The 48,529-nt window shown below is 64.9% G+C and carries 41 protein-coding genes, 1 tRNA gene and 1 other RNA gene (1 of these 43 cut by a window edge); 16 read left to right on the forward strand and 27 right to left on the reverse strand.

The genetic code is table 11. The features are described from left to right. Together ACODSR_RS11820 and ACODSR_RS11825 are read left to right on the forward strand one after the other, a co-directional pair. A protein-coding gene (locus ACODSR_RS11820; protein WP_489076659.1) for a carbonic anhydrase crosses the window boundary here: on the forward strand, nucleotides 1-552 show its 3' portion. Its footprint begins 87 nt before the window's first position; only the last 552 of its 639 coding nucleotides appear in the window; the start codon falls outside the window, past its left edge; the stop codon is at nucleotides 550-552. Nucleotides 553-563: 11 nt separating this feature from the next. Beyond that, nucleotides 564-1,376: an NYN domain-containing protein gene (locus ACODSR_RS11825; RefSeq protein WP_489076661.1), complete on the forward strand. Its 813-nt coding sequence runs from the start codon at nucleotides 564-566 to the stop codon at nucleotides 1,374-1,376. Nucleotides 1,377-1,741: 365 nt separating this feature from the next. Here the strand turns inward: ACODSR_RS11825 and ettA are convergent, their stop codons facing one another. Next, a complete protein-coding gene (gene ettA, locus ACODSR_RS11830; RefSeq protein WP_489076663.1) occupies nucleotides 1,742-3,427 on the reverse strand; it encodes an energy-dependent translational throttle protein EttA in 1,686 nt (561 codons plus the stop codon). Between the two features lie 99 nt (nucleotides 3,428-3,526). On the opposite strand from ettA, the gene ACODSR_RS11835 reads away from it, so the two are divergent. The 3 genes from ACODSR_RS11835 (at nucleotide 3,527) to ACODSR_RS11845 (ending at nucleotide 5,591) form a co-directional block, all read left to right on the forward strand. Continuing rightward, nucleotides 3,527-4,900 (forward strand): M20/M25/M40 family metallo-hydrolase, encoded by a 1,374-nt coding sequence (locus ACODSR_RS11835; protein WP_489076665.1) that lies wholly within the window; start codon nucleotides 3,527-3,529, stop codon nucleotides 4,898-4,900. A 156-nt stretch (nucleotides 4,901-5,056) separates the two neighbouring features. Then, complete coding sequence (locus ACODSR_RS11840; RefSeq protein ID WP_119743806.1) at nucleotides 5,057-5,260, forward strand: hypothetical protein; 204 nt, start codon at nucleotides 5,057-5,059, stop codon at nucleotides 5,258-5,260. 254 nt (nucleotides 5,261-5,514) lie between these two features. Next, a tRNA-Pro gene (locus tag ACODSR_RS11845) sits at nucleotides 5,515-5,591 on the forward strand. A 14-nt stretch (nucleotides 5,592-5,605) separates the two neighbouring features. On the opposite strand, the gene ACODSR_RS11850 is transcribed toward ACODSR_RS11845, so the two are convergent. The 16 genes from ACODSR_RS11850 to ACODSR_RS11925 form a co-directional block, all read right to left on the reverse strand. After that, nucleotides 5,606-9,139 (reverse strand): error-prone DNA polymerase, encoded by a 3,534-nt coding sequence (locus ACODSR_RS11850; RefSeq protein WP_489076667.1) that lies wholly within the window; start codon nucleotides 9,137-9,139, stop codon nucleotides 5,606-5,608. Beyond that, nucleotides 9,136-10,767 carry a Y-family DNA polymerase gene (locus ACODSR_RS11855; protein WP_489076669.1) on the reverse strand — a complete coding sequence of 544 codons (1,632 nt, stop codon included), beginning with the start codon at nucleotides 10,765-10,767 and terminating at the stop codon, nucleotides 9,136-9,138. The genes ACODSR_RS11850 and ACODSR_RS11855 overlap by 4 nt, the downstream gene beginning before the upstream one ends. Continuing rightward, nucleotides 10,652-11,500: an ImuA family protein gene (locus ACODSR_RS11860; RefSeq protein WP_489076671.1), complete on the reverse strand. Its 849-nt coding sequence runs from the start codon at nucleotides 11,498-11,500 to the stop codon at nucleotides 10,652-10,654. The genes ACODSR_RS11855 and ACODSR_RS11860 overlap by 116 nt, the downstream gene beginning before the upstream one ends. Before the next feature lie 39 nt (nucleotides 11,501-11,539). Then, nucleotides 11,540-12,280 (reverse strand): prepilin peptidase, encoded by a 741-nt coding sequence (locus ACODSR_RS11865; RefSeq protein ID WP_489076673.1) that lies wholly within the window; start codon nucleotides 12,278-12,280, stop codon nucleotides 11,540-11,542. Continuing rightward, on the reverse strand, nucleotides 12,277-12,999 hold the full coding sequence (locus ACODSR_RS11870; RefSeq protein WP_489076675.1) for a type II secretion system protein N: 723 nt from the start codon (nucleotides 12,997-12,999) through the stop codon (nucleotides 12,277-12,279). Before ACODSR_RS11870 ends, ACODSR_RS11865 begins: the two co-directional genes overlap by 4 nt. After that, nucleotides 12,996-13,481, reverse strand: coding sequence for a type II secretion system protein M (locus tag ACODSR_RS11875; protein ID WP_489076677.1), 486 nt, complete (start codon nucleotides 13,479-13,481; stop codon nucleotides 12,996-12,998). The genes ACODSR_RS11870 and ACODSR_RS11875 overlap by 4 nt, the downstream gene beginning before the upstream one ends. Then, nucleotides 13,478-14,596 (reverse strand): type II secretion system protein GspL, encoded by a 1,119-nt coding sequence (gene gspL, locus ACODSR_RS11880; protein WP_489076679.1) that lies wholly within the window; start codon nucleotides 14,594-14,596, stop codon nucleotides 13,478-13,480. The genes ACODSR_RS11875 and gspL overlap by 4 nt, the downstream gene beginning before the upstream one ends. Then, nucleotides 14,593-15,582, reverse strand: a complete 990-nt coding sequence (gene gspK, locus ACODSR_RS11885) for a type II secretion system minor pseudopilin GspK (RefSeq protein ID WP_489076681.1) — start codon at nucleotides 15,580-15,582, stop codon at nucleotides 14,593-14,595. Before gspK ends, gspL begins: the two co-directional genes overlap by 4 nt. Continuing rightward, nucleotides 15,575-16,318, reverse strand: coding sequence for a type II secretion system minor pseudopilin GspJ (gene gspJ, locus ACODSR_RS11890; protein WP_489076683.1), 744 nt, complete (start codon nucleotides 16,316-16,318; stop codon nucleotides 15,575-15,577). Before gspJ ends, gspK begins: the two co-directional genes overlap by 8 nt. Continuing rightward, complete coding sequence (gene gspI, locus ACODSR_RS11895; RefSeq protein WP_489076685.1) at nucleotides 16,318-16,680, reverse strand: type II secretion system minor pseudopilin GspI; 363 nt, start codon at nucleotides 16,678-16,680, stop codon at nucleotides 16,318-16,320. The genes gspJ and gspI overlap by 1 nt, the downstream gene beginning before the upstream one ends. 115 nt (nucleotides 16,681-16,795) lie before the next feature. Next, on the reverse strand, nucleotides 16,796-17,269 hold the full coding sequence (locus ACODSR_RS11900) for a GspH/FimT family pseudopilin (RefSeq protein WP_489076687.1): 474 nt from the start codon (nucleotides 17,267-17,269) through the stop codon (nucleotides 16,796-16,798). Next, the gene (gspG, locus tag ACODSR_RS11905; protein ID WP_489076689.1) at nucleotides 17,241-17,696 is read right to left on the reverse strand and encodes a type II secretion system major pseudopilin GspG; all 456 of its coding nucleotides are present in this window, start codon (nucleotides 17,694-17,696) and stop codon (nucleotides 17,241-17,243) included. The genes ACODSR_RS11900 and gspG overlap by 29 nt, the downstream gene beginning before the upstream one ends. 93 nt (nucleotides 17,697-17,789) lie before the next feature. Beyond that, on the reverse strand, nucleotides 17,790-19,007 hold the full coding sequence (gspF, locus tag ACODSR_RS11910; protein ID WP_489076691.1) for a type II secretion system inner membrane protein GspF: 1,218 nt from the start codon (nucleotides 19,005-19,007) through the stop codon (nucleotides 17,790-17,792). After that, nucleotides 19,000-20,514: a type II secretion system ATPase GspE gene (gene gspE, locus ACODSR_RS11915; protein WP_489076750.1), complete on the reverse strand. Its 1,515-nt coding sequence runs from the start codon at nucleotides 20,512-20,514 to the stop codon at nucleotides 19,000-19,002. Before gspE ends, gspF begins: the two co-directional genes overlap by 8 nt. Before the next feature lie 145 nt (nucleotides 20,515-20,659). Then, nucleotides 20,660-22,855 carry a type II secretion system secretin GspD gene (gspD, locus tag ACODSR_RS11920; RefSeq protein ID WP_489076693.1) on the reverse strand — a complete coding sequence of 732 codons (2,196 nt, stop codon included), beginning with the start codon at nucleotides 22,853-22,855 and terminating at the stop codon, nucleotides 20,660-20,662. Further along, on the reverse strand, nucleotides 22,852-23,661 hold the full coding sequence (locus ACODSR_RS11925; protein WP_489076695.1) for a type II secretion system protein N: 810 nt from the start codon (nucleotides 23,659-23,661) through the stop codon (nucleotides 22,852-22,854). The genes gspD and ACODSR_RS11925 overlap by 4 nt, the downstream gene beginning before the upstream one ends. Nucleotides 23,662-23,830: 169 nt before the next feature. On the opposite strand from ACODSR_RS11925, the gene ACODSR_RS11930 reads away from it, so the two are divergent. Next, nucleotides 23,831-24,472 (forward strand): prolyl hydroxylase family protein, encoded by a 642-nt coding sequence (locus tag ACODSR_RS11930; RefSeq protein ID WP_489076752.1) that lies wholly within the window; start codon nucleotides 23,831-23,833, stop codon nucleotides 24,470-24,472. Nucleotides 24,473-24,555: 83 nt separating this feature from the next. Here the strand turns inward: ACODSR_RS11930 and ACODSR_RS11935 are convergent, their stop codons facing one another. The 4 genes from ACODSR_RS11935 to ssrA form a co-directional block, all read right to left on the reverse strand. After that, complete coding sequence (locus ACODSR_RS11935) at nucleotides 24,556-27,252, reverse strand: TonB-dependent receptor domain-containing protein (protein ID WP_489076697.1); 2,697 nt, start codon at nucleotides 27,250-27,252, stop codon at nucleotides 24,556-24,558. Between the two features lie 91 nt (nucleotides 27,253-27,343). Then, on the reverse strand, nucleotides 27,344-28,930 hold the full coding sequence (locus ACODSR_RS11940; protein ID WP_489076699.1) for a hypothetical protein: 1,587 nt from the start codon (nucleotides 28,928-28,930) through the stop codon (nucleotides 27,344-27,346). A 244-nt stretch (nucleotides 28,931-29,174) separates the two neighbouring features. Then, nucleotides 29,175-29,558 carry a tetratricopeptide repeat protein gene (locus tag ACODSR_RS11945; protein ID WP_489006181.1) on the reverse strand — a complete coding sequence of 128 codons (384 nt, stop codon included), beginning with the start codon at nucleotides 29,556-29,558 and terminating at the stop codon, nucleotides 29,175-29,177. Between the two features lie 370 nt (nucleotides 29,559-29,928). Beyond that, nucleotides 29,929-30,284: a transfer-messenger RNA gene (gene ssrA, locus ACODSR_RS11950) on the reverse strand. 18 nt (nucleotides 30,285-30,302) lie between these two features. Between ssrA and ACODSR_RS11955 the strand changes: the two genes are divergently transcribed. After that, on the forward strand, nucleotides 30,303-31,037 hold the full coding sequence (locus ACODSR_RS11955) for an NRDE family protein (RefSeq protein WP_489076701.1): 735 nt from the start codon (nucleotides 30,303-30,305) through the stop codon (nucleotides 31,035-31,037). Nucleotides 31,038-31,193: 156 nt separating this feature from the next. Here the strand turns inward: ACODSR_RS11955 and ACODSR_RS11960 are convergent, their stop codons facing one another. Then, entirely contained in the window at nucleotides 31,194-31,430 is a 237-nt protein-coding gene (locus tag ACODSR_RS11960; RefSeq protein ID WP_119743824.1) for a hypothetical protein, read from the reverse strand. Nucleotides 31,431-31,654: 224 nt separating this feature from the next. On the opposite strand from ACODSR_RS11960, the gene ACODSR_RS11965 reads away from it, so the two are divergent. From ACODSR_RS11965 to lexA, 6 genes are all read left to right on the forward strand, one after another. Next, the gene (locus tag ACODSR_RS11965) at nucleotides 31,655-32,245 is read left to right on the forward strand and encodes an anthranilate synthase component II (protein ID WP_489076703.1); all 591 of its coding nucleotides are present in this window, start codon (nucleotides 31,655-31,657) and stop codon (nucleotides 32,243-32,245) included. A 160-nt stretch (nucleotides 32,246-32,405) separates the two neighbouring features. Continuing rightward, the gene (gene trpD, locus ACODSR_RS11970) at nucleotides 32,406-33,398 is read left to right on the forward strand and encodes an anthranilate phosphoribosyltransferase (protein WP_489076705.1); all 993 of its coding nucleotides are present in this window, start codon (nucleotides 32,406-32,408) and stop codon (nucleotides 33,396-33,398) included. Further along, nucleotides 33,395-34,186, forward strand: a complete 792-nt coding sequence (gene trpC, locus ACODSR_RS11975) for an indole-3-glycerol phosphate synthase TrpC (protein ID WP_489076706.1) — start codon at nucleotides 33,395-33,397, stop codon at nucleotides 34,184-34,186. Before trpD ends, trpC begins: the two co-directional genes overlap by 4 nt. Further along, complete coding sequence (gene moaC, locus ACODSR_RS11980; RefSeq protein ID WP_489076708.1) at nucleotides 34,183-34,653, forward strand: cyclic pyranopterin monophosphate synthase MoaC; 471 nt, start codon at nucleotides 34,183-34,185, stop codon at nucleotides 34,651-34,653. Before trpC ends, moaC begins: the two co-directional genes overlap by 4 nt. Continuing rightward, nucleotides 34,650-35,834 (forward strand): molybdopterin molybdotransferase MoeA, encoded by a 1,185-nt coding sequence (locus tag ACODSR_RS11985; RefSeq protein ID WP_489076710.1) that lies wholly within the window; start codon nucleotides 34,650-34,652, stop codon nucleotides 35,832-35,834. Before moaC ends, ACODSR_RS11985 begins: the two co-directional genes overlap by 4 nt. A gap of 123 nt (nucleotides 35,835-35,957) precedes the next feature. Then, nucleotides 35,958-36,629 carry a transcriptional repressor LexA gene (lexA, locus tag ACODSR_RS11990; protein WP_489076712.1) on the forward strand — a complete coding sequence of 224 codons (672 nt, stop codon included), beginning with the start codon at nucleotides 35,958-35,960 and terminating at the stop codon, nucleotides 36,627-36,629. Here the strand turns inward: lexA and ACODSR_RS11995 are convergent. Continuing rightward, nucleotides 36,620-38,755 carry a ComEC/Rec2 family competence protein gene (locus ACODSR_RS11995; protein ID WP_489076714.1) on the reverse strand — a complete coding sequence of 712 codons (2,136 nt, stop codon included), beginning with the start codon at nucleotides 38,753-38,755 and terminating at the stop codon, nucleotides 36,620-36,622. The two genes, lexA and ACODSR_RS11995, sit on opposite strands and share 10 nt — an antisense overlap. Before the next feature lie 49 nt (nucleotides 38,756-38,804). Between ACODSR_RS11995 and gltX the strand changes: the two genes are divergently transcribed. Together gltX and ACODSR_RS12005 are read left to right on the forward strand one after the other, a co-directional pair. Beyond that, on the forward strand, nucleotides 38,805-40,247 hold the full coding sequence (gene gltX / locus ACODSR_RS12000; protein ID WP_489076716.1) for a glutamate--tRNA ligase: 1,443 nt from the start codon (nucleotides 38,805-38,807) through the stop codon (nucleotides 40,245-40,247). Between the two features lie 20 nt (nucleotides 40,248-40,267). Then, nucleotides 40,268-41,554, forward strand: a complete 1,287-nt coding sequence (locus tag ACODSR_RS12005; protein ID WP_489076718.1) for a citrate synthase — start codon at nucleotides 40,268-40,270, stop codon at nucleotides 41,552-41,554. 64 nt (nucleotides 41,555-41,618) lie between these two features. Here ACODSR_RS12005 and ACODSR_RS12010 read toward each other — a convergent pair whose 3' ends face one another. The 4 genes from ACODSR_RS12010 to ACODSR_RS12025 form a co-directional block, all read right to left on the reverse strand. After that, complete coding sequence (locus ACODSR_RS12010) at nucleotides 41,619-42,995, reverse strand: sensor histidine kinase (RefSeq protein ID WP_489076720.1); 1,377 nt, start codon at nucleotides 42,993-42,995, stop codon at nucleotides 41,619-41,621. Further along, nucleotides 42,992-44,080, reverse strand: a complete 1,089-nt coding sequence (locus ACODSR_RS12015; protein WP_489076722.1) for a DUF2336 domain-containing protein — start codon at nucleotides 44,078-44,080, stop codon at nucleotides 42,992-42,994. Before ACODSR_RS12015 ends, ACODSR_RS12010 begins: the two co-directional genes overlap by 4 nt. 57 nt (nucleotides 44,081-44,137) lie before the next feature. Continuing rightward, nucleotides 44,138-45,319: a hypothetical protein gene (locus ACODSR_RS12020; RefSeq protein WP_489076724.1), complete on the reverse strand. Its 1,182-nt coding sequence runs from the start codon at nucleotides 45,317-45,319 to the stop codon at nucleotides 44,138-44,140. A 90-nt stretch (nucleotides 45,320-45,409) separates the two neighbouring features. Beyond that, complete coding sequence (locus tag ACODSR_RS12025; RefSeq protein ID WP_017184587.1) at nucleotides 45,410-45,712, reverse strand: hypothetical protein; 303 nt, start codon at nucleotides 45,710-45,712, stop codon at nucleotides 45,410-45,412. A gap of 81 nt (nucleotides 45,713-45,793) precedes the next feature. Between ACODSR_RS12025 and ACODSR_RS12030 the strand changes: the two genes are divergently transcribed. After that, the gene (locus ACODSR_RS12030; protein ID WP_489076726.1) at nucleotides 45,794-48,466 is read left to right on the forward strand and encodes a coiled-coil domain-containing protein; all 2,673 of its coding nucleotides are present in this window, start codon (nucleotides 45,794-45,796) and stop codon (nucleotides 48,464-48,466) included. Nucleotides 48,467-48,529: the final 63 nt, after the last annotated feature.

The raw sequence follows: 48,529 nt of genomic DNA on the forward strand, positions 1-48,529 counted from the left end.
AGCGAAGGGCAAAGCCCCAGGGTGATGATCATCGCCTGTTCCGACAGCCGGGTCGATCCCGCGCAGATTTTCGACACCAATCCCGGCGAGATTTTCGTCGTCCGCAATGTCGCTGCATTGGTGCCACCATTCGAGACGACGCCGGGTCATCATGGCGTATCGGCGGCGCTGGAATTTGCCGTGCAGGTGCTGAAAGTCAGCGAAATCATCGTCATGGGTCATGGCAAATGCGGGGGTTGCAAGGCGGCGCTCAGTCATGACCTGAAGGATGCAGAACCCGGCGAAGGCGGTTTCATCCATAGCTGGATCGAGCTGCTGGACCCGGCGCGCGAAACGGTGATCGCCCGTTATGGCGACGATCGCAGCCGGGACGTCGAACGGGCGATGGAGCAGGAAAGCGTCAAGGTGAGCCTGGCCAACCTGCGCAGCTTCCCCTGCGTTCGATCAAAAGAGCGCAAGGGCGCGTTGAAACTGATCGGCGCTTTCTTTGCCATTTCCGACGGCCAACTGCATGTCATGGATGAGCAGAGCGGCATCTTCACGCCTGCCTGAAAGGATATAGCATGACGTCACTGGACGGGCCGAGCGGCAATATCGCCCTGCTGATTGATGCCGACAATGCGTCGGCCGCCCATTTCGATCCGGTGATGACGGTGTTGGCGGAGCTGGGTACGGTCAATATCCGCCGCGCCTATGGCAATTGGAGCAAGGCGACGCTCAAGACCTGGGCCGCGCTGTCGATCGCGCAGGCGATCGAACCGCAGCAGCAGTTCGACCTGACCAAGGGCAAGAACGCGACCGACATGAAGATGACGATCGACGCCATGGATCTGATGGCGAGCGGGCGTGTCAGCGGCTTTGGCCTGATGTCGAGCGACAGCGATTTCACCCCGCTGGTCACGCGCATCCGGCAGCAGGGCATACCGGTCTATGGCTTTGGCCGGATGAATTCGCCGGAGGGTTTCCGCCGCGCCTGTACCCGCTTCATCGACGTGGTGGCGCTGGCAGCGGCCGAAGAACCGATCGCCAGCAAGGTGCCAGCCCCGGCGCGCGCGCCCAAAGCTGACGAAGCAAAAGCCACGCCAGCAAAAGTTGCGCCTCCCGCGTCTGCGCCCGCGCCAGCACCCGCCCCGGTCGTCAAGAAAGCCGTCGATGCGGAAGTCATTAAGCTGCTGATCGACGCCTATGATTCGGTCAAACGCGACGAGCGCGGCTTTGTGCGGCTGGGGTCCGTGGGTCAGCTGGCGGGCAACCGTTCCAGCTTCGACGTGCGCAACTATGGCTATAAGCGGCTGTCCGACCTGGTGCAGGCCATCCCCAACTTCATCACCGAATCGCGTGAAGGCGGACAGGTGTGGATCAAACGGGTGAATTGATGTTGAGGGGTACCCCATATCCCTCTCCCTCAAGGGAGAGGGCTGCGCAGACTTGGCAGCTTGCTGCCTAGTCGTAGCTGGGTGAGGGTGTTCTGCCCTAACGATGGCGCGCGCACCCTCATCCGACTACGCCTAACCTCACTGCGTTCGGTAAGGCTGCGTATCCTTCTCCCTCAACGGAGAAGGTCCATCGTCCCTGTCGCGCTAAACCAAAAAAAGGCCGATCCTGTTAAGGACCGGCCCGTAAAGTTTAGGAGAGGATGCCTGAAAGGCACCGCTCTCTTCAAATATTAGCGCTAATATCGCAAGTGCGAAAAACAGCCGGGCAGTTGCAACTTTTGCAACTGCCCGGCTGAAACAGCATATCAGCGGGTCAGCTTCTTGTAGGCCAACCGCGTCGGACGATCGGCCGCGTCGCCCAGGCGGCGGCGTTTATCTTCCTCATAGGCTTCGAAATTCCCCTCAAACCATTCGACATGGCTGTCACCTTCGAAGGCAAGGATATGGGTGGCGAGGCGATCGAGGAAGAAGCGGTCATGGCTGATGACCACGGCGCAGCCGGCGAAATTTTCGATCGCTTCTTCCAGCGCGCCCAGCGTTTCGACGTCCAGATCGTTGGTCGGTTCGTCGAGCAGCAGCACGTTGCCGCCCTTTTTCAGCATCTTGGCGATATGGACGCGGTTGCGTTCACCGCCCGACAGCTTGCCGACATTCTTCTGCTGGTCCTGCCCCTTGAAGTTGAAGGCGCCGACATAGGCCCGCGTCGACATATCATGGCCGTTGACCTTCACATAATCGAGGCCGTCGGACACTTCTTCCCAGACATTCTTGCTGTCATCCAGATGATCGCGGCTCTGGTCGACAAAGCCCAGGCGCACGGTCGTGCCGATGTCGATCTCGCCCGAATCGGGTGTTTCCTGGCCAGTGATCAGCTTGAACAGGGTCGATTTACCCGCGCCGTTCGGGCCGATCACGCCGACAATGCCGCCCGGTGGCAGCAGGAAGGACAGATCCTCGAACAGCAGCTTGTCGCCGAACGCCTTGCTGATGTTCTTGAACTCGATGACCTTGCCGCCCAACCGCTCTGGCACCTGGATGACGATCTGCGCCTTGCCGGGTGAGCGGTTATTCTGGCCAGCAACCAGTTCCTCAAACTTCTTGATACGCGCCTTGGACTTGGTCTGGCGGCCTTTGGTCCCGGCCCGAATCCATTCCAGCTCGTCATTGATCGCCTTCTGGCGGCCGGACGCCTCGCGGTCCTCCTGCTCCAGACGCTTGGCCTTCTTCTCCAGATAGGTGGAGTAATTGCCTTCGTACGGGAAATATTTGCCGCGATCGAGTTCGAGGATCCAGCCCACGACATTGTCGAGGAAATAGCGGTCATGGGTGATCATCAGGACCGATCCGGCATATTCCTTGAGATGATTTTCCAGCCAAGTGACGCTTTCCGCGTCAAGATGGTTGGTGGGTTCGTCGAGCAGGAGGATGTCGGGCTTCTGGATCAGCAACCGGGTCAGCGCGATGCGGCGCTTTTCACCACCCGACAGATTTTCCACCGACCAGTCGGACGGCGGGCAACGCAATGCTTCCATCGCGATTTCCAGCTGATTGTCGAGCGTCCAGCCATCGACCGCGTCGATCTGCTCCTGCAACGTCCCCATTTCCTCCATCAGCGCGTCGAAATCGACGTCCTCCGGCGGATCGGCCATGATGTTGCTGATCTCGTTGAAGCGATCCATCTTGTCCGCGGTCTCGCGCGCGCCGTCCTTGACATTTTCCAGCACGGTCTTGGTCGGGTCGAGCTGCGGCTCCTGCGCCAGATAGCCGACCGTGATATTCTCGCCCGGCCAAGCTTCGCCGGTAAAATCGGTGTCGATACCGGCCATGATCTTGATCAGCGTCGATTTACCCGCGCCGTTCGGGCCGACAATGCCGATCTTGGACCCACGATAGAATTGCAGGTTGATGTTGCTCAGCACCGGCTTGGCAGCGCCGGGGAAGCTCTTGGTCATGTTCTTCATGACATAGGCATATTGCGAGGAGGCGGACATGTTCGGGCAGCTCCAACGGTAGGATAAGAGGATTTGGCGCGGAGTTAGCGGAGGCGGGACGCATTGGCAAATGGGCGATGGCTCGCTACGCTCTTACCCATGCAGAAAATCCGATCGGGCACGCTTGCCGCCCTCCTCCTTGGCAGCCTCCTCACCCCCGTCCTCTCCCATGCCGCACCGGCAGACAGCGCCGCGATTCGCGACGCGGCGCTCAAGGATGATGTCGCATGGGACTTTACCGAAGGGCTGACCACCGAAGTCGGCCCGCGTCCCGCCGGTACGCCTCAGGAAGCGCGCGCGCGCGACTGGGCAGTGGCCAAGCTCAAGGCGCTGGGGTTCAGCAATGTGCGCGCCGAACCTTATGTCATGCCGGTATGGGTGCGCGGTCGGGATGAGGCGAAAATCCTCTCCCCCTTCCCGCAAAATCTGGTGCTGGCAGCGCTGGGCAATAGCGGATCCACCCCGGACAAGGGGATAGAGGGCGACGTCGTCTATTTCCCGACCATCGCCGATCTGGAAGCCGCGCCCGCCGCCAGCGTGAAGGGCAAGATCGCCTTCGTCAGCCACGATATGGCAGCGACGCAGGACGGCTCTTCCTATGGCTATTTCGGTGCAGCGCGGCGGCAGGGACCCAGCATCGCGTCGAAAAAGGGCGCGATCGCCATATTGATCCGTTCGATCGGCACCGATCATAACCGCCTGCCCCATACCGGGGTGCAGATGTGGGCCGATGGCGTGACGCCGATTCCCGCCGCCGCGCTTTCGGTCCCCGATGCCGAGCAACTGGCGCGGGTGATAGCGCGCGGGCAGCCGGTGAAGCTCCATCTGACGCTGACGTCGAAAATGCTGAAAGATCAGCCATCGGGCAATGTCATCGCCGAAATTCCCGGTAGCGATCCGGCGGCTGGCGTTGTGGTCGCAGCCTGCCATCTCGACAGTTGGGACCAGGGCACCGGCGCGATCGACGATGCGACCGGCTGCGGCATCGCGGCGGCTGCAGCGTTGCAGGTGGCGAAGGCCGGCCAGCCCCGCCGCACCATTCGCGTGCTGATGGCAGGCGCGGAAGAAGTCGGCGGCGACGGTGCGCGCGCCTATTATAAGGCGCATGGCGCGGAGAAACATGCGCTGGCGATCGAATCGGACTTTGGTGCCGATCGCGTCTGGCGCGTCGATTTCAAACTGCCGCAGGGGCATGAGGCGCTCGCTACCCGCATCGCAGCGGCCCTTGCGCCTCTGGGCATCGGGGCCAGCAAACAGGAAGCGGGCGGCGGGGCCGACATCGCGCCGCTGGTCAAAGCAGGCGTGCCGGTGATCGACCTGCAACAGGATGGCACCCGCTATTTCGACCTGCATCACACGCCCGACGATACGCTGGACAAGGTCGATCCGGCACAGTTGCGACAGAATGTCGCCGCCTGGGCGGTGACGCTGAACCTGATCGCCCATGCATCAGAAACATTGGGCGTTAACTGAACTTTTATAGTAGACAACGCCCTGTCGCGTGATTCCTTCGTTTCACCGGCGCAGAAAAGCATTGATTTGTGCAACGCACACGTTAATGCGGGTCGCTCGCGTAGGGTCACATCGTAACGTGCCTGACGCGGCATAATGCTATGGGAGCCGTACACAATGAAGAAGATCGCTGCTGTTTTCGCTTCGGCCAGCCTGATGGCCCTCGCCGCTTGCGGTGAGAAGCCGGCCAACGAAACCGCGAACGCTTCGAACGCCGTCGTGGAAAACGTTGTTGAAAACGCCGTGAACGCTGCTGAAAATGCAACGAACGCTGCTGACAACGCCGCGAACGCTGCGAACAACGCTGCGAACGCGATGTAATCTTCGCATTAGCGAGATTTCCGAAGGGCGGGCCGTATCCACGGCCCGCCCTTTTTGTTTGTGCCCAAGGGATCGGGAACCTCTCCGTCTGCCCATCGGTTGATTCTGAACCGCGACAGGAGAAAATATCATGGGCAAGGGTCTGTTATTATGGCTGATCGGCGTGCCGATCCCCATCATTCTGCTACTTTGGCTCTTCTTTCACTGATCGCCGATTGACGGGACGCGCGATAGGCCGCTAAGGCGCGAGGCGTCGGGGAGTAGCGCAGTCTGGTAGCGCGCCTGCTTTGGGAGCAGGATGTCGCAGGTTCGAATCCTGTCTCCCCGACCACTTCACAAAAATCGCTAATGAAAATCGCGTGATCCGGGCAATATCCGCACATTGCGCGGATGACCATGGGTGCGCACGCGCGACATGACCGGGTGAACGGCCCTACCCTCATCACCTGCTTCGCCCGGTCCCGCCTCGATCAGTGTGGCATGATCCTCCGACAGGCGATCGAGTTCGGCGGTGCGATCCACGATGCGATCCGCCATCAGGTGCAGCACATCGACCGGCCCCTCCCGCACCCGCTGCACCACGCCATGCGCCTCCATCAGCCGTGCGGCCATGACCGGCAGGCGATAGCGGTCCAGCATCCTGGCCCAGAGCAGGATGTTGACGATGCCGGTCTCATCCTCCAGCGTGGCGAAGATCGCATTGCCCTTGCCGGGTCGCTGCCGCACCAGCACCACGCCTGCCACTTTGGCCCGCGCGCCATTTTTCACGCCGCTGATCTGTTCGCTGGTCAACAGCCCTTCCGCCGCGAAAACCGGGCGCAGGAAGGTCATGGGATGTTCTTTGAGCGACAGGCGGGTCAATTGATAATCCGCCGCCACTGCCTCGGATAAGGGCATGGGCGGCAGGGCAGCATCGCTTTCCTCCCCCAGTTCGCGCGCACGGGCGGCGGCGAATAGCGGCAGTTCGCCTGCTGGCATCCGCCGCACGTCCCAGGCCGCGTCACGCCGCGCCCGCCCGATCGAGCGGCAGGCGTCGGCATCGGCCAGCAGATGCAGCGCGCGGGCGGACAGCCGCACCCGTTGCCCCAATTCCTCGATCGACGCGAAGGGACCGGACGCCACGCGATCCGCCGCGATCGCCTCCCCCCATGCCTCGCGAAACCCATCAATCTGGCGAAAGCCCAGCCGCAGCGCGAACGCGCCGTCCTGCCGGTGGCGCGGCACGATGTCGCCCCAGCGGCGATTGGCCGGGGTCCAATGCTTGCCCGCATCGGAATCGTCCGCCGCAATCGGCTCCAGCCCATTGTCCCAGCCGCTGGCATTGACATCGATGCCGCGCACCATGACGCCATGTTCGATCGCGTCGCGCACGATTTGCGCCGGGGCGTAGAAACCCATCGGCTGCGCATTGAGCAGCGCTGCGGCGAACACGGCGGGCTGATAGCATTTGAGCCAGGCCGAGACATAGACCAGCCGGGCAAAGGAAATGGCGTGACTTTCGGGAAAGCCATAGCTGCCAAAGCCCTTGATCTGGTCATAACAACGCTGGGCAAAGGCGCGCTCATAGCCGCGCCGCACCATGCCACCGACCATCTGCTCCTCAAACTCGCCGATCGTGCCGACATTGCGGAACGTCGCCATCGCCCGGCGTAATTGATTGGCGCGCGCGGGCGAAAATTCGGCCGCCGTAATCGCCAGATTCATCGCCTGTTCCTGAAACAGGGGGACGCCATAGGTGTGGCCCAGCACGCCATGCAACTCATCGGCGGGATAGGGCGGTGAAGGCGAAGGAAAGGACCAGCTTTTGGGCTTGCCATCGCGCGCCTCGGCCCGGCGGGCGAGATAGGGGTGGACCATGTCGCCCTCGATCGGGCCAGGCCGCACGATCGCCACCTGCACCGCCAGATCGTAGAAGGTGCGCGGGCGCAGGCGGGGCAGCATATTGATTTGGGCGCGGCTTTCCACCTGGAACACGCCCACACTGTCGCCCCGGCACAGCATGTCATAGACCGGCGCGGCCTCCCCCGGCACCGACGCCAGCGTCATATCGCCCAAGCCATGGTCGCGCATCAGCGCAAAGCCCTTGCGGATGCAGCTGAGCATCCCCAGCGCCAGCACATCCACCTTCATCAGGCCAAGCGCGTCGATATCATCCTTGTCCCATTCCAGAAATGTGCGATCCGCCATCGCGGCATGGTGGATCGGCACCGTTTCATCCAGCCTGTCCTGCGTCAGCACGAAACCGCCGACATGCTGCGACAAATGGCGCGGGAAGGTCAGCAGCCGATCGACCAGTTCTTTCAACTGCATGATCAGCGGATTGCCCACATCCAGCCCGGCGTCGCGGAAGCGCCGTTCCGCCATGCCGCTGGCATGGCTGCCCCACACGGTGCTGCCGATCCGCGCGGTCACATCCTCCGACAGGCCCAGCACCTTGCCGACCTCCCGCACCGTGCTGCGCGGGCGATAATGGATCACGGTCGCGGCGATGGCGGCGCGTTCGCGGCCATAGCGGGCATAGATATGCTGGATCACCTCCTCGCGCCGTTCATGCTCGAAATCAACGTCGATGTCGGGCGGCTCGTCGCGATCCTCCGAAATGAAGCGGGAGAAGAGCAGATTATGCTTGGTCGGATCGACCGAGGTGATGCCCAGATAATAGCAGACCGCCGAATTGGCCGCCGACCCGCGGCCCTGGCACAGGATCGGTGGATCGAGGCTGCGGGCGAACTGCACCGCTTCATAAACGGTCAGAAAATAATAGGCATAGTTGCGCGTGCGGATCAGCGCGAACTCCGTCGCCAGCATCGCATGGACCTTGTCCGGCACGCCATCGGGATAGGCTTCGCCCGCCAGCCGCAACACTTCATGTTCCAGCCAGTCCTGTGCCGCCCACCCCTCCGGCACCGGTTCATGGGGATATTCATATTTGAGGTCAGACAGATCGAACGCGATCCGGTCCAGCACGTCGCGCCACGCATCCACCGCCTGCGGCCAGTCGCGGAACAGCCGCGCCATTTCACGCGCGGGTTTCAGATGCCGCTCGGCATTGGCCTCCAGCCGCCGCCCCGCCTGACGCAGGGTCACGCCATGCCGGATGCAGGTGACGACATCGTGCAGCGGCCGATCCTGCGCCATCGCATAGAGTGCATCGCAGGTGGCGAGCAAAGGCAGCCCCAGCCGCTGCGCCATCGCCGCCAGTCGGGCGAGGCGGCGGCGGTCCGGCCCGGCGCGCGGCATGGTGACGCCGATCCACAGCGCGCCCGGCACGACCTGCGCCAGCCTCACCAGCAGCGCTTCGTCCGCCTCCCCCGCCATGACGATCAGGACCATGTCCTGCGCATGGTCGATCAGGTCGGACAGGCGCAGGTCGCAATCGCCCTTTTGCACCGTCTCCTTGAGATTGCCGACGCTCAGCAGCCGGGTCAGCCGTCCCCAGCCATGGCGATTGATGGGGTAGGCGATGATGTCCGGCGTCCCGTCGGCAAAGCAGAGCCGCGCCCCGGTGACGAGACGGAAAGCCTGCGCCAGCAGCAATGCCTGCGCCGCAAGATGGCGGCGTTCTGTGGCCGACTGCGCGGTTTCGCCGGCCCGTATGCCCTGATCCTCGGCATCCTCGGCCAGCATCTTGCGCACCGATTTAAGCGCGCTCCACGCCCGCACTACCCCGGCCACCGTGTTGCGATCGGCAATGCCGATGCCCGCATGGCCTAGCGCCAGCGCCTGCCCCACCATATCCGCCGGGTGCGACGCGCCGCGCAGGAAACTATAATTGGTCGCAGCCACCAGCTCGGCGAAGTCCGGCGCGGGCGATGGTGGCTCGGATCGCCGCGCCCGCAGCGCTGCGTCGAACGAACCAGGTTGACGTTCCCGGCTCATGCGAACAGGCCGTGCAGATACCAGCGCGGCATCGGCTTGTCCGGCTCGAAGAAGCCGAGGCGGAAGATCCAGAACCGGCGGCCGCGCCGGTCCTCCACCCGGTAATAGTCGCGAATATGGTCCGGCGCATCGCCCAGCAGATAGCGGATATCGACCTCGCCCGGATCGCTGCCGGGCCGGGGCAGTTCGATCGAGACGGGTCGCCTGCGCCACCATTCCCCGGCGATCCGCTCCGGCCCCTCGAACCGGGCGACTTCGTGCAGTGCCCGCCGCCAGCGGAAGCGCCGGGGCGGGCCGTCTGGGACTTCGGCGCCCAGCACCTCGATCGGCTGGGGCGGATCGAACAGATGGATGGGGCGCAGCGGCGGCTCACCCGATTGCGGCGTTGCCCACAGGTCGGACGGCGGCGCATCGAGCGCGGGCAGCGCGAATTCGGCCTGTTCGGGCATATGGCTGTCGCGCGCGCCAAAGCGGCGGACCCGGTTGCGCCCCAGCCGGGTGCTGAGCCGCTCGACCAGCGCCGTCACCGCCGCCTCGCCGGTCGCGCCGCCCTCCAGCCGCAATTGCGACGCACCCAGCGGCTCGGTCAGCGGGACGTTCAGGCGCAACAGGTCGAAACCGAAACCGGGGTCGATCGGGTCGTTGAGGCTGTCGATCCGTTCCCGGATCAAGCGCATCAGCGCAGGCACGTCGCGCATCGGCGCGCCGGTTTCCACGGTCAGGCGGCGCACCAGCCCGTCGCTGCGGAAAAACAGCGCCTCGAACCGGCGTCCGCCATGGCCCCTTTGTTCCAGCAACTCTGCCGCTTCGCCCGCCAGTTCAGCCAGGATCGTCATCATGGTTTCGGTGCGCGCGACCGGTTCGGCAAAGCGCCGCTCGACGCCCAGCCGCGGGACGACCCGGCGCGGGGTCAGCGCGCTGTCCGCCTCCCCCACGATACGGCGGATCGCCATCACCGCGCCTGCCCCGAAACGGGCGGCGATGGACGACATCGGGCGACGCGCGACATCGCCGATAGTTTTCAGTCCCGCGCGGCGCAGTGCCAGCGTCGCTTCTTCATCCAGTTCCAGAGCCGCGACGGGCAGGCGGCGGATTGCGCTATCCTCGTCGCAGGCGGCCCCTGCGACATAGCGGGCCAGCGCCCGCGCGCCCTCCGGCGTCCCGGCAAAGGCCAGCCGCACCGCCACGCCCAGCCGCGCAAGCCGCCGTTCCAGATCGGCCGCCAGCCCCGCCTCCCCGCCAAAGAGATGATCGCAACCGCTGGTATCGAGAATCAGCCCGTCGGGCGGATCGAGCGCCACGGTGGGCGTATAGCGGGTGCAGCCATCAGCCAGCCGCTCCAGCCAGTCCTGATCCTCATGCGGCACATGGTCGAACAGGTCGAGGTCCGGCACGCGCGCGCGGGCGTCGGCCATTGACAGGCCGGGCGACAGGCCCAGCGCCGCCGCAGCCTCATCCACCGCTGCCAGCCGCAGCGCGCCGCGGACCTTCTCGACAAAGGCGCGGGGCCGTTCATCCTGCCCGGCGCACAAATGGGGCCGGGTCAGGCGCAACCGCTCCGCCGGGAGCCAGGGGAAAAACAGGGCGAGATAGCGGCGGTGCCGGGGCGCCGACGTCGCGATCGTCATGCTCTCCGCCTCCCACGCTTCGTCCATCGGGACGTCTGAAACATAGTCGGTCACGGTCCCACTCCATGCGCCAGGGACCGGCCGGGGGACCGGCGCGCCGACGCAGCAATTCGATTTGAAACAAGGATGCGCCCGGCGCGTCCGCCTCCAGCGCGATCGAGGGCGAAGCACTGACCCGCCAGCGTGTATCGGCAGCGCTCGGCGCGGCATCGGCGGCGATTCGCAGCAGGAACAGGGTGACGCCCGACGCTTCAGCGGCCAGCATCAGGCGGCGGCTGGCGGTCAGGTCCAGCCCACGCATCGGTCCCCAGCTTTCCACCAGCACCGCGCCCAGCCCGGCACAGCGCGCTGCCTCTGCCGCCGCGTGGAGCAAAGCCGCATCATCGGGGGCCAGCACCAGCAGCATATTGGCGGGGTCGATGCCCAGTTCGACAAGCCCGGTTGCGTGCAGCTGCCCGACCCGCTTCTGCATCGCTTCGGTACGCAGCCACAGGAAAGGCCGCCCTTCCCCCGCGCGCAGGCTAAACAGGGCAGCAACGCCCGCGCCGCTGCTGGCATCCTCCTGATCGGCGAACAGTTCATGCAGCCGCCCACGCGCCAGCCCGCCACCCAGCGCCGCATCGACCCCGTCATGCCCCAGCGCGAACAGCGCAGCGGGCGCAGTCGTGCGGCGTGGCTCCAGCTGTTGCAGGCTCTCCCTCAACCGGGCAAGAACAGGAGACGAATCGCGCATATGTTCACTATATGTTCTATCGTTCCTTTGCGCCAGTCGTCAGAACAGTGAGTGCGCAAGATACCAGCCGGGCACCGCCGCCAGCGCCAGAAATGTGCCAAGCGGCACCCGCGCCGTCGCCTCTTTCGCGCGGCCCGTCGCCAGCATGACACCCAGCCCCGTCAGCGCCGCGATCAGCAGGATGAAGGGCAAGGTCTGCCAGCCAAACCACGCGCCCAATGCCCCCAGCAGCTTCGCGTCACCCAGCCCCAGCCCCTCACGCCCGCGCATCGCGCGATAGGCGAGCGCAATCGCCAGCAGGCTGCCATAGCCCAGCGCCGCGCCGATAATCCGGTCGACCAGCGCCACATCGGTCGCCCACAGGCCCAGTGTCAGGCCCAGAAAGGCAAGCGGTAGGGTCAGCGCATCGGGCAGCCAAAAGTGCCGCCAGTCCAGCACCGCCAGCGTCAGCAGCAGCCAGCCGAGCAAAGCCCAGCCAATCCCGCCCAGATCCGGCATCGCGCCTATCGCCAGCGCACCGATGACCGCGCAGCTAAGTTCGACCCGCCCATGCAGCGGATCAATCGCCGCACCGCACGTCCGGCAGCGGCCATGCTGCACCAGGGCGCTGAGCAAGGGGATCAGATCGAGCGGGGTCAAAGTCCGGCCACAGACATCGCAGGCCGACCGGCCCCGCGTCACCCCACGCCCCTGCGGCCAGCGCAGGATCAGGGTGGCGAGGAAACTGCCGATAATCGCGCCGACAACCCCGCCCAGCAGCGCCGCCAATATGGGGGTCACAATGTGCCTTCGACCTTCAGCACCTGCGCATTGCCGACCGTCGCAAAGCCCGCCTGCCCCAGCGATGATGCCAGTGTGGGATCGGCAGTCTCGACCCGCATGGTCGCGCTATAGCGGCCCGACCGCCAGATACGCAGCGCGATCGTTTCCATGCCCGACTGGCTGGCGAGCGGCAGCGACAGCGCGTCACCATCGCACGCCACCGCGCCCGAAAAGCCCTGCGACAGGTTCAGCCCCGGAAACTGCCCGGCCATCCGCGCCCGCACCCGCCCTTCGCCATGACCGCAACGGTCGCCGGTAAAATAGGCCGACACATCCTCCATCTGGAGGCTGGCGATCGGCAGCGGTGCGAAGGTGCGGCCCAGCGGCACCGCGCCGCTCACATCATCCACCCCGATCCGCCCGAACCCGACGGTCAGCGCACCGGATATGTCGTCGGCCAGCCCCTTGGTCCGGGCAATGTCGAACCGCGCCCGGCCTGTCAGCAATGCCAGCGGAGAAAGCCCCGCGCGCACGCTACCCATTGGCATGTCGCCCAGCATCAGCTGGTCGATCCGTCCGCTCCACACCGTTCCGCGTACATCGCGCGCAGCCACGCCCAGCCGCTCCAGCCCGGCCAGCCCCAGCGCAACCCGCATCGGCAAAAAGAGGAGCAGGCCCAGCAGCACGATCACCAGCAACGCAATCCGCATCCGGCGCGAGAGGGTGAGGCCCATCATTGCCCCGCTCCCCGCACCAGCACCGCCTGCACCGAGAGGCTGCCGGCGGTCGGCGCAGGCCGCGCGCTCATCGTATCGACCCGCACCCCCTGCGCCTCCAGCGTCGCGATCCAGGAAAAGAGCGCGACCGGCCGGATTGAGGCGATGGCAATCTCCATCCGGTCCGCGCCCTGCGCCTGCGCGCGTTCCAGTGTCAGGCCCGCTTCGCCTGCGCCCTGCCCGACCAGCTGGTCGAGCGGCGCGGCCGGGCCGGTTTCCACCGCACGGGGCAGCGCCTTCAATTGCCGGACGGCGGCGCGCACCGCTGCGTTGCGATCCGTCGCCTCCAGCAGCGTATCGCGCGCCGATCGCTGCGCCCGGTCGAGCGGCATCGCCACCCCGAACCAGAGAATCACGCCTGCCAGCAGCGCGAACATCACGCCCAGCATCACTTGTTCGCGGGGCGATCGTTCCGCCCAAATGACATGCATCCGTTCCATCATGACCGCACCGTAATCTCTGCCAGCGTCCGCCCGCCCGGCTCCTGCGCGGGTGTCGCCGTAATGGTGAAGCCCGCTGCCTGAAGCGCGAGCAGCACGATGTTGATGTCATCCGCCTTCGCCGCCGCCAGCGTCGCCCGCAGCATCCCGTCCGGGTCGCGCGACAGGCTGGTGAGCGCGACACCGGGCGCATCCTGCATCGCTGCCATCAGCGCCGCCACCGGGGCGGTAAAGGCCCGTCCGCCAGCGCCCCGCGCGGCCAACTGCTGCTCCATCGCGCCAAGCGCTTGGCGCGCATCGCTTGCGCCGGGCACGACCTGCTGCGCCAGCGCCAGGCTGTCTGCGTCCAGCCGACTGGCCTCGCGATGGCTTTTGACGATGCCGACCAGTGCGATCAGCAGCGCGGCGAACAGGATCAGTCCGCTCCACAACGCCACCCGTTTCAGCGCACGCTGATCGACCTGCCGCCGCACACGCTTGGCGAAATCACCCTGCCGCAGGTCGATCGGCGGGGCATCCAGCGCGGCGATCGCCCGTCCCTCGATCACGCCTTGCGACACATCGGTCACCGGCGCGTCGCCGATCAGCGTGGGCAAGGCCATGTCCCCGGTCAGCGCCATGTCCGCGCCCCGCAACACCGTCATGCCGCCAATGACGCCGCGCGAAAAACCCGCCTCCGGCTCCGGCAGCAACAGGGGCGCAGGCACGATCATGTCGGGGTCCAGCCCATGATGCTGCGCCCACAGCAGCCAATGCTGCATGTCGCCGCGCGCTGCCAATGCCACAATATGGGGTTGCGCCGGGTCATCCTGCGCATCGGTCACCGCAAACAGCTGATCGGCAGGCAATATGCCCTCCGCCAGCGCCGCCAGCCGCGCCGCCGCCCGCGCCTGCCGCACCGGCAAGTCGGGATGCAGCGTCCAGTGCAGCGCCACCAGAGCCGCCGGCGGCACCAGCATCACCCGCGCAGCATCGGGCAAAGCCGCTATACCGCAAACCGCCAGCCAGTTCGCGCCCTCGCCCGACTGCACCAGCGCGCCATCCGCGACCCGCATCCAGTGCGGCGGCGCATCCGCCGCTTCGGGCAGAAAGACGATCAGGGCATCGCGCGCGCTCATGCCCCTGCGCCCCAGCTGCGCCGCACCACCACCGCCGGGCTTTCCCGCGCGTCGATCAGCGACCGCTCCACCAGCTGCGTTCCCCCGACAGTCACTGCCACGTCCACTCCGAAAAACCCCGTCGTCAATTTGACCTGCTCGGCCACCTCGGTCATCGGCGAAAGGCCGGCGAGCGAGGGCAAAGCCCAGAATTGCACCGTGCTGCCGTAGCCGTCCACGGGCCGCTGCGCCAGCAATTGCCGCGCCTGCGCGACGCTCAATTGCCCCGGCAACAGCATCGCGAAGAGCGGCGCCTGATCGGGCAGCAACGTATTGATGTTGATCGGCGACAGATCCGTGACCGGCAACGCGCACACCCATGGCCGCACCGTCGCATAGATGGCGGGCGTGATGCCGTTCACCGCGCGCAATTCGCTGGCGTCGATCATCAGGCGGTTGGCCGCGCGATAGGGCCGCTGCATCTGCGCATAGGCCGCATCCTCCGCCCCGCCCGGCTGCGGATCGCCATCGCTGTCGATCCAGTCGGCCAGCCCCGCCGCAGCACCCTGCGCCTGCCGCGCATCGACGCCCAGGGCCACCAGCAGCGCCTGAAATTGCGATACGCCGATCGACCGCACCTTCAGGCTCGCCTCACTCTCGCCGCTCACGACGCTATTGAGGTTGAAGCAATTGCCACCGTCGTTCACCCGCGCCGTCGCCGTGCCGCCCGGAACCGGGATGCTCTGCGGCGCGCCCAGCCAGCCGCCCGCCAGCGTGATCTTCGCCGGATTGGCCGCGACCAGATCGCCGATCCGCAAGCGCGCGACCGCCGTACCGGCATCGGCATAGGCGCGCGCCTGATCGATCGCGCCGCCATTGCCGGTCATCCGCGTGGCCAGCGCCACCCGCTCCAGCGCGGTCGCGGCGACGACCGCCATGACTGCGACTAGCAGCAACACGGTCAGCAGCGCCGCGCCCCGTTCATTGGGTTTGCGCGGATCAGGCACCGGGGGTGCCTTCGATGATCGGCTTTTCGACCGGGCCGGGCGCGACCAGAAAGCGCAGGGTGACGGGCGGCTCGCCAGTGCGGGTGAGCGTCATCTCCACCGCACGGGGCAGCAGGTCAGGCTGGGTCGGAGTCCAGTCGTCGCGCCATTTGCCCGCCGCATCGCGGAATTTCAGCGCGACCGCCTCGACATTCTCCAGCAACGCTGCCGGCTCATCCCCCGCCGCGCCATCCAGCTGCGCATAGGTCCGCCGCTCCAGCCGTCCCTGCCGCACCCAATATTCGACCTTTTGCAGCGATGGCCGGGGCAGATCGCCCAGATTGTCCCAGCCGCAGCGCACAAATTGCATCACCGGCTGATCCTCGCTGTCGTGATGCGCCCAGAAGGCCGGGGCCAGCGTACCGCTCTCGGTACGGGTGATGCGTGGCACCGCCTGACCCAGATCGCCCGCCAGCGCCCCGCCCGCCCGCTGCACCGCCGCCATATCGTCCAGCCGCGCCTTGACCTGCGCCTGCGCCGACACGCTGTTACCCAGCAGCAGGACGCCAGCACTGGCCAGCATCGCAAAGATCATGAGGGCAACGAGCAGTTCGATAAGGGTGAAGCCGCCGTCACGCTTGATCTTTTCACCTTCACATCCGTTCGTTTCGAGCGTGTCGTGAAACGTCTGGCACAGTGCTGGCCGTTTCTCGACTTCGCTCGAAGCGAACGGATGTTGGTTGAGGCGCGCAGCCATCACTCCACCACCCGCACAAAGCTCAGCACCACCGGCGACGCGCCGGGCTGGCCATCGACGGTCAGGTCGACCTGCAACAGGCGCTGGTCGTCGGTCGGCTTGACGGTCCGGCTCCAGTGCCAGCGCCGCCCGCCATTCTGAACCTCGCCATCCGCCTCACCGACCGAGGGCGGCACGGGATCGCTCTGCACATCGACCATCAGGTTGCGCGCCACGATCTGGCCTAGCGCCTTGCTGTCCAGATCAGCCGCCGTGCGCAGCGTCACCCCCTGCAACCGCACCAGCGCCAGCGCCGCCAGGCTGAACACCGCCAGCGCGACGAGCATTTCGAGTAGCGTGAAGCCCTGTTGGGCGGAACGCATCAAAGGCGTGAAGCCGCGCTCATTGGCACTTGAGCGCGTCCCCGCGCAGGCGGGGACCCAGTTCAGGTCGCGGGCCTGGGTTCCCGCCTTCGCGGGAACACGCCGAATAAGGTTCCTACCCACCGACCATGACCTTCCCCGCCATGTCGACCGTCACCGAAACCCGTTCGCCCTCGCGCGCCAGCGTCACGGTCAGCGGATCGGTCGGCAGGCCGGTGCCGTCGAACGCAATCTGCTGCCGCCCGTCCTTGCCGACCAGCGCGCGCGTGCCGCTTTTCCAGTTGGCGGTGACGAAGGGCTTGTCCTCCAGCGCCACCCATTGCCCGCCATCGCGGCGCTGAAAGCCATAGCCGGACGCGGACACCCACAGCCCCATCGGCGCAGCCGTCACGACCGCTTCGTCGCGCGCGGCGGCCACGCGCGCGGCGAAGCGGTCGGCATCCTCGATCACGCGCCCGCGCGGATCGGGAATGGCCAAAACCACGGCAGCCGAAATGAAACCGATGATCGTCAGGACGACCATCAGTTCCACCAGCGTGAATCCTGCATCGGATGCCGGATCAGAGTTCGCTGGAATAGATATCCGCATTTTCACTCTCGCCGCCCGGCTGGCCATCCGCACCCAGCGAACTGATGTCGAACGCGCCCTTGCGCCCCGGCACGGTATAGACATAGGCGCGGCCCCACGGATCGTCGGGCAGCTTCTTGATATAGCCGCCACGCCGGTAACGCTGCGGCTGCGCCAGCGATGCGGGCGGATTGAGCAGCGCCTGCAACCCGTCCGACCCCGCCGGATAGGTCAGATTGTCGAGCCGATATTGCTCCAGCGCCTGTTCGATGGTCGCAATGTCCGCTTTCGCCTTCTCGACCCGCGCCGTGTCAGTCGCGGGGATGACGTTGATCGCCACGATCGTCGCCAACAGGCCGATGATGACGATGACGACCATCAATTCCACGAGAGTGAAGCCGGCTTCGCCGTCTCTTTTCCCGTCATCCCGGCGAAGGCGGAGATCCATCTCCCCAGCCTTAAATCCAGGTTCGACGTTGAGAGATGGATTCCCGCCTTCGCGGGAATGACGGAGGGTAAGGGTCTTACGCATATTCAACTCCTAAGCCCCGGTCAGGCTTTGCAGCTGCAAAATCGGCAGCAGGATGGACAGGATGATGACGGCGACGATCGCGCCCATCACTATGATGATGATCGGCTCCAGCATGGCCAGCGCGGTCGAGGTAAAAGCGTCGAACTCGCGTTCCAGATAGTCCGCCGCCCGCTCCAGCATCGTATCGAGCCGCCCGGCGCTTTCGCCGCTCGCCGCCAGATAGACCAGCAACGGCGGGAACACCCCCGCCCGCCTGAGCGCAGCCGACAGGCTGCCGCCTCCACGAATAGCCTCGACAATATCATCCGAAGCACGCCGCAGCACCCGGTTGTGGACCGTATTGGCGGTCAGCGTCAGCCCCTCCAGCAAGGGCAGGCGGCTCGCCACCATGGTTGAGAGCGTGCGTGCCATCCGCGCAGCGTGCAGATCGCGGATCAGCTTGCCCAGTACCGGCAGGCCCAGCAGCATCGCGTCGAAGCGATAATGGAAGCGCTCATTCTTCATCGCGCGCCAGAAGCCGACGCCGGCCAGCCCGATCAGGATCAGCAGCAGCCACCACCAGCCCGCAAGGAACGCCGACAGCCCCATCACCATCCGGGTCAGCAGCGGCAATTCCTGCCCCACCGTATCGAACTGCTCGACCACCTTGGGTACGACGAAGATCATCAGCGCCGCGACCACCAGCACCGCGAAACTGGCCAGCACGCTCGGATAAGCGATCGCGGTCAGCACCTTGGACCGCATCAGCGCCTGCCGCTCCATCAGGTCGGACAGGCGCTCCATGATCGCGGGCAGGCTGCCCGAACTTTCACCAGCGGAGATCATCGCGCGGTAGAGCGGCGGAAAGCTTTTCGGCTCCACGCCCAGCGCATCGGCCAGCCGCCGCCCTTCCATCACGCCGCCATGGACCTTGCCGACAATGAGCCGAACATGGTCCTGCTCACTCTGCCGCCCGATGGTGCGCAGCGATTCCTCCAGCGGGCTGACCTGGGTGAGCGTCGCAAGCTGGCGCGTGAACAGGGTCAGTTCCTTGGGGCTGAGGCGCGGGGTGCGCAGCGACAGGCCCGCCCGCTTGCGCGCCACTTCAACCGCGCCGACGCTGAGTTCGACAATGAACAGCTTGCGCGCGTCCAGCTTTGCCCGCGCATCCTCCAGCGTTTCGGCCTTCAGCGCGCCTTTCCGTTCCTTGCCCGCCGGGTCTATCGCGACATAGTCAAACTCAGCCATCGACGATAGTTTCCGCGTCCACGCTGTCGCGCCGCGACACGCGGATCGCTTCCTCCGCCGTCGTCTGCCCATCGCGTACCAGCGCCCGCGCCGCCGATCCCAGATTGGGGGCGTTGAGGAAAGCGTGGCGCGCGATCAGCGATTCATCACCGCCATCGTTGATCAGGCGGCGGATCGTGTCGTCCACCCGGATCGCCTCGAACACGCCGATCCGGCCCTTGTAACCGGTGCCGCCACATTCGCCGCAGCCTTTGGCGCGATAGATGATCGTGCCGGGGTCGAAGCCCAGCAGCGCGCTGGCCGACTTGTCCGCCTGCACCGGTTCGCGGCAATGCTGGCACAGCCGCCGCACCAGCCGCTGGGCGATGACCGCGCGCAGGGTGGAGGCGAGCAGGAAGGGTTCGACCCGCATGTCGCGCATCCGCGTGATCGCCCCGACCGCGTCATTGGTGTGGACGGTGGACAGCACAAGATGCCCGGTCAGCGATGCCTGCACCGCAATTTCCGCCGTCTCGCGATCGCGGATTTCGCCGACCATCACCACATCGGGGTCCTGCCGCAAAATCGCGCGCAGCCCGGCGGCGAAGGTCAGCCCGACCTTGGCATTCACCTGCGTCTGGCCCACGCCCTCCATCGCATATTCGACCGGGTCCTCGACGGTCAGAATATTGCGGCTGCCATCGTTCAACTGCCGCAAACCGGCATAAAGCGTCGTCGTCTTGCCCGATCCGGTCGGGCCGGTGACCAGGATGATGCCATTGGGTTCGCTGAGGCCTTCGCGGAAAATCCGGTCCGGCACGCCGTTCATGCCCAGCAGGTCGAGCGTGATCCCGGCATTTTCCTTGTCGAGAATGCGCAGCACCACCCGCTCGCCCGCCCGGCTCGGCAAAGTCGATACGCGCACGTCGAGCAGCTTGCCGCCCAGCGTCAGGCCGATCCGCCCGTCCTGCGGCACGCGCCGTTCGGCGATGTCGAGCCGCGCCATCACCTTGACGCGGCTGACCACGACCGGCGCGACATGGGGCGGCATCCGCAGCGTTTCGCGCAACACCCCGTCGATCCGCATCCGCACGACAAGGCCGGTTTCATAGGGTTCGATATGAATGTCCGACACGCCCTGCCGCGCGGCTTCGGCGATGATGCCGTTGATCAGGCGGATAGCGGGCGCGTCATCGGCGCTGTCGAGCAGATCGTCGGCAGTCGGGATGTCGGCCGCCAGCATATCCAGCTCGTCCGCGCCCATATCGATCGACCCGGCCATGGCCGCCGCGCTGCCATCCATCGCATAATGGTTGGACAGGTGCCGGTCGAATTCGGCCGGATCGACGAAACTGACATCGAAACTGCGCGCCAGATGGCGGCGGACTTCGAGCAGGATGCGCGGATCACTCCCCTCACGCACCGCGATGGCGAGGCGTTCGCCCTCCTGCGGGAGCAGGACCACGCCATGCTTGCGCGCGAAACTATAGGGAATATCGATGGCGCGTGGGGTGGCGGTGACCGGCATCATAGCGACGGGTTCACTCACAAAAACCTCCGTTCGGGCTGAGCGAAGTCGAAGCCTCCTGCTGAACGAAGTGAAGCAATGCCTTCGCTCCGCTCAGGCGAAGGCTTCGACAAGCTCAGCCCGAACGGGTGGAAAGGAGCGTGCATCACTTGCGTTCTCCGCTCGGTGCTATTTCGACCGGGCGCACCACGCCGCTCGACTGGCGCACGGTCGGTTCGATCACCTGTGGCGTGTTAGCCGGCACATCAGGCTGCACTACCGCATCGCCCGGCTGCGCGGCGACCGGCGGGGTTGCGCCCATATAGTCGCGGACCAGTTCGTCGATCGTCGGTTCCATGTCGGGATTGCGCTGCAACTGCATGTTGCGGACATAGCCGTAGCGCTGCTGGGTCAGCTTCTGCGCATCCTCCTTCGACCGCAATATGGTCGGGCGGATGAACACCATCAAATTGGTCTTGGTCCGGCTGCGGCTACGCGACTTGAACAGTTCGCCAAGGCCCGGAATGTCGCTCAGCAACGGAATCCGCTCGATCGTCTTGCGTTCATTATCGTCCAGCAGGCCGCCCAGCGCCAATATTTCGCCATCATCGACCGTGACCGTGGTTTCGATCTCGCGCTTGTTGATGATCAGGTCGCTGCTGGAGTTGCTGACCGGCCCGGCCACGCTCGACACTTCCTGCCGCAGGAACAGCTTGATCGCGCCGCCGGTGTTGATCTGGGGCTTCACCTCCAGCTTGATGCCGACATCCTGCCGCTGGACGGTGCGGAACTGATTGTCGAAATTCTGGCTCAGCGCCTCGCCAGTCGTCACCGGCACCTGCTGTCCGACCAGGATCGACGCCTTCTGATTGTCCAGCGTCATCACCGAAGGGGTAGAGAGCAGATTGCTTTCCGTGTCGGACTTCACCGCATTGATGATCGCGCCGAAAATGCCGTTCTTGCCGATGCTGCCGCCAAGGCCTGCAATCGCCCCGGTCGCGCTTTGCAGGCTGTTGATCGCGGCTTGCTGCAAGGTGCCAGCCAGTTCGCCATTTTCACGGACTTCGGTTGTGGTGCGGGTTCCGTCCGGCGCAACCACCGTTGTCGTCGTCGTGCCCAACTGATTGGCACCATAGGCACCCGCCAGCGTCAGCAGATTGGGCGAGGCATTGCTGTAATTGGTCGCAGCAAAGCCGGTCGATGTGCTGCCGATCAGGAATTGCACGCCCAGCTTCTTGGCCGCCGCGTCGCTGATCTCGACGATGATCGCCTCGACCAGCACCTGCTCGCGGCGCGTGTCGATCTGGCGGATGGTTTCGCCCAGCATCCGCTGCACGTCGCTATTGGCGGCGACGATGATGGCGTTCGCGCCTTCATAGCGAGTGACGATCGCCGCGCCGCGCGTCGAAATGCCGCTGCCACTGGACGAGGAGGACGCCGCCGCAACCGGTGCCGCCGCCGCGCTCGCCGACGGCGCGCTGCCCGCTGCCGGAGTGGAGGCGGTCACCGGCTGGCTGGTCGATTGCCCGACAAGTTGCTGCAATACCGGCAGCAATTTTTCGGCGTCCGCATGTTCCAGCCAATAGACCCGGATTTCCGTGCCGCTGGCGGCCTGCTGGTCCAGTTGCCGCGCCATCGCGACAAGGCGTGCGACAGTGTTGGCGTCGCCGCGGATCGCGACGGCATTGCTGCTGTCGATCGGCACCACGGTCGCCGCCGATGGCGAAGCATTCTCGCCCCCGCCGCTGCTTGCCACCAGCGCCTGAAGCGACGTCGCAATCTCGCGCGCGCCAGCATTTTTGAGCATCACCATCTGCGTCGATGACACATCGCGATCGACCCGTGCGATCACCTGGCGGATGCGGGCGATATTGTCGGCATAGTCGGCCACGACCACGCTATTGCCAGCGCGATTGGCGGTCACCGACCCGTCCTTGCTGACCAGCGGGCGTAACGTTTCCAGCGCGCTTGCCGCATCGATGGAGCGCAAACGGAATACTTCGGTCACGAAACTGTTGCGATTGGCCGCGCGGCCCACGCTGCTGGGCTGCCCCGCCGCGCCATCGGCGGGCTGGATGCGATAGGCACCGCCGGGCGCTGGCACGGCGACGAGGCCATTGGCGCGCAGCGTGGACAGCACGATCTCGAAATATTCAGAGCGCGACAAGGGCCGGTCGGTCACGACCGACACTTTCCCCTGCACCCGATTGTCGATGATGAAAGTGCGCCCCGTCACCCGCGCGGCATCCTGAATGAAGGCGCGAATATCGGCATCGCGGACGTTCAGCGTCTGCTGCGCCATGCCCGGCGCGGCCAGAACCAGCGCAAGCGCGGCGGAAAGGGGGAGGAAATATCTGGTCATTGGCCTTGCACTATAAGGTTCACCGAAGCGACAGCCGCGCCGCGCTCCACGGTCAGGGACAGGCGCGCGCCGGGCGCGATCTGATTTTGTATGGACTGGAGGTCGCCCACCGGCTGGCCGTTAATCTGGCTGATAATGTCGCCGGGCCGGAAACCGGCACTGGCAAAGCCCGGTCCCTTCGCGCTGACCGCCAGCCCGGTCACCCGGCCATTCTGCATCCGGGGCGCAAAACCAATGTCGCGCTTCAGGCTGTCGGCGGTCGGGCCAGCCGATGGCGGCGGCGACGCAGGGAGCGGCGCCTGTGTTTCGCCGCCTTCCGGGGCAGCCGTCGGCGCGGGCGTCGACTGGTCGAGGAAAATCTGTTCTTCCGCCCCGCCCCGGTCGATCGTCACATGATCGAACGCCACCGATTTCAGCACCACGCCGGGCAGGATTTCATCCCCCACGGCAAAACTGCTCTGCACCCCGTCAGGCGCAGCGATGATAGCCGATCCCAGGCCGGAGCCTTCGTTCAATCGGATGCCATACAGCGTCAGCGCCAGCGACGTTACGACGCCATTGCCCGCTGCCTGGGGCGCGCCGGTGCGAAAGAAGGGATCGAAGCTGGCGAACAAAGCCTGCCGCGCGGCCGGGGTCAGCAATTGCGCCTGCCGCCCTTCCCATGGGCCGAAACTGCCCACCGGCGTCACGACCATCCAGGCCAGCCGCACCAGTTGCAGCGCCAGCAGGGCGATCAGCCCCTTTTCCAGCAACGCCAGCCCGTCAATCGACCGACCCCGCAACCTGTTGGCGATCGCCACCCGCATCTGCCTTGCTTGCCCCTTTGTGATGGGCCGCTGCTAAGCACTTCCTCTTACGGCTGGATGACAGTGATGTGACCGATTTGTGACAGGCGAAATTCCGCTGTCATGGCGCTTGCATTTCCAGACCTGGCCAGTAGCAGAATCGCCCTCTCAGGCCTTGTTTATGAGTGTCATGCCCGATCATCCCGCCGCCGCAGATGCCGACCCGATCTGGATCGCCAGCCATCCCCGCGTCCAGCGTGTCCCCAGCCGCGACCTCACCCTGTTCATCCGGCGCGATTTCCTTGTCGCGGACGAATGTGCCGCGCTGATCGAACGGATCGAGGCGGACCGCCGCCCCTCCACCATCGCGGACGCCAATGGCGATGGTTATTTCCGCACCAGCGAAACCTGCGACCTCGATCATGCCGACCCGTTCGTCGCCATGATCGACGCCAAGCTCGCCGCCTTTGCCGGGATCGACCCCGCTTATGGCGAACCAATCCAGGGCCAGCGCTATGATGTCGGGCAGGAGTTTAAGGCCCATACCGACTATTTCGACCCCAAGGGCGCGGACTATGCGAAATATTGCTCGGTCGCGGGCAACCGCAGCTGGACGCTGATGGTCTATCTGGACGAACCAAAGGCAGGCGGCGCAACCCGCTTTCCCCAGATCGGCAAGACCGTCCAGCCGGAAACCGGCAAGCTGCTCGCCTGGAACAACCGGATCGCACCGGGGCAGCCCAATCCCGCGAGTCTCCACCACGGCATGAAAGTCCGCGCCGGGGTGAAGCATGTCATCACCAAATGGTATCGCGAAAAGCCCTGGGGGTGACCGAACGCGAAAACGACCGGCCCGCCTGAAACGGACCGGTCGCCTGCATCGCACGGGGCCGCGCGAACGCGGCCCCGGTCAGATCAGAACGCTACCGTCATCGACGCAGCGATGGTCGTGCCGATCTTGTAGCGGTTATAAAAGACGCGGTTGCCGTCCTGTTCCTGGAACTCCTGGAACTTGCGGCCCAATATGTTGCGCGCCTCGAACTTGACTTCGCTGTTGATGCCGCCGGGCAGCTTGACCGCCTGCCGCGCCACGAAGTCGAGCTGTACGCCCGGCCGTTCCTTGATGTCGGGTTGCAGGTTCGGGCCACGGCTGGTGACGCGGTCGCTGGCGTAGGTCAGCAACAATGTCTGCTGTGACAGCGTGTCGGTATCCTCCAGACCCAGTTGCAGGTTGACCAGATGGTCAGACTGCCCCGTCAGCGGCACGCCATTGAGGAAGAAGTCGGACGCCGCCGGCAGCTCGCCAGTGGTGTAGGTATAGGGGATGGTGGTGTCACCCGCCCCAACCTTCAGCTTCGACTGGGTGTAGGTATAGTTGCCGATCAGTGCGATCCGGCGGCTGACGAAAAAGTCCGAGTCCGAAAACCCGTCCAGCGGCACATATTTCTGCACTTCCAGTTCCGCACCGTAAAGCGTCGCTTCGGGCGCATTGGCGAAGCTGGTCGTGACATTATAGGTGTCGGTGATGGTCGTGTAGGTCTCGATCGGATTTTCGATCTTCTTGTAGAAGGCCGCCGCCGTGATCCGTTCGTCCTTGCCCATATACCATTCGGCCCGGATGTCCGCATTCCACAACTGGCTGTCCTGAAGGAACGGGTTGCCGCGGAAGAAACGGTTGGATTCGGTGTCGAGATAGGGCTGGGCGATCAATTCGCGGAATTGCGGACGGGCAATCGTCTTGGACCCGCTGGCACGCAGTTGCAGACCCTTGGCCGCTTCGAGCGTGAAGGTGACGGCGGGCAGCCAGTAATCCTTGCGGATTTCGTTGAACGGGGTCAGCCCGGTGCTGTAGACATCGATACCCGTCACCGACATTTCGCCCTTTTCGTAGCGAACGCCGGCATTGACGGAAAGACCCGCAAACAGGTTTGCCTGCACCTGGGCATAGCCCGCATGGGTGCGCAGCGCCGCGTCATAGACCGGATAGTTGCCCGAAAATTCGAGCAGGCCAATGTCGTACAGCTGGATCGTCGCATCCGACAGCAGATAGTCGGGGCGCAGTTGCTGCACCGGCACCGGCAGGTTGACGGCATCGAAATGCAGCTCATAGCGCGACGAACGACGCTTTGTGTCGTTGAAGGCGTAACCTGCCGTCAGCGAGAAGCCCGGCGCGATCTTGTAGCTCCAGTCGGCGCCGGCAAACCACAAATCTTCGTTGAGGTCGCTGAACGTGGCCGATGCGTCGCCGCGCTGGCGATTGAGCGCATTGACGAAACGGTCACCAACCGGATCGGTCGCCAGGTCGCGATTGGTCCGCACATAGACAAATTCGCGCTCATAGGGGGCTTCGCGCTGCGAATTGGCAAAGCCGCCACGCACGTCGAGGCTCAGCGCATCGGAAAATTTGAATTCCCCGACCAACTGGGTGTCGATCAACTGCCGCTCATACCAGGCGGTATTTTGCTGCAGGAAATCGGCATCCTGAATGGTGCCGTCATTGCGCCCCACCGCCAGCGCGCTGCGCTTGGTGGTGTCGCGGATGTAGAGGTTGGTCCAGCGCAGCTTCTGGTCACCCAGTTCCAGCCCGACGCCCAGCAGGCCGTTGACCGTGATCTCATTATCGGTGCTGACCTGCTGGTAGCTTTTGCCAGCCCCTGCCCCGACATCGAGCGATGCCTGCTGCAGATTGTCGCGGGTGCGCCACTTGTTGCTGTAGGATGCGGTGGCGATCACGCCCAGCCGTCCATCGCTGCCGACATCGACCGCCGTACCCGCGTTGATCGAGCCGGAGAAGTTGAACGGCAGGCTGTTGGTCCGCTGCACGACCGACGTGTCGGCGTTCAGGAACTGCATGGCAATCGCCTGCTGGTCGGTCCGGCCGATATTGGCGAACGGAACGCCGCTGCCGATCGCCTGCTTGAGCAGCGGCGGCACGTCGCGCGAACTGTCGTCAAAACCGGTCCAGTCGGACTTGGAGCCATAATGGGTATAGCCCAGTTGCCCCGACGTTTCGGTATTGGCCGAACTGCCAAAGCCGATTTCCAGATAGCTTTCGGCGGGAATGGCCTTGGTCGTCAGATTGATGACGCCGCCGCCAAATTCGCCGGGGAAGTTGGCCGAGAAGGTCTTTTGCACCAGCGTCGATGCGATCACGCTGGTCGGGAACAGGTCGAGCGGAACGACGCGCTTCAAGGGTTCGGGGCTTGGCAGCGGCGAACCGTTGAGCAGCGCCAGCGAATAGCGATCGCCCAGACCGCGGACATAGACATAGCCGCCGGACACGACCGACAGGCCGGTGACACGCTGGAGCGACCCGGCAATGTCGCCTTCGCCCGTGCGCTTGATGTCGGCGGCGGACAGGACGTTGACGACCTGTGGGGCTGCCTGCGACACGTTGGTGGTGCGGCGCCCCGTGACGACGATGTCCGCGCCGGGAATCGACACGTCGACATTGCCGGCATCGGAATCGGCCTGTTCGGCGGCGGTCGGCGTGCCGGATGTAACGGCACCGCCAGCGTCCGTGCCGGCCGGGTCGGTTTGCGCCATGGCGGCAGGTGCGACCAGAGCGGATGAAATCAGGAGCAGGCGCGCCAGGCTGAGCGGCTTCGACATGCTAGGGGTCCCCCTTTGGGAATTGCAGTGCAAAGAAGGCGGGGAAGCGCGACAGCACGCTCCCCCGCCCCTGTTGAGGTCGTGGGTCCGATCAGGTCGTCGGGATCGCCGTGCAGTCCTTGCTGGTGGTGCCGAAGTTGGCGGTCACCGAATTGCAGGTCCAGCCGGCATACCAGGTGTCGCTGCTATCCTTGACCGCACCGATATAGTTGGTGGTGGTGAAGGCAGCATCAATCGTCTTGGGGTCAATCGCGGTGCGCGCGGTTTCGGTCGCACCGTTGATGAACAGGCTGGTCAGCGACGGGGTGTAGCTGATCGTGCTGTTGGCACCGGCTTCGAAGATCGACTGGACGGCTGCGGCATCGACGCCACGGCTGCCCTTATACGGGGTGCTGTTGCACTGCATCACGACCGAGATGTAGCGCGGCTTGCCGGCATCCTGCAGCGCCGTGTCGGCGTCGCGGGTCGTGGTCGTGCTGTCGATGCGCAGGCAGCTGTTGGTTGGGGCAACGATGATGCCGTTCACCAGCGCCAGATCCGCACCACCGCGCAGCAGCATGGCCGAACCATTGCTGCCCGTGGTCGAACGGTGGATATAGGTGAAGTTCGCCATCTTCAGATACTGGCGGGGCAGCGCGTCCTCACCATTATTGGCAGCCGAACCACCGTTGGAGTCGGTTTCGAGGAAGCCGTCGCCAATGTCGTTGTTCGCACGCTGGGCGCTGATGACATATTGCACGGTGCCGCGATAACCGACGTCGGAGTCGAAATTGTCGTCCTCGTTGCCGGTCAGCACCAGGTAACGATAGTTGGAGCTGCCACCAAAGGCTTCGATGCCATCGTCCGAGCTGTTGTGGACCTGGATATGGTCGATCACCGTGCCGGTGCCGACGCCCGACGGGGTCAGGCCCTGCAATTCGCTGCCGCCCGCAAGAGCAAAGCCCGAATAGCGGATCTGGACATAGGACATGCGACCCGAACTGTCGGCATCGTTCGCGCCACCATAAAGCGCGCCGCTGCTGCCTTCGGTATCACGCTCGCACGCGGTGGTGCCGGGTGCTGCGGCCGGGGCCAGACAGTCGGTGATCTTCGCACGGCCAAGCAGCACGACGCCGCCCCACTGGCCCGACGACTGGTCGGTCGCGGTGCCAAGGACGTTTTCACGGCTGGTGAACACGATCGGCTGCGAAGCGGTGCCGACAGCGTTGATCTTGTTGCCACGATTGACCGCCAGATAGGCGTTGCCGGTGGCGGCGAAGATGGTGACGCCCGGATCGATCGTCAGCGTGACGTCGGTGTTGGTGCTGGCAGCGCCCTGGTCGGTGCCGACATCGACGCGGCCGGGCAGCGAATAGATGACGCCTGCGACCTTGGCGATCGCGGTCGAGCTGGTGAAGCGTGCGGGGAAACCGCAATTGCGCCAGGTGTTGCCACCGTCGGAGATGGTGCCGAGGTCCGCCAGCTGCGCGGAACCTGCAATGGTCGGGCAGTTGGCGGCGGGGGTCACGCCGGTCGGCGTGGGGGTCGGCGTGGGCGTGGGGGTCGGCGCAGGGGTCGGCGCGGGGATGACAATGGTGCCCTCGCCCGGCGAAGCGATGTCGTCTGCACCGCAGGCGCTCAGGCCTATGCAGGCGCAGCTCGCCATCAGGATCGTGTGGATACGGTTAATCTTGGCCATGTCGTCTCCGCTCCGGTGGACACCGGGTTTGTTGCTATGCGGAGCGCAGGGGATTTGATTCGGACAACGCCCCCTGTCGCCCTCCGAAGGGGCAGTTAGGGACGTCCGGTGACAGGCTTGTTCTGTTTTGGTGACGAAATGGCGTCACTAAAATTACAGTTTAGTGACTTGCGTTATACTTTCATGACAAGGGCGCCATTTCGCATGGCGCCCCGCCTTAATCGCTTGAAATAGAGCGCTTCGATCAGCGCGAGGCATAAACCGGCGTCAGGCGGCTCATCGCCCGCCGCGCCACGTCGCGCGACGATTGTTCACTGCCATCGGCCAGTACCAGGGTCATTTCCGGGGAGAAGCGCGCGGACTTATAGGCCGAGTGCGCGTCAGCCACACGGCCCATGCCCGCATAGGCGTTGCCCAGGTTGATCAGGCGCGCGGGATCATTGGCGCTGTCGGGCCACACGGCCTTCAGCCGCTTGGCGGCCTTTTCAAACTGGCCCGCCGTCAGGTCGCGCGCAGCCAGACCGCCATCGGGAACGCCGACAACGATCACATCCTCCGACGCGCCCTGCGCCATGGCGGGGGTGACGCAAGCCAGAGCAAAACCGGCGATAAGGGCGACCTTCAGCATCATATTTTCTCCAGCAAAACCTTTTAACTATAGCGATGATTATTTCACTATGATGACAGTAGCGCAATAGCGGTTCGGTGGCTGAAAAAGGATTTTGTTTTCTGTAAAAACAGATGCTTATGATTTTTTCTTCATAATGTCATAAAAGTGTAATTGAATTGGATGCCGGAGTCGATAGCGATTCGCGCAGCTGGGGTTTGTTTTGAAATGCGCCTTGGTGCATCAGCACCGGCAATCGTCAGGCGCTCTTCCACGCATGTCGAGACAGACTCGCCGCGCCAGGCGATCGATCCAGCGACGCCAGCGATACAGGATAGCAAAAATGATGAAGGTCCGGGAGGTTCTGTTGCCCGGCCCTCCCGGAGGCCGCTGAATTCCCTTCTGTTGCCCGGTGGGTTCAACCGCGCTATTTTAGAGTGAGGTCAGGCCGTTAGGCCCTCATTCACGCTGCAATGGCGAGTGCTTCGTTATCGTTGGCACTTATGAGTTTTGCACAGTTTAACGGCTTACACGGGCCGGGTAAAAATATCGCCTTTGAACACACGTCGATCCTAGTTCGGCCCCGTCAGACATCCCGTCCGGCATGTCTGCCAACCGGGATATGTGGTGGAACCGCCGGGTACTGCCCCCGGGTCCGCTGCGTCTATTATACGACACACTTTATCACCATAGCCGGGCGAACCCGGCCCGACCCATATGGGCGTAAAGTTGCGCCTTTTCAAGCCGCCGCATAAGGGAAAGCCCATGTGTATCGTGACAATGGCATGGGCGGCCCATCCGCGCTGGCATCTGGTGATGGCGGGCAATCGCGACGAACATCATGTTCGCCCCTCCGCTGCGCTGGCGCAATGGGATGACCGGCCCGGCATCATCGCCGGGCGCGACCTGCAATCGGGCGGCACATGGGCAGGCGTGTCCGATACCGGCCGCATGGCCGTGGTCACCAACCAGCGCGGCTATGGCCTGGCCCAACCCGACCGCGCCTCGCGCGGCGCGCTGGTCACCGATGTGCTGATGGGCGACGGACCTTATGCCGCGCCGACGCTGGCGGCGCTCGACGATTTCAACCCGTTCAGCCTGATCGTGGTGGATGGGCACCGCGCCCGGCTGCTGACCAACCGCCACCAGCCTGATGCGATCGACCTGCCCCCCGGCATTATCGGCCTGTCCAACGGCCCGTTCGATACGCCATGGCCCAAGACGCAACAGCTGAACGCGATGCTGGCCGACTGGCTGGCGACGGGGCAGGATGATCCGGCGCTGCTGTTCACAGCGCTACGCACCGAAACCCTGCCCGACGACACAGCGCCGGACGCCGAGCCATCCCCCATCTTCATCCGCGATGCCGTCTACGGCACGCGATGCAGCACGATCATAACGATCGACTACGCAGGACAGGGGATCATCGCCGAACGCCGCTATGACGCCGACGGACAGTGGAGCGGCGAAAGCAGGATAGCGTTCGCCTGGCCATTGTAAGCCACCATATCAAACCAATCCGTTCGCCCTGAGCCTGTCGAAGCCTGTCCTGAGCGCCTGCCTTGGCAGGCAGTCGAAGGGGGCCGCACTTCTCGAGAAGAAGAAGGGCAAGGCTTCGACAAGCTCAGCCCGAACGTAGGGTGTGAGGTGGCCGCTTTAGCGCAGGACAGAGCGCGGCTGACGCGCCAGATGGAGCGAGGATCGCACGACCGGCGACTCGATCAGCTTGGTTTTCATCAGGTCGCGCATCCGGTCGGCCCCATCGGGGTTCAGCATCACCACGCGGGTGCCGCCCGACGTCAGCGCTTCGATGGTCGATACCGCCAGCGCGTGCTTGGTGCAGAGCGCCTGCACATCGGCCAGCGGCGCATTGATGTTGATCGCGCGGCTCATGCGGCGTTGCTCACGCCAGCGATGACGGAAAGACGGATAATATGGTTCAAGAGAAAGCGCCTTGCTGGCAAGCGGGAGCGCTGGGCGTCTCTCGGTCACGCGAATGCTTGCGGGCAGGGTTCGCGTCGATGGACCGGCCCTAGCAGAGGCATGTGTCTCCGTCGCGACATTTATGGCGCAGCCCGCTTCCCCTTGCCGCCCTGCCTCTCTATAGCCCTGATCCCATGATCCTCGTCATCGACAATTATGACAGCTTCACCTGGAACCTGGTCCATTATCTGATGGAGCTGGGCGCACGGGTGGAGGTCGTCCGCAACGACGCCATTTCAGCGGGCCAGGCGCTGTCCAGCGGGGCGAAGGCCTTTCTGCTCTCGCCCGGTCCCTGCACCCCCAATGAAGCAGGCGTCAGCCTCGATCTCGTCGCCGCCTGCGCCGATGCGGGCGCACCCTTGCTGGGCGTGTGCCTCGGCCATCAGGCGATCGGCCAGCATTTCGGCGGCAAGGTCGTGCGCGGCGGCCTGATGCATGGCAAGACATCGCCCGTCACCCATGACGGCACCGGCCTGTTCGCCGGGTTGCCTTCCCCCTTCACCGCGACCCGCTATCACTCGCTGATCGTAGAGGATATTCCGGGCAGCCTGGTCGTCAACGCGACCAGCGAGGACGGATCGGTCATGGGCTTCCGCCACGCGACCCTGCCGATCCATTCGGTCCAGTTCCACCCCGAAAGCATCGCCACTGAGCATGGCCATGACATGCTGGCCAATTTCATGAAGATTGCGGGCATGAAGGTGAAGGCGCGCGAGGCGGCCTGATCGCTCTGTCCTATCGCATCGCGCCCGGCTAGGATGCGTTGCCGACTTTGCAAAAGTTACGGCGATAGGAAATCTTATGTCTCATTTACCGGGAAAAGTGCGAAGTTAAGCGCCAGCGCCCCCTCGACTCACCGCCCCGCTGGCGATTAAGGCAGGCGCGATGAGCAGCCTGCCCGATCCTTCCCACCCCCTCGACGCGCAGGCCGCCGCCCGCGCCTTCGACCTGTTGTTCGACGCCGACCTGCCCGAAGCCGAGATCGCGACCTTCCTCGTCACCATGGCCCGGCGCGGCGAGACAGCGATCGAGATCGCCGCCGCGGCCCGTGCGATGCGGGCGCGGATGATCCCGGTCACCGCCCCCGCAGGCGCGATCGACGTCTGCGGCACCGGCGGCGACGGGCATCACACCCTCAACGTCTCGACCGCCGTGTCGCTGGTCGTTGCAGCCGCAGGCGTCCCCGTCGCCAAACATGGCAACCGCGCCGCATCGTCCAAGGCAGGCGCTGCCGACACGCTCGAAGCGCTGGGCCTCAATCTCGACCGCGCAGCCGCTAGCGCAGAGACGACGCTGGCGGAGATCGGTATCTGTTTCCTCTTCGCGCAAAATTACCACCCCGCGCTCAAACGCCTCGGCCCGATCCGCAAGGCGATCGGCGAACGCACCATCTTCAACCTGATGGGTCCACTCGCCAACCCCGCAGGCGTGCGCCGCCAACTCGTCGGCATCGCCCGCCCCGCCTATGTCCCCATCTATGCACAGGCGCTCGCTGAACTGGGCGTCGATCGCGCGATGATCGTGTCGGGCGACGAAGGGCTGGACGAACTATCGCTGGCGGGCGGCAACGACATCGCCGAAGTCGCGGGCCATGGCATCGTCGCAATGCGCCGCCTGTCCGCTGCCGATCTGGGTCTCTCCACCTATCCCGTCGATGCGATCCGCGGCGGCGACGCGGCCCATAATGCCGCCGCCCTGCGCGCGCTGTTGCAAGGCGAACCGGGTGCCTATCGCGACGCCGTGCTGCTCAATGCCGCCGCTGCCCTTGTCGTGGCGGATGCGGTTGCCGATCTTCGGGAAGGCGTAGAGGAAGCGGCCGAGACCATCGACCGTGGCCTTGCCAACGCCCTGCTCAATTGCTGGATTGCCTATCAATGACCAACAAGCTGATCGAAATTTGCGATTTCAAGCGGGAGGATGTCGCCCGGCGCAAGGCCGCGACATCGCTATCGTCGCTCCACGCCCGCGCCAGCGAACAGACACCCCCGCGCGGCTTTCGCAAGGCGTTGGACGACGCCGCCCTCTCCGGCTTCGGCCTGATCGCGGAGATCAAGAAGGCCAGCCCGTCCAAAGGGCTGATCCGCGCCGATTTCGATCCGCCCGCCCATGCACAGGCCTACGCCGCCGGTGGCGCGGCCTGCCTGTCGGTGCTGACCGACGAGCCTTATTTTCAGGGCCATGACGATTATCTGATGGCCGCCCGCTCCGCCTGCGCGATTCCCGTGCTGCGCAAGGATTTCATTGTCGATCCCTGGCAGATCCTCGAAAGCCGCTCGCTCGGTGCCGACGCCATCCTGATCATCGTTGCCGCACTGGACGACGGACAGATGGCGGAGATTGAGGATGCCGCGCTTGGCCTCGGCATGGATGCGCTGATCGAAGTGCATGACGAGGCGGAAATGGAGCGCGCGCTCAAGCTGCGGTCGCGCCTGATCGGCGTCAACAATCGCGACCTGCGCGATTTCTCGGTCGATTTCGCCCGCACCTATGAACTGGTGGGCAAAGCGCCTGCGGGCTACACCTTCGTCGCCGAAAGCGGCCTCACCAGCCATGCCGACCTGACCGCCATGGCCGATCATGGCGTGCGCTGCTTCCTGGTCGGGGAAACGCTGATGCGGCAGGCCGATGTCGAGGCAGCGACGCTCAACCTGCTGACTGGCGCGTGACGGGTCTCACCCATCTCGACGCGGACGGCGCGGCCCGCATGGTCGATGTGTCGGCCAAGGCCGTAACCGCGCGCGAAGCAATTGCCAGTGGCCGGATCGACATGATCGCACAGGCCGCCGAAGCGATCGCGCAGGGGCTGGTCAAGAAAGGCGACGTGCTGGCGGTCGCGCGGGTCGCGGGCATCATGGCCGCCAAGCGCACCGCCGACCTGATCCCGCTCTGCCACCCGATCGCATTGAGCGCCGTCAATATCGACTTTGATCTGGACGAGGGCGGCGTCACCGTCACCGCCACCGCCCGCACCGCTGGCCAGACCGGAGTGGAGATGGAGGCGTTGACCGCTGCGTCGGTCGCGTTGCTCACCATCTACGACATGGCCAAGGCGATCGACAAGGGCATGATCATCGGCAATGTCCGCCTGATCGCCAAGAGCGGCGGCAAGTCGGGCGACTGGCGCGCGGCATGAGCCTGCTGCCTGTCGCCGAAGCACAGGCGCGCCTGTTCGCGCTCGCGTCGCAATTACCCGCAGAAGAAGCGCCCATCGCCGCCTGCACCGGGCGCTGGCTGGCAAGCGATGTGCTGGCGCTGCGCAACCAGCCCTGGGCCGATCTGTCGGCGATGGATGGCTATGCCGTGCGCGCCGCGGAGTGGCCTGGACCATGGCGGGTCACCGGCGAAAGCGCGGCGGGCGGCTGTATCCCTGCCCCGCTGCCCCCCGGAGAGGCCAGTCGCATCTTCACCGGCGCGCCGCTCCCCGCCGGGGCCGACACGATCCTGATCCAGGAAAATGCCACCCGCGATGGCGATCGACTGACGGCGAGTGACGATCCTTTGCCGGTAGGCCGCAACGTCCGCCCGGCCGCATCGGACTTTGCCACGAACGACCTGTTGCTGGCGGCAGGAATTGCCCTAACTCCCGCCCGCATCGCGCTGGCCGTGCTGGGCGGACATGGGGCGTTGCCCGTGGGGCGTCGTCCCAAGGTCGCACTGATCTCAACCGGCAACGAACTCGTGCCGCCCGGCGCGCCGACCCCGGCGGGTAGCCTGCCATCGTCCAACGCAGCAATGCTGGCGGCGATGCTGGCTGCCCTGCCCTGCGACGTCATTGATCTGGGCATCGTCCCCGACGATCTCGACGCCATGACGGCGGCGCTGACACGGGCGGCATCGGCGGACATCATCGTCTCCACCGGCGGAGCATCGGTCGGCGATCACGACATGGTCCGCCCGGCCTTCTTACAGGCTGGCGGCGCGCTCGATTTCTGGAAGATCAAGATGCGACCGGGCAAACCGCTCATGGCCGGAACCTTGGGAGACGCCGTATTTCTGGGCCTGCCCGGCAATCCGGTATCGGCCTTCGTCACGGCGACCCTGTTCCTGTTGCCGCTGGTCCGCCATCGCGCCGGATCGACGACCCCGTTGCCGCGCATGACGCAGGCGCTCCTTGCCGCGCCGCTGCCCGCCACCGGCGATCGCGACGATTATCTGCGCGCTTATCGGGGAGAGTCTGGCATCGTCTCGGTCACGTCGCAGGACAGCGCCGCCACCGCCGCCATGGCAATGGCCGACTGCCTGATTCTGCGGCCCGCCAGCTCACCTTCTGCGGCCACGGGCGACACCGTCACCATCCTGCCACTGATGGACTGAAGCTTCAGTAATGCTGCCGTTCACGCGGTGGATTGGCGACAAGAACGACCGCGCGTTGCTCGCTTGACTCGCCTCCTTCCGTTTCCTATGTGTTCCTTATACGTTCCATGGAGGACCGCAGGCATGTTGACCCTCAAGCAGCAGGAATTGCTGAGTTTCATCCAGACCCGGCTGGAGGAAGGCGGTGTGTCCCCTTCTTTCGAGGAGATGAAGGATGCGCTCGACCTGCGATCCAAGTCCGGCATCCACCGGCTGATCAACGCGCTGGAGGAACGCGGCTTCATCCGCCGTCTGCCCAACCGCGCCCGTGCGCTGGAGGTGCTGAAGCTCCCCGACGCCATGCACCGCGCGCCTGCACCGGTCGCCCCGGCCACACCGCAACTGGCCCCCAGCCTGCCGGTCGCTGCCAATGACGTGATTGAAATCCCGTTGCATGGCCGCATTGCCGCCGGTGTCCCGATCGAGGCGATGGAGGGGCAGAATATGCTGTCCGTCCCCGCCGCCTTGCTGGGGGCTGGCGACCATTATGCGCTGGAAGTGTCGGGCGATTCGATGATGGAAGCGGGCATCCTCGACGGCGATTTTGCTTTGATCCAACGCACCGACACCGCCCGCGAAGGTCAGATCGTCGTCGCCCTGATCGATGACGCAGAAGCCACGCTCAAATATTTCCGACGCGAAGGGCAGCGCGTCAGGCTCGATCCCGCCAACAGCGCCTATGAACCCCAACTCTATGATTCGCGGCAGGTGCGGATTCAGGGCAAGCTGGCAGGACTGTTGCGTCGCTATAATTGAGGTGGACGAGGGCGGCGGCGCGGCGCGACGATCCAGGGATGGGCATCGCCCGCGGCCCGCACCGTGCTGATGCGCGCATCGTCCAGGTCGATGACAATGCCCCCGGTTCGCGCCAGAAGCCGTCGGTCGATTTTCAGCCAGCGAGGGCGGCACCAATAGGGAAGCCCGCGATCGGCAATGACAATATCGGCGGCGGCACATTCCTTGCTGAACAAAGTGCGTTCGATCAGCATGTCGCTGCGAGTGGCCAACACATGCCAGCGCCGCCCGCCCGCCTGCATCCCGACGGCACATAAATCCTTCGAACAGCGCGCCTGCGGCAGGTCCGCCATCGCGTCAAGCGGACCGTCATAGCCCGCACTCTCCGCCAGCGTGTCGCGCACATAATCGCCCGCGCCCGCGCGCAACAACGCCATCCCGCCCCCAGCCGTCCGCACCGCCACATGGCGGCCATCGCCAGTCACCAAAATGTCGGGCGGTGACAGCAACAACACGCCGACCACGCCCATCGCCACCGGCCCAAGCCCCAGCCAGCGCCACCCGCTGCGCCACAACAGGCACCAGAGTAGCCCGCCGATCATCAGCGCGAACAGCCAGGATGGCACCGCCGGAGTCAACATCGTCGCCATCGGGCTGGCCGCCACGCCATGGGCGATCCACAGCAACAAATTCAGCGCCTGCGCCGTCATCCACCAGAAAGGCGCGCCCAGACCCAGCAGATCGAACAACAACGCCAGCGCCTCCAGCGGCATGACGACAAAGGTGGTGAGCGGGATCGCAACCAGATTGGCAAACGCGCCCAGCATCCCGGCTTTGTGAAAATGGAACAGCGCGATCGGCATCAGCACCAGTTCGACGGCAATGCCGGTCATCAGCGTCGCACCCAGCACCCGCCCCGCCTTGCGCGCCCTATTCTCGTCCCGCGCACTGGCAAAGGCGCGAAAACGCGGATTCTCGGCCAGCGCAACCAGCGCGGTGACAGCGGCAAAGCTCATCTGGAAACTCGGCCCCGTCACCGCTTCGGGCCAAAAGGCCAGCACGATCAGCGCGCCCACCGCCACCAGCCGCAGCGTGATCGCGTCGCGCCCCAGCGCCAGTCCGCCCAGTACCAGCAGCGCGGCGATGCAGGAGCGCAGCGTCGGCACCTCCGCTCCGGTCAGCAGCGTATAGCCGATCCCCGCCAGCGCGCCGCCCGCAGCCGCGATCAGCATCAGCGGCCAGTCCAGCGCCGCCCGCTGGCTAAGCGCCATCACCCGCATCAGCAGGAAAATAACCGCCCCGATCAGCGCAGTCACATGCAGCCCGCTGATGGAGAGCAGATGCGCCAGCCCACTGCGCCGCATCGCCTCCGCGTCCGCCTCTGCAATTGCGCCTTGGTCCCCGGTCGCCAGCGCTACGGCAATGCCCTGCGCCGGACCATCGACCTGCTGCCTTATGTGCGCGAATAATCGCAACCGCAGGGGTGGCGGGCCGATTGAAGGCCGCACAACCGCAATCGGTTTCAACGCCTTGCCGGTAGCACCAATCCCCTGAAAATAGGCGCGGGCGGCAAAATCATAGCCCCCCGGCACGCTCGGTGGCGCGGGCGGCATCAAACGGGCACGAAAGCGGATCACCGCCCCTTCGCCCAGACCCGGCGGCACGTCCGATTCGGCTATGTTGACCCGGATCATGTCCGGCAGGCCGGGGGCAGCCACCGGGCGCAGCATCGCCCGCACCATCTGTTGCGCCGGGACCGGTCGAACCGCCGTCACTTCCCCCGTTACCTGCGTGAAAACGGGGCGCGCCAGCGGCGGTTGCCCCAACAGCACCGCCTTCCCCCAGATCAGCGCGCAACCGATACAGGCCAGCATCCCGCCCGCCACGATCATCCGCCGCAACCGCGCGCCATCGGGGAGCAGCAGCCCCATACAGGCCAGCGCCAGCGCGCCGCAGCAAAAGGCCAGCCAGCCCATCCGGTGCAGCAACAGGAACCAGGCGGTGATGCCGATCCCCAGCCCGATCGGCACCCATAAGGGCAGCTGTTCACGCTCGGTCTCCAGCCAGCTTTCCACCCTGAAAAACGCCCCGCGCGTCCAAGCGCCAGCCCCCCACCAAAGGGAGGTTTGTCGTGGCTCAAAAGCCATGCTAGGGGGCGACGCATTCATGGGACAAGCAGGAAGAATGTCAGCGAATATGACGGCAAGTGCAACGGGAATGAACAAGCCGGTAGTGACCCGTTTCGCGCCTTCGCCGACCGGGTTCCTGCATATTGGCGGCGCCCGCACGGCCTTGTTCAACTGGCTGTTCGCCCGTCACCACGGTGGCAAATTTCTGCTGCGGATCGAGGATACCGACCGCGCCCGTTCTACCGAAGAAGCAGTTGCCGCCATTTTCGACGGGCTGGAGTGGCTGGGCCTGGGCGGCGACGAACCGGCCGTGTTCCAGTTTGCCCGCACCCCGCGCCATGCCGAGGTCGCCAACGCGATGCTGGCGGGTGGTCATGCCTATAAATGCTATGCGACGCCGGAAGAACTGGCGGAATTGCGCGAACAACAGCGCGCCGCCAAGCAACCGATGCGCTATGATGGTCGCTGGCGCGACCGTTCGCCCGCAGACGCGCCCGAAGGCGCACCCTTCGTCATCCGCCTGAAAGCCCCGCGCGAGGGCGAAACGGTGATCGAGGATGCGGTCCAGGGCCGCGTCGTGGTGCAAAATGCCGAACTGGACGACATGATCCTGCTGCGGTCGGACGGCACGCCCACCTATATGCTGGCTGTCGTGGTTGACGATAACGACATGGGCGTCACCCATGTCATCCGCGGCGACGATCATCTCAACAACGCCTTCCGCCAGCTATGCATCATCCGCGCCATGGGCTGGGAGGAGCCGGTCTATGCCCATATCCCGCTGATCCACGGATCGGACGGCGCGAAACTGTCCAAGCGCCATGGCGCGCTGGGGGTTGACGCTTATCGCGACGATATGGGGATGCTGCCCGAAGCGGTGCTGAACTATCTGCTGCGGCTGGGCTGGGGCCATGGTGATGAGGAGATCATTCCCATCGCGCGTGCCATCGAGCTGTTCGATATTAGCGGCGTCGGCCGATCGCCTTCGCGCTTCGACATCAAGAAGCTGGAAAATCTCAACGGCCATTATCTGCGGGAGGCTGACGACGCCCGCCTCGCCGCGCTAGTCGCGCCGCAGGTGGAAGCCCAGCTGGGCAAGCCCCTGCCCGAAGCCGGCCTTGCTCTGCTGACGGCAGCGATGCCATCGCTCAAGCCACGCGCCAAAACCATTCATGAAATTGCGGAAGGCGCCGAATTTCTGTTCAAAAATTGCCCGCTGGATTTTGACGAAAAGGCATTCGCTCTGCTAGACGACTCGGCGCGCGCGCTGCTGACAAAGACAGCCGACGCTTTGCGGCCAGTCCAATCATGGACGGTCGAAGCGATCGAGGACGCAATTCGCCGCGTGGCAGAGGATGCTGGCCTGGGGCTGGGCAAGGTGGCACAGCCGCTCCGGGCGGCACTCACCGGGCGCACCGTCTCGCCGGGTATTTTTGATGTCCTCTTCCTGCTGGGGAAAGAGGGGAGCTTGGAACGGCTGACCGATGTTGGACACGCATCGATTGGCTGATGGCATACAAGGAGAACAATATGTCGGATAACAAAGCCACTTTGACCGTCGGGGGAGAGACCAAGGACTATGCCGTCATGGACGGTTCGGTCGGCCCGCAGGTCATCGATGTGCGCAAGCTGTACGCCAATACCGGCATGTTCACCTATGATCCGGGCTTCACATCGACGGCCAGTTGCGAATCCGGCCTGACCTATATCGACGGTGATGAAGGCGTGTTGCTGCATCGCGGCTATCCGATCGGCCAGTTGGCCGAGGAATCGAGCTTCATGGAGGTCAGCTACCTGCTGCTGAACGGCGAATTGCCGTCCAAGCAGGAACTCGACGAGTTCACCCATACGATCACGCGCCACACGATGGTCAATGAGCAGCTCACGACCTTCTATCGCGGCTTTCGTCGCGACGCGCATCCCATGGCAATCATGTGCGGTGTCGTCGGCGCGCTGTCGGCTTTCTATCATGACTCGACCGACATCAACGATCCGGTGCAGCGCAAGATTGCCAGCCACCGCCTGATCGCCAAGATGCCGACGATCGCGGCGATGGCGTACAAATATTCGGTGGGCCAGCCCTTCGTCTATCCGCGCAACGACCTGTCCTACACCGCCAATTTCCTGCGCATGACCTTCTCGGTCCCAGCGGAGGAATATATCCCCGATCCGGTGATCGTGGACGCCATGGACAAGATTTTCATCCTCCATGCCGACCATGAACAAAATGCATCGACATCGACGGTGCGTCTGGCGGGGTCATCGGGCGCCAATCCCTTCGCGTGCATCGCGGCGGGCATTGCCTGCCTGTGGGGTCCGGCCCATGGCGGCGCGAACGAAGCCGCGCTCAATATGCTGCGCGAAATCGGCACGGTCGATCGCATCCCGGAATATATCGCCCGCGCCAAGAATAAGGACGATCCGTTCCGCCTGATGGGCTTTGGCCATCGCGTCTATAAGAATTACGATCCCCGCGCGACCGTCATGCAAAAAACGGCCGAGGACGTGCTCAAGACGATGGGCGTGACCGACCCGGTGTTCGACGTCGCCCGCGAACTGGAAAAGATTGCGCTCAGCGATCCCTATTTCATCGAAAAGAAGCTGTTTCCCAACGTCGACTTCTATTCAGGCGTCATCCTGTCGGCCATCGGCTTCCCGACCGAAATGTTCACCGTTCTCTTCGCCCTGGCCCGCACTGTCGGCTGGGTTGCGCAGTGGAACGAGATGATTTCGGACCCAGCGCAGAAGATCGGTCGCCCGCGCCAGCTCTATACCGGCCCGACCCAGCGCGACTATGTGCCGGTCGACAAGCGCTAACACGCCCGACCACATAGAAAATGCAGAACGGCGCTCCCATCAAGGGGCGCCGTTTTTCATGGGATCATAGGCCCGTCGGCAATGACAGGATGAAGCGCGCGCCTTCGCCCGGCGCACCGCCAATGCGGATGTCGCCCCCCATGGCGCGGGCCAGGCGGCGGGAGATATAGAGGCCCAGGCCACTGCCGCCTGAATCGTCGCGGCCCAGCCGCTCGAACTTCTCGAAAATCCGCTCGCGATCCGCGACCGCGACCCCCTGCCCCTGATCGATCACCATGATCCGGGCCTGGCCATGATCACCTTCAGTAACGATCCGCACCTCGCTGCCTTCGGGCGAATAGCGCACCGCATTGCCGATCAGGTTGACCAATATTTGCAGCACCCGGCGAAACTCACCGGTGGCGGGCGTGGCGTCCGCGTCCGGCGCAACTATGCGAATCTGCCGATCAAGCGCCTTGACCGCCAGCAATCCGGCAGCGCGACGGCCCACATCGGCAAGATCGACATCTTCGGCGATCACGCTGAAATCGGGCCGGTCGATCGCCTGCAAATCGGCCAGATCATCGACCAGCGCCATCAGATGCCGCCCGGCCGCAGCGATGTCCGTCGCATAATCGGCATAATCGGGGCGGAGCGGCCCTTCCAGCTGCGCGCTGATCGTATCGGCGTTGGCGATGATCCGCCCCAGAGGCTGGCGTAGCGAGCGGTCCAGCCGCTTGCCAAATTCGCCGGGATAGAGCGCGACCGCCGCTTCCTGCGCCATCGGCACGACCACTATCTGCTCCAGCGGGAATGCCGTGCCGCGATAGCCGGTCAGTTGTCCGGCCAGGTCGAACATGGGAAAGCCAGACAGGCGAAACGACCGCGCCGGATCGCTGACCAACGCTGCCGTCTGGTCGCGAAAGGCGCGCCGCTGCGCAAAGGCGCGCAGCATCGCCATGTCGCCATCATCATCAGGCAGAAGCTGGAAATAGCCGGAAAAACGACTGCCCGGCACCGGCGGATCGGGCGGCAGCGCGCCATGGGTATCGCCACCCTCCAGCACCATCTGGAACCGCAATTGCATGTCGATCTGCCAGCTCCAGCCATCGGCCAGCGCGGCGATATCCGCCTCGCGCCGCGCAATATCGGCCGGCAGCGCGACCCCAGGCCGCTCATGCCAGTCGATGATCGAGAGGGTAACGCCATCGCTATCGGGCCGCGCCCGTACCCACATGTCGATGTCACCATGCTCGGTCGCGGCGATGATCGGCCGCGATACGGTGATACCCAGCCGCGCCGAAAGCCGCGCGATCGCGGCCAGTTGCGGCACGGCCACCGGCGCGCCCAAGTCACCGCCCGCCTCCCGCTGAAGCGTCAGCAGGCGCAGGTCAGCGCTCAGCAACAGGCCGTCGGTGGAGATGGAGGCCCGGATGATCGTGGGATGCGACGGCATGTTCACGCGCCCGTCAACCGGCGCAAATGGTCGAGCCGGGAGCGGAAGGCGGGCGGCGTGCGCAGCGCGCTGACGGCTGCATCGGCCTGCATGTCGGTCAGCCCCTGATAACGCTCCGCCTCCGCCACGATGACGGCGTCGGACAGGGCCGGGCGCACAGGACGCAACGCCAGCAGCAAATGACGATAATCAGCGTCCGATCCACCCAATGCCCGGCATAGCATCGCCACCTGCGCTAGCGGTCCCATCACCAATATATCGGTCGCCTGGACAGTTGCCATGCGCAACCGCCTTGCCGCCAGCGCTGCAAATAGCAAAAAGCGCCGCTGCCCCAGCGCAATCCCCATCAGGTCCGGCGAATCAGCCAACTCACCCATCCGCCGCACCAGCCGGTCGGCCTCGGCCATCGGACTGGCGCTTTCATCATGGTCTGCAAGCAAGGCCCAGCCCGACCGTTCGAACGCCGCCAGCACGGCATCGCCCAGATCAGGCGCGCTCCGCTGGACCACCGCCGCCAGACAGGCCGCCGCCGTCCATACCAATTCGGCAAAATATTCAGCGGGCAGGTCCGGCCGCATCGGTCGATCCTCGCCGCCCGTGGCGATCCAGCGTCCTTCCGCCAGCGCCAGCGCGGACAGCGCATCGCCGACAAGCGGATCATCGCCCAGCGCCAACACGCCGCCATCGCCATCATCCAAGTGCTCGATGTCGGGCTGGCCGAACTGCCGCAGCATCAGGCTAACCCCGGCGCGCATCTGCATATGCGCCAGCAGCGCCGGTCCGATCAGCGTCGGTTGCGCCCGCACGGTCGGCCAGCACAGCGGTTCTGGCGAACGGGAAAGGATGTGCGCGACATCGGGCGCATGATCGAGCGACAGCCGCAGCGCCATCTCGATTCCGTTCAGGCATCCGCCCAGATGCCGCCGCGTTTCCGCGATCAGCGCATCATGGCGCGCCCGTTCCTCGACCGGGAAAAAGAAAGCCAGATCGATGGCATGGCCAACCGGCACGGCGGACATGCCCGCCATGACTTGCGCCATCGGCCAGCTGTCCGCCATGGCCGCACCGGTAAGGGACGAATAGGCGTTCATACCCGGACCATAGCCCGACGTCCTTAAAATGCACTAAACCCTGGCGGCGAAATATGCTCAGTCGCGCGGCCGCAATATGATCGCCCCGGCTGATGCAATCAGCGCCAGCATCGCGACCCTGATGCCTTGCGCCAGCATCCCGACCAGCCCGGCGACGAACAGCAGCAGCAAGACGGTTCCGGGGGTTACGATCATCCATGGCCGGGCATTGCCGGTCCGTCGCCAGCGATCCGCCACCAGCATGATGCCCAGCAGCAGCGCCAGATCGGCGGCCAATGTGCTGCTGCCCGCCAGCACGATGCCGATCAGCGCCAGCAACGGCGTCACGAAAGCCAGCAGGCCCATGGGCGGCGGACGCAGCGCCAGTTCGTCCAGTCGGTCGGCAATTTCCGCCAGCAACAACGCCCCCAGCAACAACGCGAAACCGGTCAACGTCCACAACAGCTGAACCGGGACCAGCGCGATGGCACCCAGCGCGATGGCGGCAATCCGCACCTGCATCGCTGGCACCTGCATCCGCATCAGCGCCGGGCTGATCATCCGTGCGAGGGGCGAGAGAAGATAATGTTCAATGCCCCCGCGCGCCCGCGCCGACGAAGCCCCTGCCGCCGTCACCGCCTGCGCCACCAGATCGGCCTGCTGTTGGGTTTCGATCAGCGCGACGCGCCCTTCGAGCAGATCATCCTGCGACACGGTGACGCGGCGCGCGCCCTTCTGCACCGCCGCGCGCACCAGCGTGAGCGACAAATCCCAGTCGCCGATCATGTCGAGCGTGCCGAACAACAATGTCGGGCTGATCCGCGCCAGTCCGGCCCAGCGCTGCCCGGCGTCGATCCGCTCGAACGGCGTGCTGGCGCGGCTGTCATCCGTGACCAGCAGGGCATTGCCCTCCGCGCTGCCCATCGCCTCGAAATGCGCCTGCGACACGATCGCCCCGTCGGCGACCAGCAAGACGTCGGCATCACGCGGCGCATCCCGAACCATCGACACCATGTCCCGCACCAGCGCGACCGCGATCCCATCGGCGCTCAGCCGATCGACGGCCTGCGACAAAGCGGGCGTAATGACGCTCACCAAAATCATGATGCGATCCGCGCCCGCCTGCGCCGCCTGCCGCGCCTGATATTCCACCAGCGTCTGCCCGGCAAAATACAGACTCGCGCGCTGACCCCCGGTGGACTGGCCCCCGGACGAATCGCCCGAAGCCCGGCTGGCGCTGAGAATAGCCGCGAAACTCATATCGTTATGGTATCGACCCGATTGTTGTGCAGCGGGTCTTGTCGCAAGGCTGAAGGCTTCGCGCAAGCACAGCCGTGCCCGCGCCATGATTCAGGTCTGTTGTAGTCCCGCCAGCGCCGCGCGCAAACGGCGCAGCACGCGCGGATCGCCCGGTGCCGCCTCGGCCGCCTCGTCCGCCAGCGCCATCAGCGCGGTCAGCCCGAAACTTGCCGCCAGCCCTTTCAGCCGCCACGCCGCCAGTTCCCAATTGGCGTCACACCGCGCCCGCCCCAGCAGGTCGATCTGCCGCTCCGCGCTTTCCATGAAGGCGACGCGCAGGTCCGCAATCAGGGCGCTGTCGTCACCGACGGCTGCGGATAAAGCTGCATGGAGGGCGCCAGGATCATAGGACATAGAGACAGACGCTATCTGGCTTGCGTTAAGTTTTGGTAACAGGGCATTTGCGCGGGCGGAAAAGCTGCTAGGATGCACGCCATGACAGGGGGCAGCACAATCGTCGAGTTTTGGCGCGACGAACCAAGCGCGGCCAGCGATGCGTCGCAGGCGGATGACATTTTACTTTTGAAACAGGCGGCTCTCAACATCGGCGAAGATGATTCGGATGATGGCGCGGGCGATGCCTGGGTCAGGCGCGTGCGCGTCGGATTGACCTTGCTTGGCGTCGGTTGGGTCGGCTTTGCCGGCTGGGCTATGGTGGCGTCGGGCGATCTGGTCGGTGGCCCCTTGTTCTGGGCCAATGCCATCGCCACGCTGGTCGTCCCGCTCATCCTGCTTGGTCTGGCTTACTTGCTGCTGATGCGGAACAGCCGTACAGAATCGCGCCGCTATCTCGACACGGCCCGCGCTTTGCGGACGGAGGCCGATCTACTCGAACTGCGCCTTGGCCGGATCGCGACCCAGCTGGAAACCGCCCGTCAGTCGATGCAGGATCAGGCCGAATTGCTCGACAGCTATGGCGCAGCGGCCAGCAGCAATATGGAAGCATCCGCCGAACTTATTGCCAGCCGGTCGCAGGCAACCGCCGACCGCGCCGAATCGGCCGAACGGGCCAGCACAGCGCTCCTCGCCAAGATGGACTCGCTGATCGCGACGATCCCCGAACTGGAGGACCGCACCGGTCGCATGGCCGCGCAGATCATGGACAATGGCCATGCGCTGGCCGAACGGATCGACACGCTCGAAGCGCGGCTTCATGCGCTGGCCGAACTGTCGGACGACGCCCGCGCCCGCACTTTGTCTGCGACCAAGAGCCTGTCGAGCCAGCTTACCCAGCTTCAGGAATCCACCCGCGCCGCCAATGAAGAAGTGACCGGCATGGCGGAGATCGCCGCCGGACGCATCGACGCCACCGCGCAGAGCGCGCGGCAGGCGATGGATCGTACCCGTCAGGATATCGAATTGCAGGCAGCGGCCCTGGCAACGCTGGTCGAAACCGCCGAAACCGGCATCGCCAGCACTAGCGAAAGCGTGCGCACGGCGTTGATCCATGATCTCGACACGGCGCAGGCAGATTTGACCGGTCGTCTCGACAATGCTTTGCGCAGCGTGCGCGCCACTATGGCGACGACCGATGAAGGGCTGTCGCGCCGCGCCGAACATCTCGAAGCACTTGTTGCAGCCGCACAAGCCGGCATCGGCAATGTCAGCGAGACCACGCTGGCTACGTTGACGCGGGACATGGACGCCATCGAAACCGACCTGCGCGAACGGCTCGACGCCGCGCTGGCCCGTGCGCAGGAAGCGCTGGCGCTGACAGATGGCAATCTGTCGTCCCAGTCGGCTGCGCTCGAATCGCTGGTTACCCGTTCGCGCGACAGCCTGGACGCCATTGGCAGCGAGACGGTCACGGGTCTGGCCAACACGATCGGCGACGTCGAAAACCGGCTGCATCAGATTAATGACGTCATGACGGGGCAGCACAGCCTGATGGCCGGTATCCAGGCCGGGCTGGACGAAACGATCACCACAACGCAGACCCGCTTCGCAACGCTCGAAGAAGTGGCCCTTGCGCGCAGCGAACGGCTGACCGAAGCGCTTGCGCGCCTGACCAGTGAAACCCAGCGGATCGACGGCGCACTGGCAAACGGCGGCATGACCGCCGAAAAGCTGATCGGCTGCGCCGAAACCCTGCTCGTCGCGCTCGATTCGAGCGTGCGCGAACTGGACGAGACCTATCCCGCCGCATTGGAGCGTTTCGACGCGCGACTGGAACAGAGCCGCGCACTGCTGGGCAACACGACACCGGAAATAGAGCGGCTGGAGGCTATCTCGCAGGCGCTGGTCGGTCGGGCGGAAGAGGCCGAATCGATGCTGCGCGGTCAGGGCAGTCGCCTGACCGAATGGCTGGAAAGCACGCAGGGCGGGCTGGAGGCCAACCGCAATCTGGTCGAACGGCTGCGCGTCGCGCTCGATGGCGCGCATCAGGACGCTACCCGGATTACCGAGGGCGCCGGGCCATTGCTCGTCACCGCCCTGCTGCGCGTCAAGGACACTGCCGATCAGGCCGCCGAACGTGCGCGCCAGGCGCTGGGCCGCGCCATTCCTGAGGCCGCGCAGGCACTGGCCGAAGCCAGCGAACAGGCAATGCAGACCGCTATCGGTGACAAGGTGACAGCGCAGATCGAACAGGTCGCGCGGGTCGCGGAGGATGCGGTCAAGGCCGCGCATCAGGCGTCCGAGCGCCTGACCCGCCAGTTGCTGACCATCGCCGATACCAGCGCCAGCGTCGAGCAGCGGATCGAGGAAGCCGAGCGCGCGTCGGAAAATCGCGACCGCGACCATTTCGCCCGCCGCTCCGCGCTGCTGATCGAATCGCTCAACAGCACAGCCATCGACGTCGCCAAGATCCTGTCCAACGACGTCACCGATTCAAGCTGGTCGGCCTATCTGAAGGGCGATCGCGGCGTCTTTACCCGCCGTGCGGTCAGGCTGCTGGATGCAGGCGAATCGCGCGAAATTGCGCTCCATTACGACAATGACCCGGAATTTCGCGATCATGTGAACCGCTATATCCATGATTTTGAAGGGATGCTGCGGATCATCCTGTCGGCGCGCGACGGCAACGCCTTGGGCGTCGCCATCCTCTCGTCCGACATGGGCAAGCTCTATGTCGCGTTGGCGCAGGCTATCGAGCGGCTGCGGCAGTAAGCGGATCGCGCTGACTTACTTAGGCCCGTTCGTTTCGAGCGAAGTCGAGAAACCACGCGCAAG

It is taken from the genome of Sphingobium sp. FG125 (assembly GCF_057809795.1).

Excerpts from the sequence above, each read along its gene's own strand:
- ACODSR_RS11825 (WP_489076661.1), top strand. The coding sequence starts at position 564 with ATGACGTCACTGGACGGGCCGAGCGGCAATATCGCCCTGCTGATTGAT.
- ettA (WP_489076663.1), bottom strand. The coding sequence starts at position 3,427 with ATGTCCGCCTCCTCGCAATATGCCTATGTCATGAAGAACATGACCAAG.
- ACODSR_RS11835 (WP_489076665.1), top strand. The coding sequence starts at position 3,527 with ATGCAGAAAATCCGATCGGGCACGCTTGCCGCCCTCCTCCTTGGCAGC.
- ACODSR_RS11840 (WP_119743806.1), top strand. The coding sequence starts at position 5,057 with ATGAAGAAGATCGCTGCTGTTTTCGCTTCGGCCAGCCTGATGGCCCTC.
- ACODSR_RS11850 (WP_489076667.1), bottom strand. The coding sequence starts at position 9,139 with ATGAGCCGGGAACGTCAACCTGGTTCGTTCGACGCAGCGCTGCGGGCG.
- ACODSR_RS11855 (WP_489076669.1), bottom strand. The coding sequence starts at position 10,767 with ATGACGATCGCGACGTCGGCGCCCCGGCACCGCCGCTATCTCGCCCTG.
- ACODSR_RS11860 (WP_489076671.1), bottom strand. The coding sequence starts at position 11,500 with ATGCGCGATTCGTCTCCTGTTCTTGCCCGGTTGAGGGAGAGCCTGCAA.
- ACODSR_RS11870 (WP_489076675.1), bottom strand. The coding sequence starts at position 12,999 with ATGATGGGCCTCACCCTCTCGCGCCGGATGCGGATTGCGTTGCTGGTG.
- ACODSR_RS11875 (WP_489076677.1), bottom strand. The coding sequence starts at position 13,481 with ATGATGGAACGGATGCATGTCATTTGGGCGGAACGATCGCCCCGCGAA.
- gspL (WP_489076679.1), bottom strand. The coding sequence starts at position 14,596 with ATGAGCGCGCGCGATGCCCTGATCGTCTTTCTGCCCGAAGCGGCGGAT.
- gspJ (WP_489076683.1), bottom strand. The coding sequence starts at position 16,318 with ATGGCTGCGCGCCTCAACCAACATCCGTTCGCTTCGAGCGAAGTCGAG.
- gspI (WP_489076685.1), bottom strand. The coding sequence starts at position 16,680 with ATGCGTTCCGCCCAACAGGGCTTCACGCTACTCGAAATGCTCGTCGCG.
- ACODSR_RS11900 (WP_489076687.1), bottom strand. The coding sequence starts at position 17,269 with ATGCGGATATCTATTCCAGCGAACTCTGATCCGGCATCCGATGCAGGA.
- gspG (WP_489076689.1), bottom strand. The coding sequence starts at position 17,696 with ATGGATCTCCGCCTTCGCCGGGATGACGGGAAAAGAGACGGCGAAGCC.
- gspF (WP_489076691.1), bottom strand. The coding sequence starts at position 19,007 with ATGGCTGAGTTTGACTATGTCGCGATAGACCCGGCGGGCAAGGAACGG.
- gspE (WP_489076750.1), bottom strand. The coding sequence starts at position 20,514 with ATGCCGGTCACCGCCACCCCACGCGCCATCGATATTCCCTATAGTTTC.
- gspD (WP_489076693.1), bottom strand. The coding sequence starts at position 22,855 with ATGACCAGATATTTCCTCCCCCTTTCCGCCGCGCTTGCGCTGGTTCTG.
- ACODSR_RS11925 (WP_489076695.1), bottom strand. The coding sequence starts at position 23,661 with ATGCGGGTGGCGATCGCCAACAGGTTGCGGGGTCGGTCGATTGACGGG.
- ACODSR_RS11930 (WP_489076752.1), top strand. The coding sequence starts at position 23,831 with ATGCCCGATCATCCCGCCGCCGCAGATGCCGACCCGATCTGGATCGCC.
- ACODSR_RS11935 (WP_489076697.1), bottom strand. The coding sequence starts at position 27,252 with ATGTCGAAGCCGCTCAGCCTGGCGCGCCTGCTCCTGATTTCATCCGCT.
- ACODSR_RS11940 (WP_489076699.1), bottom strand. The coding sequence starts at position 28,930 with ATGGCCAAGATTAACCGTATCCACACGATCCTGATGGCGAGCTGCGCC.
- ACODSR_RS11945 (WP_489006181.1), bottom strand. The coding sequence starts at position 29,558 with ATGCTGAAGGTCGCCCTTATCGCCGGTTTTGCTCTGGCTTGCGTCACC.
- ACODSR_RS11955 (WP_489076701.1), top strand. The coding sequence starts at position 30,303 with ATGTGTATCGTGACAATGGCATGGGCGGCCCATCCGCGCTGGCATCTG.
- ACODSR_RS11960 (WP_119743824.1), bottom strand. The coding sequence starts at position 31,430 with ATGAGCCGCGCGATCAACATCAATGCGCCGCTGGCCGATGTGCAGGCG.
- ACODSR_RS11965 (WP_489076703.1), top strand. The coding sequence starts at position 31,655 with ATGATCCTCGTCATCGACAATTATGACAGCTTCACCTGGAACCTGGTC.
- trpD (WP_489076705.1), top strand. The coding sequence starts at position 32,406 with ATGAGCAGCCTGCCCGATCCTTCCCACCCCCTCGACGCGCAGGCCGCC.
- trpC (WP_489076706.1), top strand. The coding sequence starts at position 33,395 with ATGACCAACAAGCTGATCGAAATTTGCGATTTCAAGCGGGAGGATGTC.
- ACODSR_RS11985 (WP_489076710.1), top strand. The coding sequence starts at position 34,650 with ATGAGCCTGCTGCCTGTCGCCGAAGCACAGGCGCGCCTGTTCGCGCTC.
- lexA (WP_489076712.1), top strand. The coding sequence starts at position 35,958 with ATGTTGACCCTCAAGCAGCAGGAATTGCTGAGTTTCATCCAGACCCGG.
- ACODSR_RS11995 (WP_489076714.1), bottom strand. The coding sequence starts at position 38,755 with ATGGCTTTTGAGCCACGACAAACCTCCCTTTGGTGGGGGGCTGGCGCT.
- gltX (WP_489076716.1), top strand. The coding sequence starts at position 38,805 with ATGACGGCAAGTGCAACGGGAATGAACAAGCCGGTAGTGACCCGTTTC.
- ACODSR_RS12005 (WP_489076718.1), top strand. The coding sequence starts at position 40,268 with ATGTCGGATAACAAAGCCACTTTGACCGTCGGGGGAGAGACCAAGGAC.
- ACODSR_RS12015 (WP_489076722.1), bottom strand. The coding sequence starts at position 44,080 with ATGAACGCCTATTCGTCCCTTACCGGTGCGGCCATGGCGGACAGCTGG.
- ACODSR_RS12020 (WP_489076724.1), bottom strand. The coding sequence starts at position 45,319 with ATGAGTTTCGCGGCTATTCTCAGCGCCAGCCGGGCTTCGGGCGATTCG.
- ACODSR_RS12025 (WP_017184587.1), bottom strand. The coding sequence starts at position 45,712 with ATGTCCTATGATCCTGGCGCCCTCCATGCAGCTTTATCCGCAGCCGTC.
- ACODSR_RS12030 (WP_489076726.1), top strand. The coding sequence starts at position 45,794 with ATGACAGGGGGCAGCACAATCGTCGAGTTTTGGCGCGACGAACCAAGC.